The 57671-nt window shown below is 34.2% G+C and carries 48 protein-coding genes (2 of these 48 only partly in view); 27 read left to right on the forward strand and 21 right to left on the reverse strand.

The window, feature by feature from the left end; all coding sequences use genetic code 11:
* On the forward strand, positions 1-1708 hold the 3' portion of the coding sequence (locus RQM59_RS09245) for a DUF6443 domain-containing protein (protein ID WP_349241823.1). Its footprint begins 3185 nt before the window's first position; 1708 of the gene's 4893 nt are visible here — the last part of the coding sequence; its start codon lies beyond the left edge, outside the window; it ends in the stop codon at positions 1706-1708.
* Positions 1709-2143: 435 nt separating this feature from the next.
* Here RQM59_RS09245 and RQM59_RS09250 read toward each other — a convergent pair whose 3' ends face one another.
* Positions 2144-3199 (reverse strand): endonuclease/exonuclease/phosphatase family protein, encoded by a 1056-nt coding sequence (locus tag RQM59_RS09250; RefSeq protein ID WP_349241824.1) that lies wholly within the window; start codon positions 3197-3199, stop codon positions 2144-2146.
* Positions 3200-3337: 138 nt separating this feature from the next.
* Here RQM59_RS09250 and RQM59_RS09255 point away from each other — a divergent pair, with 138 nt between their 5' ends.
* Both RQM59_RS09255 and RQM59_RS09260 read left to right on the forward strand, forming a co-directional pair.
* The gene (locus RQM59_RS09255; RefSeq protein WP_349241825.1) at positions 3338-6160 is read left to right on the forward strand and encodes a carboxypeptidase-like regulatory domain-containing protein; all 2823 of its coding nucleotides are present in this window, start codon (positions 3338-3340) and stop codon (positions 6158-6160) included.
* 24 nt (positions 6161-6184) lie between these two features.
* A complete protein-coding gene (locus RQM59_RS09260; RefSeq protein WP_349241826.1) occupies positions 6185-7672 on the forward strand; it encodes a DUF5689 domain-containing protein in 1488 nt (495 codons plus the stop codon).
* Between the two features lie 396 nt (positions 7673-8068).
* Here the strand turns inward: RQM59_RS09260 and RQM59_RS09265 are convergent, their stop codons facing one another.
* The 7 genes from RQM59_RS09265 to RQM59_RS09295 all read right to left on the reverse strand — a co-directional run bounded on the left by RQM59_RS09265 (position 8069) and on the right by RQM59_RS09295 (position 17481).
* Complete coding sequence (locus tag RQM59_RS09265; protein ID WP_349241827.1) at positions 8069-8362, reverse strand: FoF1 ATP synthase subunit delta/epsilon; 294 nt, start codon at positions 8360-8362, stop codon at positions 8069-8071.
* Positions 8363-8387: 25 nt separating this feature from the next.
* On the reverse strand, positions 8388-9899 hold the full coding sequence (gene atpD / locus RQM59_RS09270; RefSeq protein WP_349241828.1) for a F0F1 ATP synthase subunit beta: 1512 nt from the start codon (positions 9897-9899) through the stop codon (positions 8388-8390).
* 177 nt (positions 9900-10076) lie between these two features.
* Positions 10077-11447, reverse strand: coding sequence for an OmpA family protein (locus tag RQM59_RS09275; protein WP_349241829.1), 1371 nt, complete (start codon positions 11445-11447; stop codon positions 10077-10079).
* A gap of 114 nt (positions 11448-11561) precedes the next feature.
* Positions 11562-12758 (reverse strand): glycine C-acetyltransferase, encoded by a 1197-nt coding sequence (kbl, locus tag RQM59_RS09280; RefSeq protein WP_349241830.1) that lies wholly within the window; start codon positions 12756-12758, stop codon positions 11562-11564.
* Between the two features lie 30 nt (positions 12759-12788).
* Positions 12789-15917, reverse strand: coding sequence for a UvrD-helicase domain-containing protein (locus tag RQM59_RS09285; protein ID WP_349241831.1), 3129 nt, complete (start codon positions 15915-15917; stop codon positions 12789-12791).
* A 74-nt stretch (positions 15918-15991) separates the two neighbouring features.
* A complete protein-coding gene (locus RQM59_RS09290; RefSeq protein WP_349241832.1) occupies positions 15992-16828 on the reverse strand; it encodes a ZIP family metal transporter in 837 nt (278 codons plus the stop codon).
* On the reverse strand, positions 16825-17481 hold the full coding sequence (locus tag RQM59_RS09295) for a metal-dependent transcriptional regulator (protein WP_349241833.1): 657 nt from the start codon (positions 17479-17481) through the stop codon (positions 16825-16827). The genes RQM59_RS09290 and RQM59_RS09295 overlap by 4 nt, the downstream gene beginning before the upstream one ends.
* A gap of 101 nt (positions 17482-17582) precedes the next feature.
* On the opposite strand from RQM59_RS09295, the gene RQM59_RS09300 reads away from it, so the two are divergent.
* The gene (locus RQM59_RS09300) at positions 17583-19859 is read left to right on the forward strand and encodes a TonB-dependent receptor (RefSeq protein ID WP_349241834.1); all 2277 of its coding nucleotides are present in this window, start codon (positions 17583-17585) and stop codon (positions 19857-19859) included.
* A gap of 9 nt (positions 19860-19868) precedes the next feature.
* A complete protein-coding gene (locus RQM59_RS09305) occupies positions 19869-20345 on the forward strand; it encodes a thioredoxin family protein (protein WP_349241835.1) in 477 nt (158 codons plus the stop codon).
* A 101-nt stretch (positions 20346-20446) separates the two neighbouring features.
* On the opposite strand, the gene RQM59_RS09310 is transcribed toward RQM59_RS09305, so the two are convergent.
* The 5 genes from RQM59_RS09310 to RQM59_RS09330 form a co-directional block, all read right to left on the reverse strand.
* A complete protein-coding gene (locus tag RQM59_RS09310; RefSeq protein WP_349241836.1) occupies positions 20447-21031 on the reverse strand; it encodes an inclusion body family protein in 585 nt (194 codons plus the stop codon).
* A gap of 309 nt (positions 21032-21340) precedes the next feature.
* A complete protein-coding gene (locus RQM59_RS09315; RefSeq protein ID WP_349241837.1) occupies positions 21341-22087 on the reverse strand; it encodes a LytR/AlgR family response regulator transcription factor in 747 nt (248 codons plus the stop codon).
* Complete coding sequence (locus RQM59_RS09320) at positions 22080-23819, reverse strand: ATP-binding protein (protein WP_349241838.1); 1740 nt, start codon at positions 23817-23819, stop codon at positions 22080-22082. The genes RQM59_RS09315 and RQM59_RS09320 overlap by 8 nt, the downstream gene beginning before the upstream one ends.
* 126 nt (positions 23820-23945) lie before the next feature.
* Entirely contained in the window at positions 23946-24452 is a 507-nt protein-coding gene (locus RQM59_RS09325) for a hypothetical protein (protein WP_349241839.1), read from the reverse strand.
* Positions 24453-24715: 263 nt separating this feature from the next.
* Entirely contained in the window at positions 24716-25306 is a 591-nt protein-coding gene (locus tag RQM59_RS09330; protein ID WP_349241840.1) for a hypothetical protein, read from the reverse strand.
* A 142-nt stretch (positions 25307-25448) separates the two neighbouring features.
* Here RQM59_RS09330 and mfd point away from each other — a divergent pair, with 142 nt between their 5' ends.
* From mfd to RQM59_RS09345, 3 genes are all read left to right on the forward strand, one after another.
* Positions 25449-28781, forward strand: coding sequence for a transcription-repair coupling factor (mfd, locus tag RQM59_RS09335; RefSeq protein WP_349241841.1), 3333 nt, complete (start codon positions 25449-25451; stop codon positions 28779-28781).
* Positions 28782-28788: 7 nt separating this feature from the next.
* Complete coding sequence (locus tag RQM59_RS09340) at positions 28789-29649, forward strand: DMT family transporter (protein ID WP_349241842.1); 861 nt, start codon at positions 28789-28791, stop codon at positions 29647-29649.
* 61 nt (positions 29650-29710) lie between these two features.
* Complete coding sequence (locus RQM59_RS09345) at positions 29711-30433, forward strand: DUF6503 family protein (protein ID WP_349241843.1); 723 nt, start codon at positions 29711-29713, stop codon at positions 30431-30433.
* Here the strand turns inward: RQM59_RS09345 and dprA are convergent.
* Positions 30420-31523, reverse strand: a complete 1104-nt coding sequence (gene dprA, locus RQM59_RS09350; RefSeq protein WP_349241844.1) for a DNA-processing protein DprA — start codon at positions 31521-31523, stop codon at positions 30420-30422. The genes RQM59_RS09345 and dprA overlap by 14 nt on opposite strands.
* Positions 31524-31618: 95 nt before the next feature.
* Between dprA and RQM59_RS09355 the strand changes: the two genes are divergently transcribed.
* Positions 31619-32521: an HU domain-containing protein gene (locus tag RQM59_RS09355; RefSeq protein ID WP_349241845.1), complete on the forward strand. Its 903-nt coding sequence runs from the start codon at positions 31619-31621 to the stop codon at positions 32519-32521.
* Positions 32522-32592: 71 nt separating this feature from the next.
* A complete protein-coding gene (locus RQM59_RS09360) occupies positions 32593-33102 on the forward strand; it encodes an acyl-CoA thioesterase (protein WP_349242000.1) in 510 nt (169 codons plus the stop codon).
* A 57-nt stretch (positions 33103-33159) separates the two neighbouring features.
* Here the strand turns inward: RQM59_RS09360 and RQM59_RS09365 are convergent, their stop codons facing one another.
* Entirely contained in the window at positions 33160-35784 is a 2625-nt protein-coding gene (locus RQM59_RS09365) for a DUF5916 domain-containing protein (RefSeq protein WP_349241846.1), read from the reverse strand.
* A gap of 263 nt (positions 35785-36047) precedes the next feature.
* On the opposite strand from RQM59_RS09365, the gene RQM59_RS09370 reads away from it, so the two are divergent.
* The 12 genes from RQM59_RS09370 (at position 36048) to RQM59_RS09425 (ending at position 47639) form a co-directional block, all read left to right on the forward strand.
* Positions 36048-36515 (forward strand): nuclear transport factor 2 family protein, encoded by a 468-nt coding sequence (locus RQM59_RS09370; protein ID WP_349241847.1) that lies wholly within the window; start codon positions 36048-36050, stop codon positions 36513-36515.
* Positions 36516-36517: 2 nt separating this feature from the next.
* Positions 36518-37321 (forward strand): hypothetical protein, encoded by an 804-nt coding sequence (locus RQM59_RS09375; RefSeq protein WP_349241848.1) that lies wholly within the window; start codon positions 36518-36520, stop codon positions 37319-37321.
* A 149-nt stretch (positions 37322-37470) separates the two neighbouring features.
* Positions 37471-37926 (forward strand): 50S ribosomal protein L13, encoded by a 456-nt coding sequence (gene rplM / locus RQM59_RS09380; RefSeq protein ID WP_349241849.1) that lies wholly within the window; start codon positions 37471-37473, stop codon positions 37924-37926.
* Positions 37926-38312, forward strand: coding sequence for a 30S ribosomal protein S9 (gene rpsI / locus RQM59_RS09385; protein ID WP_349241850.1), 387 nt, complete (start codon positions 37926-37928; stop codon positions 38310-38312). Before rplM ends, rpsI begins: the two co-directional genes overlap by 1 nt.
* Positions 38313-38423: 111 nt before the next feature.
* A complete protein-coding gene (gene rpsB, locus RQM59_RS09390; RefSeq protein ID WP_349241851.1) occupies positions 38424-39290 on the forward strand; it encodes a 30S ribosomal protein S2 in 867 nt (288 codons plus the stop codon).
* Between the two features lie 25 nt (positions 39291-39315).
* A complete protein-coding gene (tsf, locus tag RQM59_RS09395) occupies positions 39316-40137 on the forward strand; it encodes a translation elongation factor Ts (RefSeq protein ID WP_349241852.1) in 822 nt (273 codons plus the stop codon).
* 122 nt (positions 40138-40259) lie between these two features.
* Positions 40260-40967, forward strand: a complete 708-nt coding sequence (gene pyrH, locus RQM59_RS09400) for a UMP kinase (protein WP_349241853.1) — start codon at positions 40260-40262, stop codon at positions 40965-40967.
* A gap of 21 nt (positions 40968-40988) precedes the next feature.
* Complete coding sequence (frr, locus tag RQM59_RS09405; RefSeq protein ID WP_349241854.1) at positions 40989-41543, forward strand: ribosome recycling factor; 555 nt, start codon at positions 40989-40991, stop codon at positions 41541-41543.
* A 108-nt stretch (positions 41544-41651) separates the two neighbouring features.
* The gene (locus RQM59_RS09410; RefSeq protein ID WP_349241855.1) at positions 41652-44027 is read left to right on the forward strand and encodes an efflux RND transporter permease subunit; all 2376 of its coding nucleotides are present in this window, start codon (positions 41652-41654) and stop codon (positions 44025-44027) included.
* 100 nt (positions 44028-44127) lie between these two features.
* Positions 44128-45561, forward strand: coding sequence for an asparagine--tRNA ligase (gene asnS, locus RQM59_RS09415; protein ID WP_349241856.1), 1434 nt, complete (start codon positions 44128-44130; stop codon positions 45559-45561).
* Between the two features lie 24 nt (positions 45562-45585).
* On the forward strand, positions 45586-47040 hold the full coding sequence (gene rpoN, locus RQM59_RS09420) for an RNA polymerase factor sigma-54 (RefSeq protein ID WP_349241857.1): 1455 nt from the start codon (positions 45586-45588) through the stop codon (positions 47038-47040).
* Positions 47040-47639 (forward strand): hypothetical protein, encoded by a 600-nt coding sequence (locus RQM59_RS09425; RefSeq protein WP_349241858.1) that lies wholly within the window; start codon positions 47040-47042, stop codon positions 47637-47639. Before rpoN ends, RQM59_RS09425 begins: the two co-directional genes overlap by 1 nt.
* On the opposite strand, the gene RQM59_RS09430 is transcribed toward RQM59_RS09425, so the two are convergent.
* The 6 genes from RQM59_RS09430 to RQM59_RS09455 all read right to left on the reverse strand — a co-directional run bounded on the left by RQM59_RS09430 (position 47634) and on the right by RQM59_RS09455 (position 51980).
* Positions 47634-48305 carry a porin family protein gene (locus RQM59_RS09430; RefSeq protein ID WP_349241859.1) on the reverse strand — a complete coding sequence of 224 codons (672 nt, stop codon included), beginning with the start codon at positions 48303-48305 and terminating at the stop codon, positions 47634-47636. The two genes, RQM59_RS09425 and RQM59_RS09430, sit on opposite strands and share 6 nt — an antisense overlap.
* Before the next feature lie 81 nt (positions 48306-48386).
* Positions 48387-48854, reverse strand: coding sequence for an ExbD/TolR family protein (locus tag RQM59_RS09435; RefSeq protein WP_349241860.1), 468 nt, complete (start codon positions 48852-48854; stop codon positions 48387-48389).
* Positions 48855-48871: 17 nt separating this feature from the next.
* Entirely contained in the window at positions 48872-49501 is a 630-nt protein-coding gene (locus RQM59_RS09440; RefSeq protein ID WP_349241861.1) for an ExbD/TolR family protein, read from the reverse strand.
* A gap of 4 nt (positions 49502-49505) precedes the next feature.
* Complete coding sequence (locus RQM59_RS09445; protein ID WP_349241862.1) at positions 49506-49961, reverse strand: hypothetical protein; 456 nt, start codon at positions 49959-49961, stop codon at positions 49506-49508.
* Positions 49962-49969: 8 nt separating this feature from the next.
* Positions 49970-50689, reverse strand: coding sequence for a MotA/TolQ/ExbB proton channel family protein (locus tag RQM59_RS09450; RefSeq protein WP_349241863.1), 720 nt, complete (start codon positions 50687-50689; stop codon positions 49970-49972).
* A 253-nt stretch (positions 50690-50942) separates the two neighbouring features.
* Entirely contained in the window at positions 50943-51980 is a 1038-nt protein-coding gene (locus tag RQM59_RS09455; RefSeq protein ID WP_349241864.1) for an asparaginase, read from the reverse strand.
* A 98-nt stretch (positions 51981-52078) separates the two neighbouring features.
* Here RQM59_RS09455 and RQM59_RS09460 point away from each other — a divergent pair, with 98 nt between their 5' ends.
* From RQM59_RS09460 to RQM59_RS09480, 5 genes are all read left to right on the forward strand, one after another.
* A complete protein-coding gene (locus RQM59_RS09460) occupies positions 52079-52777 on the forward strand; it encodes a zinc metallopeptidase (RefSeq protein WP_349242001.1) in 699 nt (232 codons plus the stop codon).
* A 158-nt stretch (positions 52778-52935) separates the two neighbouring features.
* Complete coding sequence (locus tag RQM59_RS09465) at positions 52936-55311, forward strand: TonB-dependent receptor (RefSeq protein ID WP_349241865.1); 2376 nt, start codon at positions 52936-52938, stop codon at positions 55309-55311.
* 21 nt (positions 55312-55332) lie between these two features.
* Positions 55333-56346 carry a sensor histidine kinase gene (locus RQM59_RS09470; protein WP_349241866.1) on the forward strand — a complete coding sequence of 338 codons (1014 nt, stop codon included), beginning with the start codon at positions 55333-55335 and terminating at the stop codon, positions 56344-56346.
* Positions 56347-56350: 4 nt separating this feature from the next.
* Positions 56351-57115, forward strand: a complete 765-nt coding sequence (locus tag RQM59_RS09475) for a LytR/AlgR family response regulator transcription factor (RefSeq protein ID WP_349241867.1) — start codon at positions 56351-56353, stop codon at positions 57113-57115.
* Between the two features lie 66 nt (positions 57116-57181).
* Positions 57182-57671, forward strand: the 5' portion of a protein-coding gene (locus tag RQM59_RS09480) for a hypothetical protein (RefSeq protein ID WP_349241868.1). 8 nt of this gene lie beyond the right edge of the window; 490 of the gene's 498 nt are visible here — the first part of the coding sequence; its start codon is at positions 57182-57184; the stop codon falls past the right edge of the window.

Here is a 57671-nt window from a genome sequence, read left to right on the forward strand (position 1 = left end):
TGAAACTATATGGAAAACTAAAAGTGATTCAAAAAAGCGCGCTTATCAATACAGTTATGATGCTTTAGACAGAATTATTGAAGGTAACTATAGAGAGGAAGAGAATCTACTTTCAGGAAATGGTAAATATGCCACACATTATGACTACGATAGAAATGGTAATTTAGATAATTTAAATAGGACAGGCAGTGGCACTAATTCTATTGATGAGTTAAGCTATACATATAACACAAAATCAAATCAATTAAGTGAAGTCCTTGATGAAAGCTTCGATGCCACTCAAGGTTTTAAATCCATTTCATCGACATATACATATAACAACAACGGTGGTCTATATAGTGATACTGGCAAAGGCATTACTTCAATTCTATATAATTACCTTAATTTACCTGTGAAAATTAATGTAAATAAATCGAACCCGAATATAATAGGATCTATTGATTATGTGTATGATGCAACAGGGAACAAATTAAGTAAAAAAACGGTTGAAAATGGCATTACAAATTGGACTTTATATGATGATAATTATATCTATAAAGGAACTTCATTTAATAATACTGGCTTGCAGTTTTTTCAGCACAGTGAAGGATATACACAAAATAATAATGGAACTTTTAGCAATGTATATCAATATAAAGATCATTTAGGGAATGTACGATTATCTTATACTGATACTAATAACGACGGTAGTATTTCTGCTAGCTCAGAAATTATTGAGGAAACAAATTATTATCCCTTTGGGTTAAAGCATATTGGTTATAATGATGCATATGTACCTATTGGTAATGTAACTGCTCAAAAATTTGGATATAATGATAGAGAATTAGATGAAACCATGGGGGTTTCTTTTATGGAAATGGACTGGAGAAGTTATGATCAGGCTATTGCTAGATGGATTCAAACAGATCCTGTTTTACATTATTCTATGAGCCCTTATGTTGCATTTGATAATAATCCTGTATATTGGAGTGATCCTAGCGGAGCCGATTCAGAGCAATATCAAGAGCAAGATCAAGAAGAGAGCCCAGATCCAGAGCAATTTTGGGTCGATCAAGATGGGAATATCTGGGTGTGGGATCCTGAAAAAAAAGACTACGTTTTCTGGGCTAGTGGAGATAATGAACGCCTTGATTTAGTAATAGTGAAGGGTGCCAAAAGACCTACTAATGACCTAGGTACTGGATTTGACAGGTTTGACATAAATGACTTAAATGGAAATTTTGATATTTTTAGTGCATATAGAAAAGGACTAGACGAGGTAACGCAATCTGAATATGCTAAAAGACTATTTTTCTTTAGTGATATTGGTGATATTTATGCTTCAGAAAGGTTGAGAAGAGGTACATATAAAACGAAAGACGGAATACGAAGTTTTTTGAAGAATGGTAAAATTAAAGCAGGGTTATCCAAAAATGCCGCTAACCATGTAAAGTTATTTAAAGGAATGAAGGTTTTAGGACCAATCGGCACAGGTGTAAGTATTTATAATATTTCTAGTGATGTATTAGCAGACGGTAAAATAAAACCCTCATCAATAATCGATGGCGGTCTATTAATAGTGGGAACAGTGGTTACCGCAGCTTTTCCACCAGCTGCAGTGGTTGTAGGAACCGTAATATTAGTATACAACGTAGTAGATTATTTTACAGGGTTTAGTGAAAAGTTGGACAGATCGCAAGGACAAATAAATTTATGGGGAGATGATTAAAAAATATATATCTTTTTGCTATTCAGCACTAATGTTTAGAATTGATGAGACTAGCGAACCTGAAAATTACCATGAAAGAATTGCAAATGTTTTAAATATAAAAATTGCTCTTATTCTAAGCGCATTTTTTTTAAACATCGGATATGCAATTTTTAAAATCAAAGAGGTTAAATTATTCGTTGCCGTTACCGTAACAATTATAATTTTAATTGTTTATCTAATCATTTCTCCTAAAATGAAGAGGTATATACTGCGGTTAAAACTTCCTCAGAAGTATAAAAAGAAAAGCAATTTCATTCGGTTTTTTCAAATAATCTTAATGATTATAAACACACTTTTTCTATTCTTCTTGCTAATTCTATCGTTTATAATTCAGCGATATATTTGACAATCGTTAAAAGCACAAAAAAACCGAGCTACTCGCTCGGTTTTTTTTTATTTTTTTTCCTTAATCAGGTAAATATAGACTGGATAATGATCACTGTATCCTCCGGTATAGTTTCCAAAAGAAAAGCTTCTAAAAGGATATCCTTTGTAACGTCCCTTCTTACCTGTTAAGAAACGCTTATTAAAGATTCCTGCCTTAAACATTTTATAGGTAGAAAAATCCTTATCTCCTTTATCCAATAATGGTGCTGTGAAGAATATTTGATCAAATAAATTGATATTATCTCTATACCCTAAGGTATTAAAACCTCTTCGATGCATATCTTCAAAAGGGTTGTAGAGATCTCCTTCTCCCACATCTTTCTTTTTCCCTTTTGTTTTTAATACTTTTTTAAAGCTACTATTTATAGGATCGTCGTTAAAATCTCCCATAGATAAAATCTTTGCATTAGGTTCCTTAGCTAATATTTGATTAATGATCTTGGTATTTTGATACGCCGCTTTTTCACGTAATGGTCTACTTCTTGCTTCACCGCCACTCCTAGATGGCCAGTGATTTACGATAACATGAATGAGTTCATCGTCTAAATATCCAGAAACCAATAGCTGATCTCTCGTGTATACTTTTCTATTCTCTCGGTAAATGTTAGGATTAAAAGATTCGTGATGTACCGGTTTGAAATATCTTTCCTGATATAACAGCGCTACATCGATACCTCTCTTATCTGGTGATTCATAATGAATAATCCCGTACCTCTTACTCTTTAAATGTTTTGAATTGACAAGGTCCTCTAAAACTGCTCTGTTTTCAACTTCTGAAACGCCAATTAATGCTGGCGCCGTTTTAGATTTTTCATATCCAATTTGAGCAATTACACTTCCCAATTTATCGATTTTGTCCCAGTAGACTTTAGACTTATTTGTCTTCAATTCCATCATCGGGCTCGCTTCATCATTCTTATTTACATCATTAATTGTATCAAAGAGATTTTCTAAATTATAAAAAGCAATCGTCCTAATTTTATAGGTTTTCTGCTTTTTTTGCGCATATCCATTAGATAATGAGCAACATACAATCAATAAAAGAACTATTTTTTTAATCATTATGTCTATATTTAAACCACAAACTTAAAAAACAAATTTTAGCTAAACGTTACTTAATGCAATATTAACACCTTTAGCTGTTAAATTTTGTTAATTTTGCAGGAGATAATGTTATAATAAAAATTCAATTATTTATTTATGAGAAAATTAATAATGACAATGTTTTTTGGCATTGCACTGATTTTTGGTGCGGAAGCTCAAAACATTGTGAAAGGAATTGTGAAAGATAGCAATTCTGAAAATCCTATTGAAGGAGTTTCCGTTACAATACTTACAACAAGTGTTAATGGAACAACAGATAAAGATGGGGTTTTTACACTTACAAATCTTTCTAATGGAAGTTATATTCTTGAAGTTCGTCTTAAAGGATATGAAACACAAAACTTTCCTATAGAATTTAATGGCAACACGATCGATCTAGGTACTATTTTGTTATATCAAGATGTTACAGAAGATCTAGATCTAAGTACCATTACCATTACGGACGATGAATTAAATGACGACGCAAGTGCTGCAGATAATATTTCTGGGTTACTGCAATCAACTAGGGATGTCTATTTACGGACCGCTGCTTTTGATTTTAGTGGTTCATTTTTTAGAATTAGAGGATTAGATTCAGAGAACGGTATTGTTATGATCAATGGTATTGAAATGAACAAGCTTTTCAATGGAAGGCCTCAATGGAGTAACTGGGGTGGACTAAATGATGTGATGAGGAATCAAGAATTCACAAATGGTTTAACAGCTTCAAACTTTACATTTGGTGGTTTATTAGGTTCTACCAACATTAACACCAGAGCGTCAGAACAACGTACAGGTGTCCGTGTATCTTATGCTTCTTCAAACAGAAGTTATGTACACAGAGTTATGGGTACCTACTCTTCTGGAATGCAAGAAAATGGTTGGGCATATTCGATTGCCGCGAGTAGAAGAGCAGGTGAAGAAGGATTTAATGATGGTACTTCATACAACGCATATTCTGTTTTTGCTTCAGTAGAAAAGAAAATTAACGATAGCCACAGTTTGAACCTAACATCTATTTTCGCTCCAAATAAGAGAGGGAAATCTTCGGCAAATACACAAGAGGTATATGATCTAAGAGGAATTCAATACAATTCGTATTGGGGATATCAAGATGGTACGATTAGAAACTCAAGATATAAAGAGCTTATTGAGCCAATCTTTATTTTAAATCATTATTGGGATATTGACGAAAATACTTCTTTAACTACTAATGTTGGGTACCAATTTGGTAGCTTAGGAAATAGTAGGTTAGATTTTGGAGGAACAGATATCAATCCAAATAGTGGATTGCCCGAAGGTGGTGGAGCGAATCCTGATCCAACATACTATCAGAAATTACCTAGTTACGCGTTGCGTAATTTCCCTGACATGCCAGAAATTGCTTTTGGTTTACAGCAGCAATTTTTAACAGATGGGCAATTAGACTGGAGAGCGATGTACCAAACCAATATTCAAAACGCAGCGCAAGGTTTAAATTCGACATTTATCCAATACGAGGATAGAGTAGATGATAAACAATTTACAGTTAATACAATTTTAAATAAAGTATTAAATGATAACATTACCATAAATGGAACACTGACCTATAAAAATTTAAAATCGCAAAACTTTGCAAATGTTTTAGATCTTTTAGGAGGAACTGGCTTCTTAGATGTTGATGGTTTTGCTGACGACCTAAGTAATAATCCTGGGCAAATTCAAAACGATCTGTTAAACCCTAACAGAGTAGTTGGCGAAGGAGATACTTTTAGGTATAACTATAATATCCTTTCTAATGTTATTGGTGGTTTTGCGCAAGCGCAATTCAAATACAATAAAGTAGATTTCTATACTGCTTTAAATGTAACCAATACAAGTTATCAAAGAGAAGGAATCTACCAGAATGGTGGTTTTGCAAATAGTTCTTTAGGAAAAGGTGAGAAACTATCTTTCACTGGTATCGGCGTAAAAGCAGGAGGAACTTATAAATTAACGGGTAGACATCTTTTTGATGCAAATGCTTCGTATTATACAAAAGCACCTACCATTAGAAATACATTTGCGAATTCAAGAGAAAATCATGCTGTAGTTCCAAACATTACAGAAGAAAAAGTATTGTCTTTTGATGCTAGTTATGTATTAAGATCTCCAAAAGTACAAGCAAGACTTACGGGTTATTATACTAAAATTGAAGACGCAAATGAGATTTCTTTCTTCTTTGCTGATGGAGTTGGTGGAGATAATCAAGCTTTTATCCAAGAGATTCTTCAAGGAATTGACAAGCAACATTTAGGAATGGAATTTGGAATTGAATACCAAGTAATTCCCACGTTAAAATTAAAAGGTGTTGCTTCTATAGGACAATATACCTACGCGAATAACCCTGACTTATATATAGCATCTGAAGATTTTGTAAATCCAGCTTCAACTGATCCATTAATTAGGGATTTTGGACTACAAACTCAAGGTAAAGCTTCTTTAAAAGATTATAAATTAGCAAATGGACCACAACAAGCATTCTCTGTTGGTTTCGAATATAGAGATCCGGATTACTGGTGGTTTAGTACTACCGTAAACTTTATGTCTAATGCATATGTTGATGTAAGTCCACTACAAAGAAGTTCTAACTTCTATACTGATTTTGACGGTATGCCGTTTAATGAGTATGACCCTGCAGTAGCAAAAGAGTTGTTAAGACAAGAAAAATTTGACAGCTATGTAGTAACCAATTTAGTAGGTGGAAAGTCATGGAGAATCAATGACACTTTTGTAAGTGTTTTTGCCAGTGTAAATAACTTGTTTGATACTGTTTTTAAATCAGGTGGTTTTGAGCAAGGAAGAAATGCTAACTATAGACAATTACTAGCAGACAAGTCTCTAGACACTCCAGTGTTTGGACCTAAATATTGGTATGGTAGAGGAACTACTTACTTTTTAAACGTGAACTTAAGATTTTAATAAAACAGCATAATACAATAAATAATGAAAACAAATAAATTTTTAAACGTACTGATGTTAGTTGCCTTTATTGGCATCTCAGTATCATGTGTAGAGGATGGTGATTTTGATGTGCCAAGTGGTACAGAGGTTCAAGAGCCTATTATTCCTCAAAACGCGCTAGTTACATTTCAAAGCGCTATAAATTCTCTGATTAATGAAATTGACGACAATAACAATAATGTCATTGATAATGGTGAAAATGGAGTGTTTACATACCCTTCAGATGACCCTAATGTAGACGGTGATGAGTTATATACTTTTGGGTATGTTATTTCAAGTGATCGAGCTGGGAACTTTTTTGAAGAGTTAATTATTCAAAATTCAATTGATGGAAATAACCCTACTAATGATGTAAGGTTAGGGTTTAAAGTAGAAGTTAATGTATCGAGTTTGTTTCAGACCTATCAAACTGGAAGAAAAATATATATTAAACTAAATGATTTATCAATCGGTATTTCCAACGGTGTGTACACAATTGGTAAAGAAGATGGCAATAATATTGGTCAAATTCAACCGTATGAATATCAAGATTTTATTACAAGGAGTAACGAGGTTGCTACAATGACTCCAAAAGTAACGACTATTGCGAATTTATCTGCTGCGGATCTCAATACATTGATTCAATTAGATAACATGCAGTTCTTTAGAGATCAGTTATTGCTAACTTATGCTGGAGAACCAAGTGATCAATTTGATGGATTTAGAACGTTAGAAAGTTGTGATGATGGTTCGACTATTTTATTACAATCTAGTACTTTCTCTGATTTCAAATCGATTCAAGTGGATCAAAATAAAGGAAACATACAAGGTATCTTTAGTAGAGATTTTGGAGATGATTTTAATGTATTTATCATTAACGGTCTTTCTGATATAAATTTCGCTAATACGGACAGATGTGATCCGATAGAGTTAGATTGTGGTATTGCTACAGCTGAAGGACCAAATACTTTATTTGAAGATGACTTCCAGTCACAAACTACATTTTCGCCTATTACTGGAAATGGATGGACGAACTTCATCCAAGAAGGTACTGAAGGTTGGGAAGCATATGTTTCTGGTGGAGCTAACGCTTCTTTAGGAACATCTGCAAGAGTTGGTTCTTTCCAATCTGGAGACGCAAGTTCTGTTGCTTGGTTGATTTCTCCAGCGATAGATTTTGACGCTCAAACCGGAGAAACTTTAACCTTCCAAACATCGAACAGTTTCGCAGACGGAAGTACTATGGATTTATTATTCTCTACAGACTGGGATGGTAACACAGCAAACATTACTTCTGCAACATGGGGTATTTTACCAGCAGCTTATATTGTACAAGATTCGGACTTCTTTGGTGCTTGGTTAAGCTCTGGTATCGTAGATCTTTCTTGTGCTACAGGAACTATGCATATCGCTTTCAGATATAAAGGTAGTGGAGACTCTGGCTTTGATGGAACGTATGAACTTGATGAAATTAAGATTAAGTCTAACTAGTTATTAGATTCTTCTTATAAAATAAAAAAGCGCTTCAAATTGAAGCGCTTTTTTTATTTACTTCATAGAACTTATTTGAAAAAATTAGAGTTAACCCTTATTTCGAATATTGAGTCTTCTTCATAGTTTTACATTGAAATTATTTTACTCTTTAGTAGTTTTTGTTTGAAACGATGTTGAATTTTAACTGTACTTCCTCCCCAATTATAATAACACTATTTGAGGTGTAGCGTATATAATTGATAGTACGGATTCTTTATAAGGCAACCGATAAGGTTTAGTTACAATCTTTTAGTAAAAGCTCCTCGATATAATCGTAAACTAATTTTGGAAAAGTTGTTAAGAAAAAAACCGAGCTAATTAGCTCGGTTTTTTTTATGTTTACTATTATTTTAGTTAGTCAACTAATATAATTGCTTTATTATCTTTTAATTCAATAGTTCCTGAATTAATCGCTACTGTCAACACTTTATCATCATCTGCATGAGGCACCAATTTACCGTGCAAATCATCTAATTCTAAATGCTCTTGAGTATGAATATGAATATACACATTCCCTTTCTTTAAAACAGAAACAATAGGAGCGTGATTATTAAGCATCTGAAACTCTCCGTTCACACCAGGAACAGAAATAGAATCTACTTCTGATGAAAATAAGATCGCTTCTGGAGATACAACTTCTAAATGCATATTAATTTGTCTTAATGGTTATCAATTATGCTTCCGCTAACATTTTCTCGCCAGCCTCAATTGCTTCTTCAATTGTTCCTTTTAAGTTAAACGCTGCTTCAGGTAAGTGATCTAACTCACCTTCCATAATCATGTTAAATCCTTTAATTGTTTCTTTAATATCAACTAAAACACCTGGAATTCCTGTAAACTGCTCAGCAACATGGAAAGGCTGTGATAAGAAACGTTGAACACGTCTTGCTCTTGATACAGCCAATTTATCTTCTTCAGATAACTCTTCCATACCTAAGATTGCAATAATATCTTGTAATTCTTTATAACGCTGTAATAACTCTTTTACTTTTTGAGCGCAGTCATAGTGATCAGCTCCTAAGATCTCTGGAGTTAAAATTCTTGACGTAGAATCTAATGGATCTACTGCAGGATAAATACCTAATTCTGCAATCTTACGAGATAATACTGTAGTTGCATCTAAGTGAGCAAACGTAGTTGCTGGGGCAGGATCCGTTAAATCATCTGCAGGTACATATACCGCTTGTACAGAAGTAATAGATCCTTTCTTAGTTGAAGTAATACGCTCTTGCATTGCTCCCATCTCCGTTGCTAATGTAGGTTGATATCCTACTGCAGAAGGCATACGTCCTAATAGTGCCGACACCTCAGATCCAGCTTGTGTGAAACGGAAGATGTTATCTACAAAGAATAATACATCTTTTCCTTGTGCTTCTCCAGCTCCATCACGGAAATACTCTGCGATAGTTAAACCAGATAATGCAACTCTTGCACGTGCTCCTGGAGGCTCATTCATTTGTCCGAATACGAATGTTGCTTTAGAATCCTTCATTCCTGATTTATCTACTTTAGACAAATCCCATCCTCCATCTTCCATAGAGTGCATAAAGTCTTCACCATACTTGATAATTCCAGACTCTAACATTTCTCTTAATAAATCGTTTCCTTCACGAGTTCTTTCTCCAACACCAGCAAATACAGATAAACCTCCATGTCCTTTTGCGATATTGTTAATTAACTCCTGAATTAATACTGTCTTACCTACTCCAGCTCCACCAAATAATCCAATCTTACCTCCTTTAGCATAAGGTTCGATTAAGTCAATTACTTTAATTCCAGTAAATAAAACTTCAGTAGAAGTAGATAGTTCTTCAAACTTAGGTGCTGCCCTGTGAATTGGTAATCCATCTGCTCCATCTTTAGGTAAATCACCTAAACCATCAATTGCATCACCTGTTACGTTGAACAAACGACCATAAATATCACCACCAATTGGCATTTGAATTGGATTTCCTGTAGCTAGTACTTCCTGACCTCTTTGCAAACCATCTGTTGCATCCATAGAAATAGTTCTTACAGTATCTTCACCAATATGTTGTTGCACTTCTAATACTAAAATTGAACCATCAGCTTTCTTAATTTCTAATGAGTCATAGATCTTTGGAAGTTCAGCAGATTCAGTGTTAAATTCAACATCAATTACTGGACCAATAATTTGAGAAACTTTACCTGTTATTGTAGACATTATTCTTACTTTAAATTATATTTCTTTATTAGAGGAAAAAAACACCCCTTATTTCGGCTGCAAAGGTAATTTATTTCCTTGAAAATGAAAAGTTTTTGAAATTAATTCTTCTGAATTAATTGTATAAAAAAACCGCATCAAAATTGATGCGGTTTTTAATATGTTTTGAGTTTAAAATTACTTGTTCGTAACTTTAATTTCTACTCTTCTGTTGTTAGCTCTTCCAGCTCTAGTTTTGTTAGAGTCAATTGGGTTAGCAGAACCGAATCCTTTAGAATTTAATCTAGAAGCATCAATTCCATTCTCAACTAAGTAATCTTTTACAGCAGCAGCTCTCTTAGTAGATAATTTATTGTTGATTGCATCCGATCCAGTACTATCTGTATGTCCTTCTACAACAAAGTTAGCTTTAGGGAATTGCTTCATAATAGCAACAATACCGTCTAACTTTTCAGAAACTCCATTTTTAAAAGAAGATCTTCCTGAGTTAAATAAGATAGATTTAGCGAAATCTCCTATTTCAGCCTCCTTTACTTCAGTAATAACAGGCTCAGGACATCCGTTGTTAGAAGCAGGTCCAGCTTCATTAGCACAGTTATCATCTTTATCTAATACTCCGTCTCCATCAGTATCTGGCCAAGGGCATCCTCCATTTGCTTTTGGTCCAGCAACGTTAGCACACTTATCATCTTTGTCTAATACTCCGTCTCCGTCAGAATCAGGACATCCGTTATTAGCTTTAGTTCCTTTTGCATTTGGACACATATCGTCTTTATCAGCAATACCGTCTCCGTCTGCATCTGGACATCCGTTTAAAGAAGCTAAACCAGCTACATTAGGACAAGCATCATCAGAATCCTTGATTCCATCTCCGTCTGCATCTGGACATCCGTTAAACTCTTTTAAACCTGCAACCTCTGGACATGCATCTTCTTTATCGAAGATTCCATCTCCATCAGTATCCTTTCCCCCAAATCTGAATACAACTCCAAGAGAAGTTTGATAGTGAGAAGGTACTTTATCTGCAAAGTTCTCCTTAGTTCCTGTTTGGAAATTGATACCTAAGTTATCGTTAATCCAAGTATTAAAACCAATACCATAACCTAACATTCCTTCACCAACTGAATTTGAACCTTGCTGATCAAGAGAAGCATAGCTACCCCCAACATATACGTAAGGATCAAACCAACCCGTCTCTCCAATCAATTTGTTTAAATCATACTTTACATTTAAGTCTAACGCCCAGTAAAAAGCATCTACCGTTGGACCATCAATGTTTGTAACGTCTGCCATAGAAGCAGCAAATTGAAGAGTGAATCCGTTCTTGATATACTTTTCAGCATTAATTCTTGAAATAGAATTGGTATGGTTCCAGTCTTTATTTCCTAATAGGTCTTTAAACTGTTCTCCAATACCTTCACCTGTTCTAAAATCTACAATATTCATCCCAAATCCAACAACCCATGGATTGTTAGAATCCTGTGCACTTACGCTGTTAACCATTACTAACGCAAACAAAGCTAACACAGCTAATTTTAATCGTTTCATTATTAAATATTTAAATTAAAAGTTCTTTATTATATAGGCAAAAGTAAGTTCTTACATCTAATTTACAAAGATTTTTATAAAAAAACTTTCGTGAAATCGGCGGAAAGGCTTATTTTAATTAATAATTCCTAAATTTTTTCCTACTTTTTTAAAGGCATTAATTGCCTTATCTAAATGCTCTTTTGAATGCGCTGCAGACAGCTGCACTCGTATTCTGGCTAACTCCTTTGGAACCACTGGGTAAAAGAACCCTATAACATAGATTCCTTCATCCAACAACATATTGGCCATTGTCTGAGAAAGTTTGGCATCATAGAGCATTACTGGAACAATTGCGGCATCGGCGCCAACTAGTTCAAAACCAGCATTTTCCATCTCAGTTCTGAAGTAATTTGTATTCCACTCTAATTTATCTCGCAAAGAAGTATCCGCAGATAAAATTTCGAACACTTTAATAGATGCTCCAACGATTGCAGGAGCAAGCGAATTTGAAAACAAATAAGGTCTCGATCTTTGTCTTAGTATCTCTATGATTTCTTTTTTACCTGTTGTATATCCCCCCATAGCACCTCCGAGGGCTTTTCCTAACGTTCCAGTAATAATATCTATTCTTCCAAGAACATTTTTCAATTCCAAAGTTCCTTTACCTGTTTTTCCAATAAATCCAGTAGCGTGACATTCATCTATCATCACCAAGGCATCATATTTCTCTGCTAAATCGCAAATTTTATCTAATTCTGCAACAATGCCATCCATAGAGAAAACACCATCTGTAACAATAATTTTAAAACGATGGTTTTGTTCATTTGCAGCAATAAGTTGCTCTTCCAAAGAGGCCATATCATTATTTTGATATCTATATCGGGCTGCCTTACATAGACGAACACCGTCTATTATCGAGGCATGATTTAAACTATCAGATATAATAGCATCTTCCTTTGTCAATAATGGCTCAAAAACACCTCCGTTAGCATCAAAAGCTGCCGCATACAAAATAGTATCCTCAGTTTGGTAGAATTCCGCAATTTTTCCCTCCAACTGTTTATGTATATCCTGGGTACCACAAATAAATCTAACAGAAGACATCCCAAAACCATGCGTATCCATAGTGTCTTTAGCCGCCTGAATCACTCTAGGATCATTAGACAATCCCAGATAGTTGTTAGCGCAGAAGTTAACTACTTCTTCACCTGTAGAAATTTTTATTACTGCATCTTGGGCACTTGTAATTATTCTTTCTGATTTATAAAGACCCGCATCTTTTATCTCTTGAATCTCTTTTTGTAAATGGTTTTGTATATCTCCGTACATCCTTGATTAATTTTGATTCGCAAATTTAATTTAAATTTCTTCTAAACTTATTTCTTCGTTTATATAAATAAGTATTTTTTTTACAACACTATAACCTAGTGACTCCAACACCATGGTATACTTTAACAATTGGTCATGGTAACTTTTTGAAGGTTTGCCAGTTTTATAATCTATAATAACCACCTCTTTATTAGGATACATCACTAAACGGTCTGGGATAATGATCTGATTATTCTTTCCTATTATTTCGCGCTCATTATATATTTCCAGATTCGTTTCAAAATAATGTGAAAGGCTTTTATGGCCAACCAATCCTTGTATTAATCGTCGAATACTGGAAGCTGCTTTATGATCTATGACTCCGTGAGCAACATATGATGCAACAACATCTTCTACCTCCGAAACGACATAAATTTCTGACATCATTTTGTGTATTAAGTTCCCATAATTTATAGCTTCTTCCTTTTTTGTTCCCCAAAGAATGGAAGCATTTGCAAGCATATGGATATTGTGATCCTTCCAGGAAGTATTTATATACGTTTCCTGATAATTTAACTCGTTTTGTTTTACTTTCTCATGACTTTTTCTTCCGTTATTACCAAAATCATATTCCTTTACCTCTGGATCATAGAGCGATTGCTCGATTAAAAAATTGGTAAAGAAATCAGAATATTTTGTATTCTTTCCTTGATTTTTACTCGATACTTCTTCGGTTATTATATATAATTGCTCTTTCGCCCTTGTTAGCGCGACATACAATAGATTAAAATTGTCAAGTTCAAGTTGTTCTCGCTCTCTTTGGTAAATTTCACGCCCTCTTTCTGACAGGGTTTTCAGATCTTTCCCGTAGGAAACTAATAATTCATCAAATCCATTAAACAAAACTTCGGGCAATGTATCTAACCAGACCTTCGGGTTTAACTGTTTATAAATATCTAAATCGCAAGGAAATAAAACAATGGGAAACTCTAGTCCTTTGGATTTATGAATTGTCATGATCTTAACTGCATTAGAGTTTTGTGGGGCCACAATACTTATATTCTCTTTTTCTCGATCCCAAAACTCTAAGAACTCAATGAGCGTGCTATCTTTCCTTTGTTGCACAAGAACTTCATCAATAAAAAACTGAACATATGCATCTGATGTACTTAACAGTCTAAAACTTCTTATGATATACTCAACTTTTTCATATAACGGCAACCGGTTGAAAAAAGATAGGTCAAAATCAATAGCATCATTTCGAAACTCTTTAAAGAGGCTATCTATTTCTAAATGCATAAATCTCTTAATAAAAGAATGTTTCTGCATTGAAATAGAAAGATGATCAGATAAAAAACAGATCCACTCAAATAATGAATCATCATCTTTAGGGTTCGACATATATCGCAAGAAGTCAATGATAAAATTAACCTTGGAGCTATTCTTTATTAAAAGTGTTTCTGAAGAAACTATCTCTATTCCTTTCTCAGACAAGAAATTCGCTATAACTACCCCCTCTTTCTTTTTTCGGACAAGAATACAAACATCACTTAATGAAAATGACGAATCCAAGTTATCCAAAATATGTAATACTTTTTTTGCATACTTACGATCGTTCTCTTCTCTATTCTCAAGTTTTTCTAAAAAAGACACTTGCACAAACCCTCCTTTTTTATCGTTCTTTTTTTGAAATGATTTATCTGAAAACAACGCTTTATAGGACTCATTTTGCATATGTGTTGCGCAATATTTAAAGAATGAATTATTGAAACTTATTATTTCGTCATAACTTCTATAATTGTACTCAAGTTCTTTAACTTCTTTTGGCAATAAAAAAGGGTTCGACACATTATCAGATCCTAGTTCAATAAACTGTTCTGCTTTACCTCCTCTCCAGCGATAAATGGCTTGTTTTCCATCCCCTACAAGCAGTAAACCCGTATCTTCTTGAGATAGTGCGTTTCCTATTAGTGGTAGTAAATTTTGCCATTGCAACACAGATGTATCCTGCATCTCATCAATAAAGTAATGCTTGTATTTTTGCCCAATTCTTTCATAAATATATGGAGCGGGTTGTTCCTTAATGTTATCAGAGATTAATTTATTAAACTCTGCATTCAACTGAATATTACTCTCCTCCTTTATTGTTTGCAACTCTGAATAGATTTCGTGCAAAACTGCCAAAGGCACAATACTTCTTAACGATAATTTATTAAGTGCATATCGCTTATACAAAGCTTCAGATTCTAAGTATAACTTCAATAATTCTGGAAGTATTCCTTCAATGGCAGTTTTTACATCATCTGGTTTCGATTTCGCATAGAACATATTTTCTTCTATTCGAAGTCGCAACTTAGAATTATCGAAAAATTTAGCGGTTTCTATATTTCGAGATAACGCTAAAAAATGTTTTGGTAATAGAGAATAATAAAAATCATTATGTTGCAAATTCATCGTATCGATGATTTCTAGTCCTTCAACTCCAATTTCCTCGAACCTTTTTATAAGCTTCTTTTGATCTGCACGAACATTCTTTTTAAGAGCTAAAAAATCTTCTATGGTCTTTGTGCTTAAATTCTCAAAGTGAATCTTATCAGTTTCATTCAGTAAAATTTTGGAAAACTCATGTAATTCTCTAGAAATATCCCACGATTTGTCTTCATCCGTTTTATCCAAAGAGTACTCTATTAGCAGTTTTGTTAAATTTTTATCAAAGCCAATTTTAGAGATCAGCATTTCTACTGCTTCACTTAGAAGTTGATTGGCATTCATTTCTATATCAAAATTCTGCGTAAGACCTAGATCAAAAGAAAAGCTTCTAATTAGCTTATGTGTGAAACTATCTATGGTTGTAATGTGAAATGCCGAATAGTTTTGAAGTATCGCCTGTAAGATTTTTTTACTTCTAGCGGATACTATAGACACATCTATTGCTAACTCTTCTGAAAGCATTGGTAAGAGTTCTGTATCTCGGTTCTCTGAAAAATCTCGCAACCTTTTTAATACACGTTCTTTCATTTCAGCTGCAGCCTTGTTTGTGAATGTAACTGCCAAGATTTGCTGAAAAGCGAACATATTCTCAGTCCTTAACAAGACTTTTAAATATTCTTTTACAAGTGTGAAGGTTTTACCACTACCTGCTGATGCATTATATACTTGAAAAGAAGATGTTTGTCGCAATCGAAAAATTTATTGCAAAATACAAAAAGCCTCACAAATTCTGTTTGGCTTTTGTGTAAAAATATATACTGTTTTTACCCTAAACCTACATCTAGCGACATCATTACAATGAACCCTCCAATGAATCCAAGAGTTGCAATATCGGTATACTTATCCCGCTGTGTTTCCGGGATTACCTCTTCTACAACGACAAAGATCATTGCTCCTGCTGCAAAAGCCAAAGCATACGGAAGTATTGGTGTGAAAAATGATACTGCTAAAGCTCCTAAAACTGCAGCAATTGGTTCTACTACAGCTGAAAGCTGTCCATACCAAAAGCTTTTTAACCTACTAACACCTTGTCTTCTTAATGGCATTGCTACAGCAAAACCTTCTGGAAAATTCTGAATTCCAATTCCAATAGCCAATGAAATTGCGGCAATGATCATTTCTGTTTGCTCAACTCCAACTAAAGTAGAAGCCGCTCCAAACAAAACTCCCACAGCTAAACCTTCCGGGATATTGTGTAGTGTAATTGCAAGTACCAATAACGTTGTTTTGTGCCAGCTTGTTTTCACTCCTTCCGCTTCCGATTCTTTGAAATTTATGTGTAAGTGAGGTAATAATTTATCCATTCCAAATAGTGCCAATGCTCCTAGTGCAAAACCAATAGCCGATGGAATTACTTTTATAAAACCTTCTCCTGGACTATTGTCGATTGCTGGTGCCAGTAAACTCCAAAAACTCGCTGCAACCATAACTCCTCCCGTAAAACCAAGCATTCCATCTAAAACGGCTCTATTCATTTTCTTAAAAAAGAAAACCAAACTTGCACCTAAAGCGGTTAATCCCCAAGTAAAAAGTGAAGCATATAAGGCCGCTTGAATTGGATGCTCCTTACCAAAAGCAACTAACTGTTCAAATGTTGTCATTTCGTTTGTATGTATAAATTATTTGCAATTTTGTTTGAAATAGATAACTCTTTCTCATCGATTTTAATAGTTAGAGAATCATCAAAAACCTCCTTAGATAGTACTTCAACACTTTTGCCTAGTGCTATCTTTTGTTTGTCCAGGAACTGAAGAAATGCAGCCGAAGAGTCTTTAACTCCTACACATATTCCTGCCTCACCAGGTTGCATACTAGATAGAAGTCTTTTCTTTATTTGATGTAAATTACCTTCCTTATCAGGTATAGGGTCGCCGTGCGGATCTCGCTTTGGAAATTCCAAGAATGCATCCAGTTCATCTATTAATTTTGACGATTTTATATGTTCCAATTGTTCTGCTACATCATGCACTTCATCCCAAGAAAATTTCAATTTTTCAACCAAAAAAACCTCCCACAAACGATGTTTCCGAATAATGTTTGCAGCGGTTTTTTTACCTAGATCTGTCAAATTGACTCCCTGATATTTTTTATACTCCAACACTTTTTTAGCAGACAATTTTTTTATCATATCCGTGACGGATGAAGCCTTCGTATCAAGTCTTTTAGCAATAGCGTTTGTGCTAATACCTTCGTTCGATAGTTGTCCTAAATGATAAATAGCCTTTAAATAATTCTCTTCAGAATGAGTAAACATATCTATAAAATAACATCGCAAAGATATAATTTTTATTTTTTATAAAATTATTTTTTAGACAAGACTAAAATTTTATTTACTTTTGTCAAAAAGTAATGATAATGAAATCAATTTTCAACATAGCAATTTTATTTTTTGGATTATCAATTGCTGGGTATTCTCAAAGTAATAGTCTTGTTGGTAAAACTTTTGGAGATGGAGATATTCTTCCTTATGTCAATGTTTATTTAAAGAATACCAAGCTAGGGAGTTCTACGGATGAAAATGGTGTGTATGAAATAAAAAATATCCCCAATGGAAGCTATACGGTAATCATTAGTAGCATTGGTTATAAAACAAAATCGGTTGTTATCACTTTTAAAGGCAATAAGAAGATTAGGAAAAATTTCACCTTAATCTCAGATAATTCTTTAGATGAGGTAGTCGTTTCTGGGACTTTAAAACCGGTTACAAAAATGGAAAGCCCAGTTCCCGTAGAAGTTTATAGTAAAACGTTTTTTAAGAAAAACCCAACACCTTCTATTTTTGAATCACTTCAAAACGTAAATGGTGTTCGCCCTCAATTAAACTGTAATGTTTGTAATACTGGAGACATTCATATTAATGGTCTCGAAGGGCCTTACACCTTTGTCTTAATAGACGGAATGCCCATTGTTAGTGGACTTTCGACAGTATATGGATTGACTGGAATTCCGCAAGCCTTAATACAACGAGTAGAAGTTGTAAAAGGACCAGCATCTACATTATATGGCTCTGAAGCTGTAGGAGGAATTATTAATATCATTACCAAGAAACCATCAGATTCGCCTAAACTATTCGCAGATAGTTTCTCTAGTTCCTGGGGCGAGGTAAATACAGATATTGCGTTACGCTACAAAATATCAGAAAGCGCACAAGGGTTGCTCGGAGTGAACTACTTCAATTATCAAAATATCATAGATAACAATAATGATGGTTTTACCGACTTAACACTCCAAAACAGAATTTCTATTTTTAATAAGCTAAACTTCGAACGTAAAAGTAATAAACCTTTTACCATTGCTTTTCGCTATGTCTATGAAGATCGCTGGGGAGGTCAAACCAATTGGAATCCCAGTTTTAGAGGCACCGATCAAGTGTATGGAGAGAGTATTTATACCAATAGATGGGAAACTTTTGGGATCTATGAGCTACCAACTATAGAGAATATTAGCTTTCAATTTAGCGCAAACGGTCATTATCAAGATTCTTTTTATGGCACAGATGCATATGATGCCAGTCAGTTTATTTCTTTCGGACAATTTGTTTACAACAAAAAGATCAAAGAAAACCACGATCTTCTCTTGGGTATCGCATATAGATATACGTATTATGACGACAACACCTTTGCAACGTTTGCTCAAGATGGAATTACTAATATGCCATCCGTAACACACCTTCCAGGTATTTTCATTCAAGACGAAATTAGTTTCAACAAGAGACATAAATTATTACTTGGAGCTCGATATGACTATAACAGTTTGCATGGTGGTATTTTTTCACCTAGATTAAACTATAAATGGAGTTCTAAAGATAAATCGGATACTTTTAGATTTAGTGTGGGAAATGGATTCAGAGTTGCCAATGTTTTTACGGAAGATCATGCAGCGTTAACCGGCGCTAGAGAGGTTGAGTTTGATGGGGAATTAAAACCTGAAACATCTTGGAACACAAATCTTAATTATGTTAAAAAAATTACTACAGAAAATGCTTTTATTACACTAGACGCGAGTGCTTTTTACACTTATTTTTCCAATAGAATCTTACCGGATTACGAGACTGACCCTAATAAAATAATTTATGCGAACCTTGACGGTCATTCTATCTCACAAGGCATTTCACTAAATTCAGATATCACTTTTCACGATGGGTTGTCAATTAATCTTGGCGCCACTCTAATGGATGTATCTATAACGGAAAATGGCGTAAGCAAAAGACAAATACTTACAGAAAGTTTTAGCGGTGTCTGGAGTATTTCATACAAATTCAAAAACAGTCGATTCACTATTGATTATACAGGGAATCTGTATGGCCCGATGCGACTTCCATTAATTAGTGATACCGACCCAAGAGCAGAGTTTTCTCCATGGTACAGCATCCAAAATATTCAGCTTTCAAAAAAGTTTGGCACGAACTGGGAGGTCTATGGAGGTGTAAAAAATCTATTAAACTTTACGCCTGCGGCCAATAGTATTGCAAGGTCCTTAGATCCTTTTGACCAAGATGTTGTTTTTGATCAAAATGGACAGGCGGTAGCTACTCCCAACAATCCTTATGCCTTAACTTTCGATCCAAGTTATGTATATGCTTCTAACCAAGGTATTAGAGGTTTTTTTGGGTTACGCTATTCTATTTTTTAATTTTGACCAATGAACAAATTACTAGGATTTCTTTTTATTTCACTTTCTATATTGGGATCAATACCAAAAAAAGAGACACTAAATGTTCATTCTTTTTCCGAAGTTGAAAAGCTACAAAAAACAACCCCAAAACCTGTTGTGGTTTTTGTTCATGCTGATTGGTGTAAAATATGTCATGGTATGGAAAAAAGTACTTTTTCGAACTCAAAAATTATAAAAACCCTGAACAAATCGTTCTATTTTATAAAACTGAATGGCGAAGAAAAACGAGATATTACTTTTTTAGGAAAAACTTTTGTATTTAAACCAACAGGCAATAACACTGGCACTCATGAATTGGCTATTGAGCTAGCAACAATACATAAAAGAGTGAGTTATCCTACAACGACCATTTTGGACAAAAACTTCGCAATTGTTTTGCAACTGGAAGGTTTAATTACAAAAAATAGCATGCTTTCTATTTTGAAAAAAGCTAAACAACTGTAGTTGTATTAAAATTTCCTTTATCGAATCAACGAAAAAAAGCCGTCAATAATTGACGGCTTTTAATACAAATCACTAGAATATTCAATTATTGAATTAAAAGATTATCCATTTACAGTAATTTGAGGATCCCATTGGTAATAACCAAGTAGTGTAGGATCCTGTTGTCCCCGCTCTAATTGATATAATGCGAATCTTAAGCCATAATTTTCTGTACCAGCACTAGAGATATTATTCTCTCCCCAGTAAAAATCTTGATCTACAAATTTCACATTAAAGTCAGAAAAAGATGTTGGGAAAGGCGTTTTTACTCCTGTTGCTGTTTTTAAGTCAAAATCATCATTCTGAAAAATATGATCTCCACTAATGTAAAACATATCATACATAACAACAGATTGACGAAACTGATTGTATTCTGAAACTGCCGTAAATCTAACAACATCACCGATCGCAGCTCCGAAAGCTAGATCTCCTGTACCACTCCCGGTTGGATCCAGTGCAGCTCCACTTGCAACCATATAGGAAAAATTATGCCCAATACCGGTAGGATTATTAGGGTCTTTACTTGGGTTTGGGTATTTTTCAATAAGTTGATCTGTGGCAATGATCATATTAACATTTATAATCTCTGCGCCAACTGCGAAAGAATTTCTTTTCGCTCCTTTTATTTTTGGGTTTTTTGAACTCATCTTGTTTAGTTTTTATTTCCTACTCATAAAGCTTTTCGGACTACGCTCCGTTTTTTAAAGTGGGTACTGCTCCACCTTGTTTAGCTGCTTCGTTTTATTCAGGTATTGAATCACAAAACGTCTCTAGAAATTATTGCTAGCCTTGATTCCTGAGTTGAAATTAGTACGAGATATCGATGAGTTTTAAAAAAATGGAATGAAGCTGATTTTTTTATCCATGAGATGGGAATAATGAACTATCAAGATTTTAAAGAGTAGCACATCCCTATATAGATCTTGATAAAACTATTTTATGGATTAGAAGCTTCACTATCGTAGAGTGCGAACCTTCTTTATGATGCTTTTGTAAGTATCGCTTAGAGTAGCTTTATGATTTCCAGACAGGATAATCAAATTATCTGAAGGAATGATCTCAGTGATCTTTTGAGCGTTTACAATAAAATTTCTATGTGTTCTGTAAAATCTAGTTTTATCCAGTAGTTCAAGTATTTTAACCAATGAAATGAGAATAACAAATTTTTCTTTATCTGTAACAATATTGCAGTATTTTTCCTCTACTTCTATATATATAATATCATTTACGCCAACTTTTTTTAACGACCTCCCCTTTTTTATAAAAAGGCTCTCAGAGCTAATCACCGTGCTTTTATCTTCATCTAAAAAAGCATCTGGCTGTTCGTAGAACTTTTCCAAAGCTGTTTCTATCGCATATAAAATTTCCAGTTCATTGAACGGCTTTAAAAGGTAACTAAAAGGATGAGTTAATTTTGCGCGCTCGAATATTTTACGATCTGTGGAACTCGTCAGAAACACAAAAGGTTTTATCTTTCCTGGTACCGCATTAATAGTTTCTGCAAATGCAATACCTTCTGGGTTTCCATGCAAAAAAACATCAATAATTGCTATATCAATAGGATTTCCATAGAAAATTTCTAACGCTTCTTTATGTGTTCTCGCTATCCCTACTATCGTATAGTTATGTGTTTCTAGAACTTTAGCCAAAGCTGTGCTCTCATCAGGTCTATCCTCTACTATTAATACATTGACTTTATCCATTGTGGCTTTTTTTTGGTAATGATATAATCATTTTCGTTCCTTTCCCTAGTTGACTTTCTATCGAGAATTTTCCTGAATTCTTAACCATCATTGATTTAACCAAATGTAATCCCAAACCAGTTCCTATTGCTTTTTCGCTTTTCTTCTTTGATAACAACTTACTGCTTTCCATTAGAGCTGTTTGAGTATCTTCATCCATTCCTATACCAGAATCTTTAACTATTAGATCACAGTACATTTCATCACTATCCTCGGTATAAACTAGAATACTTCCCTCAGGCTTTGAGAATTTTATCGCATTGTCTAATAAATTTCTTAAAACAATCTTCAGAGATTCTTGATCGACCTCAACAATTATTGATTTCAAAACCCTATTCTCAAAAACAATATTTTTCTGCTCCATTAAAGGTATATAATTGTAAGCCACCTGTTCTACTATAGACGACAATCTAATTGATGTAATCTCAAAATAGGATTGCCTCGTTTGCAATAATGCCCAGTGTAATAAATTATCCAATAAGCCGTAGGCTCCGTTAACAACTGCACTGTTTTGTTCAAGTAATTTGTTTAATTCTTCCAGGTTTTTAGTTTCTAAACTATGCTTTACTTTTTTATTACTGGTCCGAATAGCATTTACCGAAGAGCGCAAGTCATGACTCACTATGGAAAACAATTTGTCTTTTGTATCATTTAAAGTATTTAAAGTTTCTTTCTGTGCTGTAATTATTTTATTCCTCTTTATCTTTCCTCTGTAGGAATAAAATAACGTTCCTAAAAGGAACAACAATATGATTGCTGAATATAAAAATCCATTTCTTTCGGCAATTTTAAGCTTATTTATTGCCAGTAAAAGGCTGACTTCTTTTTGTTTTTCTTTTACTGCAAATTTCTTTTCTAGCTGAGCAACTTCATAGATTTTATTCTGGTCTGTTAAGGAGTCTTTCCATTGTTCATACTCTTTTCTATACGTTAATGACTTTACATATTTTTTACGATTCTCCTCTACAACGGACATATTAAGTGCCGTGTTCTGTTTTAGATCAAATCGTTTTGTATATTTTGACAATGCATATGCTTTTTCAAAGTAAGGGATTGCTTCATCGTCCTTATACTGCACATAGTATAAATTAGCCATATCTCCATAAGACCCTACCAATTCTATAGTATCTTTTTCTATTTCAAGAGATCTTATTGTCTTTAGCAAATAATATTCTGCTTTATCAAATTTTTCAAGATGAAGATAGCACAAACCCAGATTATGTTCAATATCATTTTTCTCAATTTCTGCCATTTCGTAAGTATTGACATCATTGACTCTTTCAAAATATTCTATAGCCTTTTTAAACTGACCCTCTTCCAAGGCAATTTCACCTAAGTAAACTTTAATACGATTATAGAAATCAAATTCTTCGGAGATCTTCGCAAATTCCTTTTCAGATTCTCGGTATAATCGTTTTCTTTTAAAACTATAAGCCCTTAAATAGTAACAGTAATCTACAAACTCTTTATTTCCGTTTACTCCATTTAGCCCCTTAGAAGTATATACCAATGTAGAATCCCATTCTTTAGCAAAGAAGAAGGTTTGTGCCTTAGAAAAAGTATTATTATTTAAAAAGCGGCTGCTTCTGGACTTAAACTCTTTTTCAAAATCAGTAAGAGTTCTTGATTTTTGAGCAAAAAAAATTGTGCTATGAAGCAAAAAAACAGAAAGGAGGAAGATTCTTAAGTTCAAACGTAATTGGGGGTTTTCAGCAAGTTAATAAAAATTAAAAGGACAAAAAAGCGGAACTAAAACATATCCCGCTTTTCTTTTCTAATGCCAAGTCCAAATTAAATAGGCTCTAAAGTAGTTTTGTGCTTAACTTTTTTCTAAAGTCAACTTACTGTGCTTAACGGTGGTAACAGTACCTCTAGAGGTTTTCGGATCTTCATTCCATAAGTAGATATCAAGCGTATTTATATGCTCATCTTCAATACAGGCTGGTATTTCCAATTCAAGATAATATGGAGTGAATTGCGTCATTTCTCCTTCTTGCATATCGTAAACTACGTACAGTTTCTGCATCTTTTTATCTTGGGAAGGTTTAAGCATGGCATCTCCCCCATAAATATCAAGTTCTGAAATAGTAAGATCAGAATTGATCCCTACGGTTACTTTTATCTTAATGATTGTTTTACCGTTAGCATATTCTGCTGTGATATCGAAAGGCGCAATTAGGGAGTCCTGACCTTTTGGACCAGAGTATGGTTCTGAAGGTCCCATATTGAATGGTGCAGGTAAGGTAAATAATTTACTTGAAGCTGGCGGTGCTATGTGAGGTTCTCTTCTCACTTCTCTTCTTCTTTTAAGTTTTGCTGTGTTCATAATTTAATGTTTTGAAGTTAATATTTAGTGATTTTTAATTGTATAGAATTTCTTAGTTTTTAGTTTAAGTAATTCTATACAAAGAGAAAAAAAGAAAAATTGATTTTTTGGAAAAAAGGAACGAAGCGGGCTTTTTTTAGAACCAAGCATCAAAAACAACTTATAAAGCAAAAAAAAACTCTTTATTTCCATAAAGAGTGTAATACTATAATTTGAAGAGTCTACAGGTTTATGTAGAACATAAAATTTTATCAAATGGCACACTAATACCTATGATCCCAAAGTCTATAATTCAAGACTCTTCTATTTAAACTATATACTAAGCCTGCAGATACCTGAGTATGCGTAACCATACTAATAATGTTATCAGGAGCCTTTTTATACATCATTTGAGCATTCAGTCCAAGTCTTGGTGAAAACCAAAACGTTCCTCCTGCTACAAAATTATAGGTTCCAGTTCTTTTCGACCCGGGCACATTACTTGGCGCTCCAACAACACTTAAACCAAGTCCGATATATGGCACAAGGTTTTCATCTGATGTATTAAAGTCATATCTAATAGTTCCATCTAAGGAGAAGTATTTCACCTGATTATTAATCAATCCTTCTACTTTATTAATTGGGCTTAAAACCATACTTGCATCCAATGACAACCCTTTAAGGAAATATCTAGCTGCATTTAACTTGATTACTTGAGAAGAATATCTTTCACCTAAAACACGACTTCCATTTGGACCAAAAGAGGTTAGTGCCGTACTTAATCCAACAACCCATTTGTTGTCTTCATTTTGAGCTTTTACATTAAAACTACTAATAAACAGAATAGCTATTAAAAAAAATATGTTCTTATTCATAATACTTTGAAATAGGGTGTTAAGGGGACTATAATATGTACTACTAACTAAATTCCAGCAAATATATTGTATTATCGAAGAAAACAAAACCAAAATTCTCTTTTTATAAAATAGTGTAGTATTTTTGCTAAAATTTTTATCGTTGAGTAAGCAAGAGATTGTAAATCAATATCAAAAATCTGTAAAAGTAGCGCAGGTTTCTGAGCTTCTAAACCGCAAGAATCACCATTTTCAGATCACGAATTTGGTTGGATCATCATTGTCTTTCGTTACCTCTGAGGTTTTCAAATCTTCTGAAAACCCTTTTGTTTTTATCTTTAATGACAAAGAAGAAGCTGCCTATTATTTAAATGATTTTGAAAGCCTTTTAGGAGACAAAAATGTTTTATTTTATCCAGGTTCTTACAGAAGGCCTTACCAGATTGAAGAAACAGATAATGCCAATATTCTTTTACGGTCAGAGGTTCTAAATCGAATTAATTCGAGAAAAAAGCCTGCAATAATCGTTACGTATCCTGATGCTCTTTTTGAAAAAGTAGTAACAAAAAGAGAATTGGAGAGAAACACGTTAAAGGTATCTACAGGAGACGCTGTTTCGCTTGATTTTGTCAATGAGATATTATTCGAATATCATTTTAACAGGGTTGATTTTGTTACCGAGCCTGGCGAGTTTTCCGTGAGAGGAGGTATTATTGACGTTTTTTCTTTTTCTAATGACAAGCCATATAGAATAGAGTTCTTTGGAGATGAAGTAGACAGTATTAGAACTTTTGATATTGAATCTCAACTTTCTGAAGAAAAGCTCAAAAAGGTGAGTATCATTCCTAATATTGAAAACAAAACGTTACAAGAAAAACGGCAAAGTTTTCTAAAATACATTTCATCCAACAGCAACGTATTTCTAAAGAATGAAGAACTACTTTCTGGAAGACTAGACCTTTTGTTTGAAAAAGCTCAAGTGGCTTTTGGTGAGTTGTCTGAAGAGTTAAATCATTCAAAACCAGAAGAACTTTTTTGTAATGGCGCATTTATTAAACAACAATTTACAGAGTTTAGTGTAGCACATTGGGGAGCTTCTTCAAATACATTTGAAACGTCAGTCTCCTTTAAAACAAAACCTCAGCCATCTTTTAATAAAAAGTTCGATCTACTCATCGAAAATTTAAATGACCATCACCAAAAAGGATATCAGAACTATATTTTTTGTACCAACGAAAAGCAAGCGAAACGATTTGAAGACATTTTTAAGGATGTTCCTCAAGATGTGCATTACCAAACCATAGTCTCTTCATTACATCAAGGATTTGTAGATGTAGATGAAAAAATTCTCTGCTATACTGATCATCAGATCTTTGAGCGCTATCACAAATTTCATTTAAAGAATGGGTATGCAAAAAAACAAGCAATTACTCTAAAAGAAATAAATAGTCTTCAAATTGGCGATTACGTCACACACATTGACCACGGTATTGGTAAATTCGGCGGATTGCAAAAAATTGATGTTGAAGGTAAAAAACAAGAAGCCATCAAATTGATCTACGGAGATAGGGACATTTTATACGTAAGTATACACTCCTTGCACAAGATCACAAAGTTCAATGGAAAGGATGGGAAAGCACCTAAAATATATAAGCTCGGGTCTGGAGCATGGAAAAAAATCAAACAAAAGACAAAAAAACGTGTTAAGGAAATTGCCTATGATCTAATCCAATTGTATGCAAAAAGAAAAATGCAAAAAGGTTTTGCCTTTGGCCCTGACACGTATATGCAACATGAACTAGAAGCAAGTTTCTTGTTTGAGGATACTCCTGATCAATTCAGCACAACTCAAGATGTTAAATCTGACATGGAACGAGAGCAACCTATGGATCGTTTGGTTTGTGGAGATGTAGGTTTTGGAAAAACTGAAATTGCAATCAGAGCTGCTTTTAAAGCAGTAGATAATGGCAAACAGGTAGCAATTTTAGTTCCTACAACCATTCTTGCTTTTCAACACTTTAAAACATTTTCGAGAAGGTTAAAAGATTTTCCAATCAAGGTGGATTATCTTAATCGGTTTAAAACAACAAAGCAACGAAATCAGGTTATTCAAGGAATTAATGATGGTAGTTTGGATATTGTAATTGGCACGCATCAATTAACAAATCAAAAAATAAAATTCAAAGACCTGGGGCTTCTCATTATTGATGAAGAACAAAAATTTGGAGTTGCTGTAAAGGATAAGCTAAAAACCTTAAAAGAAAATGTAGATACACTAACCTTAACCGCAACGCCTATTCCACGAACATTACAATTTAGTTTGATGGCGGCCCGAGATCTCTCAGTGATTAACACACCTCCTCCAAACAGACATCCCATTGAAACCAATGTGATCCGTTTTAGTGAAGAAACGATACGAGATGCTATTAGTTACGAGATCTCTCGAGGAGGGCAAACCTTCTTTGTACATAACAGGATCGAGAACATAAAAGAAGTAGCTGGTTTAATTCAGCGTTTAGTTCCTAATGCAAAAATCGGTATTGGTCATGGACAAATGGATGGTAAGAAACTAGAAGAGCTAATGCTAGGGTTTATGAATAATGAATTTGATGTACTGGTAGCTACCACAATTATTGAAAGTGGATTAGATGTTACCAACGCAAATACCATTTTCATCAATAATGCAAATAACTTTGGATTATCAGATCTTCATCAAATGAGAGGGCGCGTAGGGCGTTCCAACAAGAAGGCTTTCTGTTATTTCATAACTCCTCCCTACCATATGATGACCAACGATGCACGAAAAAGAATTCAAGCTTTGGAAGTGTTTTCTGATTTAGGTAGCGGTATCAATATCGCTATGAAAGATCTGGAAATTCGAGGCGCAGGAGATCTTCTGGGAGGAGAACAAAGTGGTTTTATTAATGACATTGGTTTTGAGACATATCAAAAAATCCTAAACGAAGCTATTGAAGAACTTAAAGAAAATGAATTTAAAGAACTTTACAATACTGAAGATGCTGCTCCAAAAGAGTTTGTAAAAGAAGTTCAAATAGATACAGATTTTGAAATCCTGTTTCCAGACGATTATATCAATGCCATTACAGAAAGACTTGCTTTGTACAATACATTATCTGCTATTGAAAGTGAGTTTGCCTTGCAAGATTTTGAAACTAAATTGATTGATCGTTTTGGTGAACTCCCTACGGAAGCAGCTGACCTACTAGACAGCGTGCGATTAAAATGGTTTGCTAAAAGATTAGGTTTGGAGAAGGTGGTATTAAAGCAAAAACGTATGATCGGTTACTTTGTTTCTGATCAGCAAAGTCCTTATTATCAAACAAGTGAGTTTACCCGATTCTTAAAGTATGTACAACATCATTCAAAGGATTGTGTGATGAAAGAAAAACAAACGAAAAACGGACTACGTCTTTTGGTTACCTTTATCAAAATAGACACAGTACAAAAAGCCTTAAATATCTTAAAAAGTATTTAAAATAATTATGGAAAATAACCATCTGAAACATCTTTCAGGACTAATCTTAGCAACATTATTTATAAGTACATCTGGAGTGCTTGGTAAATATATTGCCATGCCGTCGGAAGTAATTGTTTGGTTTCGCTCTTCTTTTGCACTGGTTTTTTTATACATTTTTTGTAAGATTAGAAAGATTGATTTGAACGTAAAGTTTAAAAAAGATCATGCTCCTTTGATCATTAGCTCCTTGTTTATGGCGGGGCATTGGATCACCTATTTCTATGCACTCAAATTATCGAATGTCGCTTTAGGGATGCTTTCATTATTTACATTCCCCGTAATTACGGCTCTGTTAGAACCCGTGTTTTTAAAAACAAAGTTCAACCCTATTCATATCATTCTAGGTATTATTGTATTAATTGGAGTTTATATTCTTGCCCCGGATTTTAATTTAGAGAGCTCTCAAGTTCAAGGCATTTTGTTCGGATTGCTATCCGCCTTATGTTACTCCATTCGCGTACTAATACTTAAACAGCATGTTGCAAATTATCATGGATCCATGCTGATGTTTTATCAAACACTTGTGATCACGATAGTACTGCTACCGGTATTATTCTTTATGGACCTTTCTGGTTTCCAATCTCAATTCCCATATTTAATATTAATTGCATTGCTCACCACAGCTATTGGACATAGTTTAATGGTACATTCCTTAAAGTTCTTTTCTGCAACCGCAGCTACCATTATTAGTAGTATTCAACCTATTTTCGGAATTATTCTGGCGTTTCTATTTTTAAATGAAATCCCACATGTGAATACCTACATTGGTGGAGCCTTGATCTTGGCTACCGTAGTTATTGAAAGCATCCGATCTAAAAAGAAGTAGCACAACTTTAACACAATTTTAAATTTAAAGTAGGTACATTTAGTTCTCAAATAATCAACCTATGAGATATATACTTCTATGCTTCATTATTTTTTTGGGAAGCTGTAATTCAGGTGATCAAAACCTTACAGGAAAAGATATCATTGCAAAAAGCATTCAAAAACACGATTCAAATAACAAGTGGAGTAGCACCGACATGCACCTTCGCATACAAGAACCTAGGTTCCAAAATCCTGTTCGGTATTCAATAGTAAAACTGAACAATAAGACAGGGGCTTTCTCACTGCAACGTAATAGAGATCACCATGTTTCTAATCATATTATTGACGAACAAGGAAATGCGACGACTTATCTAGATGGAAAGACCATAACCGATACATTATTAATCAAGAAATATAGACTTGACCCTTCTCGAAATACTGTATATCGCCGTTTTTATCAAAGTTTAATGGGACTCCCTATGTCTTTACATATAGAAAAATTGGATAGTATTGGAGATGTATCTCAAGTTATTTTTAATGATATTCGAAGTTATATGGTACCTATCGAGCTTGAAAAACCACTGTTTTCAAAACATTGGAATCTTTTCTTTTCTCGAGACGATTTTTCAATGATAGGTATCGAAATGATTTTTCCAGATGATCTAACTAAAGGAGAGCGCCTATTCTTTGAAGGGAGTGCTAATATAAATGGAGTAACGATTCCTCGTCATAAACATTGGCATGATCTATCGGGAGAATATTTAGGTTCCGATATCATCATAAAAGAAATTACAAAAGAGTAAACATTTTTCCTGGCAATGGTTTCACCACTCCTTTCAGTTCGAGTTGAAGTAATATTGCCGCTAGTTGAAATGTAGAAATATTACATTCTAAAGCGATTACGTCTAATAATTGTGCTTTTTTATGTTTTAAGTATTCATAGATTTTCTGTTCCTCGACACCTAACTCAACAAAAAGTTGTTTTTGCACTTCCCTTTTAGGTTCTAATATAGTATCCCAGCCTAATACTTTTATGACATCTTTAGAGGAGGTTATTACGTGGGCTTTATGTTGCTTTATTAAATTGTTGCACCCTTTGCTATAGATATCCGTTACTTTGCCAGGTACAGCAAATATTTCTCTATCATAAGAATTAGCGATATCTGCAGTTACTAAAGAACCTCCTTTTTCTGCAGATTCAATAACAATAGTTGCATCCGAAAGTCCAGCCACAATCCTGTTGCGTTGCAAAAAATGTTCTCTAAGTGGATTTTCATCATGCCAAAATTCTGTAATGAAACCTCCTCGATTATGCATTTGATGCATATACTTTTTATGAGATCTCGGATACATCTGTTCTAGACCATGAGCTAAAACCGCAATAGTTTGCAGTTTGTTTTCCATCGCAACTTTATGAGCACATATATCTACTCCATATGCAAAACCGCTTACAATCATTGGGTCGTATTTAGCAAGCTCATGTATTAACTGTTTACAAAAGTCTCTGCCATAATGCGTCATGCTTCTGGTTCCAACTACAGATAATACTCTTTTATTTGTAAAGTCTATGCTCCCTTCTTTAAAGAATAGGATTGGTCCATCTACGCAGTGTTTCAACTTCTGCGGATAATCTTTATCTAAAAAATATGCATATTCAATCTTATTATCCAGTACGTATTGCAACTCATTATCAACATTTTGTAATTGAGACTCATCTAATAGATGTTTGGTTATTTGGGTTCCAACACCATGAATTTTCTGAAGAACATGTGGGCGTTCTTTAAATAGCAGTTCTACATCCCCAACTGTATGTATAAGCTTTTTGGCGAGTATTGTCCCTATCGACTTTGCTTTCTGCAGACGCAGAACGGCAAACAATTTTTCTTTTTCCAATGTGCAATGTTTTGATTATCAATGTACAAAATTATTGTTAATAATTTTTAAGATCAATAGAAGTACGTTTTCTATAAATTTCTATATTTGTTTTGATGACAGTAGCTAATTATATACACGATTTATTATACAGACACGATTGCGTAATTGTTCCTAATTTCGGTGGTTTTATTACCAACACAATTGGTGCAAAAATTCATGAAGCTACACATACATTTTATCCACCAACAAAGCAGGTTTCGTTCAATACACATTTAAAGCATAACGATGGCTTGCTTGTAAATTATATTGCCAAAGTTGAAAATGTGTCTTTTGACATTGCTTCAAAAAAAGTGGCAACTACCGTTTTAAATTGGAGAAAAGATATTCAATCAAGTGGAGTGGTTTTGGACAGTATTGGTCAACTAATTTTAGATGATAATGGACAATATCTTTTTGAACCTTCTCAAGATGTTAATTATCTGTCTAATGCTTTTGGTTTAGCTCCTTATACTAATGTTCCTGTAGAACGTTATCAACAGAAAGTGGTGCCGATGGTAGCTGCTAGTTCTAAATCAAAGATTTCTGCACTAGTTAAGTATGCGGCTACCGCTGCTATTGTATTAACGCTAGGAACCGTTGGCTGGAATGGATACCAAAACAACTTAGAGCAAAAAGAAATTGCAAAAGAGCAAAAGGAATTAGAAAATAAGATTCAGAATGCCACTTTTGTAATTAGCAATCCACTACCTACCATTAATTTAAATGTAACTAAAGAAGTAGCGAAACCTTATCATGTAATTGCTGGGTCTTTTCAGTTTATTGAAAATGCTGAAAAGAAAGTAAATCAATTAAAGGCAAAAGGATTTAATGCTGCTATTTTAGGAAAAAATAAATGGGGATTGACACAAGTCGCTTTTGAAAGTTTTACTGATAGGTCAGAAGCTTTCAAAAATTTAGCAGCAATTCGTAAATCGGATTCCAAAGATGCTTGGATATTGATCAAGCGTTTCCAATAAAATTCATATTCTTGACAAAATTTCTTTAACTCTTTTGCGGGGTAAGTCTTATCTTTGTACAAACTTTTATGATGAGAGCAAAATCACCTAAAGAATCACTAACCATATTAACCGATCTTGTTTTACCTGGTGAAACAAATTATCTAGACAACCTTTTTGGAGGCGAGTTATTGGCAAGAATGGATAGAGCTTGTAGTATTGCTGCAAGAAGGCATTCTAGAAGAATTGTAGTTACGGCCTCTGTGAATCACGTAGCTTTCAATAAGTCAGTTCCTGTAGGAAGTGTGGTTACTATTGAAGCCAAAGTCTCGAGAGCTTTCAAATCATCTATGGAGATTTACGTAGATGTCTGGATAGAAGATCGTCAGTCTGGTTCCAAAACAAAAGTTAATGAAGGTATTTATACATTCGTTGCAGTTGATGAAACAGGAAAACCTGTTGAGATTCCTCAAATTACTCCAGAAACTGACCTAGAAAAAGAACGATATGAAGGTGCGCTGAGAAGAAAGCAATTAAGCCTTGTACTAGCTGGAAAAATGAAACCTAATGAAGCCACAGAATTAAGAGCTTTGTTTACATAAAGTATCCTTTACTAATTGGGCTCAAAAACTTAAAAAAGGTTCCCGAAAAGACAAAATTTATTTTACGAATCGATACGTCATCTTAATCAAAAATGTATTTTCCTTTTTCTGATTTAAGATTTGATTTCTCAGTTCATTTCCTAATGTATTTTTAGGATCTCCTAATCCTGTTACTCCTTGAGACCAAACAAAAAAGATCTCAGATCCTGGGATATATTCCCATCTCATTACCAAATTTGATCTGAATTGAACAAATGAAAAGTCCGGGTTGCTAAAACTGTAATCCGTTACGGTGTCTAAATCTTCATCTATCGAATAAGTATCATTTCCAAACGATATTTGATTACTGTTATATAATGTGACTCTATCATTTAGATCCTCAGCAGCTGCATTATTCACAAAATTAAAATCGGTATAACGTCCTCTTGATATAAACGGCTGCCCATAATATTGGATCGACAAATTTGGGTTAATACTATAGTTCAACCGCAGTGTAGTACTCCATGTTTGTTGATCTATATTTCCTAAAATATATCGCGTAATGGTTCCAAATCCCGCTTGGGTAACATACTGAGTTTTATTAGGGTTCTTTTCGAACTCTGTGCTTAGTGATAAGCTCAATGCATTTAACGGTTGATAGTTCATTCTAACCACGTATCGGCTAAACGAAAAATTGTCTTGCTGTACTTGATTTCCTACATACCCTAGTGTGAAATTGAATTTCTTCCGTTGATCGGACCCAAAAAACAAGAAATGAAAATTCTCATCAGAATACCTCCAACGAGGGCCTCCTCTTAAAAAAGTATTGATAAATATCCTTGGCTTGTGTCCAAATCCTGCTTCAGTCCACCAGTTATTATCCCAGTTGATATCTCCATTGATTTCGTAATTGGTTCTGTTGTGATTCCCATCAAAATCATAGGTTGTTGACTGAAAAAAACGTAATGAAGCTCTTCTATACGTCTTCGTTGGCTTTTGCCATAGATAGCGCACATTAGCAAACTGACGGATCTCATCTGCCTGTCTCAAAAACCCTATATCATTCAACTCCAATTCCGGAGAACGCCACATTACACCTGCGGCATAACGCCAATTTCCCCCGCCTGCTTTTCCTCCTTCTAAACGACCACCTGAACCCGACAAAGAAGTCCGAGTTGGATCTACAGAAACGTGTCCTGCATCTTCTCTTTGAAATAAATGTGTAATTGATCTTTGTGTAGCCTCAATGGCTTCTGGGCTACCAGTAACATAACTTGTTACCAAATTTCCTTGCACAAAATAGTTTCTGTTTTTCCAATTATGCCTAAAATCCAATCCACCAGTATAGGCCGCTTTGTGTAGGTAATTAAAATTACCATCTAAATTTCTATTGGTAGCAGTAAAAATACCTCCAACATACGTATTTCTATCATTAAAATCTTTTTGGGCTCTAGCAACAAAATAATTGGTTAGGGGTTCAACAATTTCCTTTCTTCTGGTTCCATTGTTATCGATTTTTGCATACTCATTGGCTGTCACACTTTCTAAAAGACCAATGGACCAACCACTTTTCGTTTTTCCTGAAAACTTTGCCGCTCCTAAAATGGTCGTATTTACTGGAATATCGGCGTACTCGCCAGCAGCCAATGTTGGGCTACCATGCGGACTTCTTCCAATTCTTCTGCTATAAAACACATTATCTTGACCATTGGCGAAACGGAAATCAAAAATGTTCTTATTTTCTACAAAAAACGGGCGCTGTTCCCTGAAAAATATTTGAAATCCATCTAATGCAATAGCTCCTGGATCTGCTTCTACTTGACCAAAATCGGGGTTTACGGTTAAATCCAGTGTAAGGTCATTTGTAATTCCAATCTTCGCATCCAACCCTCCATTTATTTTAAAATCACTTCCATCTCTAAATGGATTTCCTGCTTCTTGAGGATACGAATCAAATTGTCCCACTAAAAATGGCTGTATCTCTAATTGCTTTTGAGGTTGAATATTCACCAAGCCTCTTAAAATCCCAAATTCACTTACCCACCCGGGAGCGTCCTGTGGAATACGCTGCCAAACAGATCGTTCTTCTTTTCTAAAGAACCTTCTCTGAACCTGTAACCCCCAAGTTTGTTCTGGACTTTCTCCAAATTTTAATTGACTAAATGGAATCTTTATTTCAGCCGTCCATCCTTTTTCATCTATATTGGTTGCGGTATACCATATCGGATTCCAGCTACCGTCCCAATTATTTCCATTATTTGAAATAAACTCATCTCCTTTTACACCAGCGGCGGTTAACGTGAAAGAAAAACCCGTTCTGTCATCATTATAACTATCAATATTAACTTCAACCCAATCTCCAGCAAATCCATCCCTACGGGATAACCGCTTTTCAATTTTATCTGGTTCTGCATCAAAAGCTCTAACTCCTATATATAAGAATTTATCATCGTAAACGATTTTAAATTGTGTTTGATGACTTGGCGGGGTGTTTTCATCGGGTCTTTGTTCAATAAAATCAGTGGCCCATTCTACCGCATTCCAGCTTTCTTCATTTAACAACCCATCTATAACCAGAGATGTTGTAACTGCTTTTGTTGTATATGTTCTTTTTGGAATTGTTGGTTTGCTTTCCTGCGCACTTAAAGTTGAGATAGTAAAAATAGCTACCAGTGGCAAGAGTTTTAGTTGGTTGATTTGCATAGTTGTTAATTAATAGTTCAAAACTATCAAAACAATTGAATCCTCTCTTCCACATTCTCAATTGTTATTGTATTTGAATAGTCCCATGAAAGACAACGAATATTTATAAACGTTTCACTTTTCAACTCAAATCTATTATAGATATTTCTTAACGTTCTGTTAATTCACTAATTTTTAACTTTTTAAAATGCCTAAAAAAAAGGTATTTTTATCCTATCGAAGTCTAGTCTAATTTAGGTTTCTTTATCATCAATCTTCTATCCATGAAATATTTAAAGCTCCTTTTACCTACTTTACTCCTTGCATTTACGAGTTGTTCAATTTCAAACGCTACTTCAGAGAGCCCCACAAAAGAATCGCTACTAGAAGCTGTAAACAAGTTTAATCGTGCTTTTTCTGAAGGGGATGTTGCAACGTTAGTTACAATGATTACTGACGATTACAAGCATACGAATGGGAGCTCAAAAGCTATAAGCGCGCAAAGTTGGTTGAGTTATCTTAACAAGCGTAACAATGATCTTGCATCTAAGGATCTCATTGTACATAGTTATGACATGGACCAGATAGAAATAGTACTAGATAACACCTGGGCTATTGTCACGGGAAGGGTCAAAACTGTAAGTACTTTTAAAGGCATTCGAAAAGAGAGTGAGTTTCGAATTACTCATTTATGGACATATGAAAATGAACGCTGGAAACGTGCTGGTTTCCATGATGGAAAAATAAAATAACCATGAAGAGAATACAGCTTTTTGAATTTGAGGATCATTCCTGGTTCCCCGATTGGATACGATCCTGCATGACGAACCTTTTAGTAGTCATGCATAAGTTAATGGGCACAAAGGAAGTTTTGGTTCATCTTTTATCTGATGTTAAAAAGAGGCATAACTTTACTCAAATTGTCGATTTGGGATCTGGTTCTGGAGGAATAATGCCAGAAGTGATTAGGAGTTTAAACGATCAAAATTCTGCTAGCTCCATTGATCTCTTATTAACAGATCTTCATCCTAATAAGAAAGCCATACATCATATAAATACATCTGGACAACCGAATACTAAATACAATGAAACTCCTATAGATGCTACGCAGCTCACAAATACTCCAAAAGGTTTAAAAACCATGATCAATAGTTTTCATCATATGCCTCCCAAAAAGGCCAAGATGATTTTACAATCTGCACAAGAAAATAAACAAGCTATATTGATCTATGAAATGGCGGAGAACAAAATGCCTTTGGCACTTTGGTGGTTATTACTTCCTATTTCTTTAGCTATTGTTTTTATTATGGCTTTAATACTTACTCCTTTTTCTAAACCCATAACGATAAGGCAATTAATTTTTACATATTTAATCCCTATTATTCCCATTTTTTATGCCTGGGATGGGCAAGCTTCACTCCCAAGGATGTATGCTTTTAATGATGTAGAATCTTTACTAAAACCTTTTGAAAATGATACTTATACATGGGAAATAAAACCTGGTAAAAAATCGAATGGTAAAAAGTTGGGGTATTACATTTTAGGCGTTCCGAAATAGTACAATCTTACGTCAAAAGGAAATTCCATGTACTCGCTAGAAAAATTACTCTTTAGCAGTTTGTCAATCAAATAATTAGTGGTACATTTGCACTCCTTTTTTAAGGAAAAAACAAATTATTAATTAGGACAAAAACTAAAAGTGTAATTATGAACACATTAAGTTACAAAACAGTATCAGCTAACAAAGCTACCGTTACTAAAGAATGGGTTGTTGTTGATGCGGACGGGCAAACGTTGGGTCGTCTAGCTTCTAAAGTAGCAAAGCTAATTAGAGGTAAACACAAACCAAACTTTACTCCACACGTAGATTGTGGAGATAACGTGGTTGTTATCAACGCAGAAAAAATTAATCTAACTGGTAAAAAGTGGACAGATAAATCTTACATCCGTCACACAGGTTACCCAGGAGGACAAAGATCATTAACTGCTACAGAAATGTTCGAGAAAGATCCTACAAGACTTATCGAGAAAGCAGTAAAAGGGATGTTACCAAAAAACAAATTAGGTAGCGCTTTATTTAGAAACTTGTATGTATATGCAGGTGCAGAGCACAAACAAGAGGCTCAAAATCCAAAAGCTATTAACCTTAACGATCTTAAATAATGGAAACAGTTCACAAAATAGGTAGAAGAAAAACGGCAGTAGCTCGTATTTATCTTTCTAAAGGTAAAGGAAACATTACCATCAATAAAAGAGAATTAACAAACTATTTTACTACACCTACTTTACAATATAAAGTAAAACAACCATTAATGTTAACAGAAAACTTAACTTCTTATGACATTAAAGTAAATGTTTTCGGTGGAGGAGTTACTGGTCAAGCTGAAGCAGTTCGTTTAGCAATTACCAGAGCTTTAGTAGCAATTAATGAAGAGCATAGAGCAATCTTAAAGCCAGAAGGATTATTAACTCGTGATCCAAGAATGGTTGAGCGTAAGAAATTCGGTCAAAAGAAAGCTCGTAAGAAATTCCAGTTCTCTAAACGTTAATCGTTTAGATTACTGTTATCAATTAATAATAACAGTTTAGCATCTAAATAGATGAGACTCGAAAGACTACTTATCTATTGCGATACAACAGAAAGTAAACACATTTAAAAAATGGCAAACGTAGACATTAAAGAATTATTAGATAATGGAGTGCATTTTGGTCACTTAACAAGAAAGTGGAATCCAAACATGGCTCCTTACATTTATACAGAGCGTAATGGTGTTCATATCATCGATTTGTATAAAACAGCTGCAAAAATTGAAGAAGCTTCAGCAGCTTTGCAAAAAATTGCAAACTCAGGAAGAAAAATCTTATTTGTAGCAACCAAAAAGCAAGCAAAAGATATTGTTGCAGAAAAATCAGGTTCTGTAAATATGCCTTACATCACTGAAAGATGGCCAGGAGGTATGTTAACAAACTTTGTAACTATCAGAAAAGCGGTTAAAAAAATGACTTCTATAGATAGAATGAAACAAGATGGATCTTTTGACGCTTTATCTAAAAGAGAGAAATTACAAATTAACCGTCAGAGAGAAAAATTAGAAAAGAACTTAGGTTCTATTGCTGATATGACTCGTTTACCTGGAGCAATATTTGTAGTAGATATCAAGAAAGAGCACATTGCAATCGCAGAAGCTCAAAAATTAAACATTCCAATCTTTGCAATGGTAGATACAAACTCAGACCCGAGAGCTGTAGATTTTGTAATTCCTGCAAATGATGACGCTTCTAAATCTATTGATAAAGTACTAGGCTTTGTAACTGATGCAATTGCAGTTGGTTTAGCAGATAGAAAAGCTGATAAGGATAAAGCATCAGCAGCAAAGACTGAGGCGAAAACTGAAACAAAAACTGAAGCAAAGGCTGAAACAAAAACTGAAGTAAAAGCTGAGGCAAAGGTTGAGGCAAAAACTGAAGTAAAAGCGGAAGCAAAAACTGAGGTTACTGCGAAAGAAGAAGTAAAAGAAGAAAAATAATTAAAACCTTAAAAATACTAGTAAAATGGTAAAAATAACCGCTGCAGAAGTAAATAAGCTTAGAAAAGCAACTGGTGCTGGAATGATGGATTGTAAAAAAGCCCTAGTTGAAGCGGAAGGAGATTTTGATAAAGCTATTGAGATCTTACGTAAAAAAGGACAAAAAGTAGCTGCGAAAAGAGCAGACAGAGAGTCTACTGAAGGTGCTGCTATCGCAAAAGTAAATACTGATAAAACTGTAGGTGTATCTATCGTTTTAGGATGTGAGACTGATTTTGTTGGTAAAAACGAGAGCTTTGTAAGCCTTGCACATGAATTGGCTGAAGTAGCCTTAAACTGTGCTTCAAAAGAAGAGTTTTTAACTAAGGATTTTGGAGGAATGACTGTTGCTGATAAATTAATCGAACAGACTGGAGTTATTGGTGAAAAATTAGACATCAATGCATTCGAAAAAGTAGAAGCTCCTTTTGTTGGTTCTTATATTCATGCAGGTAACAAAATTGCTACAATAGTTGGATTATCGGCTAGTACTGATGGTGCAGACGTTGTTGCTAAGGATGTTGCTATGCAAGCTGCTGCAATGAACCCAATTGCTTTAAACGAAGAAGGTGTTGATGCATCTATCATCGAAAAAGAAATTGAAATTGCAAAAGATCAGTTAAGAGCTGAAGGGAAGCCTGAAGCAATGTTAGATAATATCGCTAAAGGTAAGATCAAACGTTTCTTTAAAGATAATACTTTAGTAAACCAAGCCTTTATTAAAGACAGTAAACAAACTGTATCTCAATATGTAAAAACTATTGGTGATGTTTCTGTTACTGGATTTAAAAGAGTAGCATTAGGATAATTTATATTGAACATGTTTCAATAAAAAAACCTCGTCATCTGACGAGGTTTTTTTTATGCATACAAATCTTTCTTTAGTAGCTGAAATCTAATTATTATATTTGCTCAACTTTCAAATAAACTATGCAATACAAAAGAATACTTTTAAAATTAAGCGGAGAAGCTTTAATGGGCGACCGACAATATGGTATTGATCCTAACAGACTAAAAGAATATGCCAAGGAGATAAAGGACGTTACCAACAAAGGAATAGAAGTTGCTATTGTTATTGGTGGTGGAAATATTTTTAGAGGTGTTGCCGGGGCTAGCAACGGTATGGATCGTGTGCAAGGAGATCATATGGGAATGCTAGCAACTGTTATTAATGGTTTAGCGCTGCAAAGTGCTTTAGAGGAAGCAGATGTCATTACGCGTTTACAAACTGCTATTGAAATAAAAGAAATAGCAGAGCCCTACATAAAGAGAAAAGCCATTAGACATTTAGAGAAAGGTAGAGTTGTTATTTTTGGTGCAGGAACAGGTAACCCGTATTTCACTACAGATACCGCAGCCGTTTTAAGAGCCATTGAAATTAATGCAGATGCTATTTTGAAAGGGACACGTGTTGATGGTATTTACACTGAAGATCCAGAAAAAAATGCTGAAGCAACAAAATTTGAAAACATTACGTTTAAAGATGTAATTGAAAAAGGCTTAAAAGTAATGGACATGACTGCTTTTACCTTAAGCGAAGAAAATAAATTACCTATTATCGTTTTTGATATGAATAAAAAAGGAAATCTTTTTAAATTAGTATCAGGAGAAAAAATAGGGACTGTAGTTAATATCTAGAACCATAAAACATTCGGAAGCATGAATGAAGAAATAGAATTTATCGTAGATAGTTCAAAAGAACAAATGGATAGTGCAATTGACCATTTAATTAAGGAATTACGCTCTATTAGAGCGGGAAAAGCTTCACCATCAATGTTATCGAACATTATGGTAGACTATTATGGTTCTCAAACTCCATTAAGTCAAGTGGCAAACGTTAATACTCCTGATGCAAGAACCATTAGTATTCAACCTTGGGAAAAACAAATGCTACAAGAGATTGAAAAAGCTATTATGATTGCAAATATTGGTTTCAACCCAATGAATAATGGAGAGAACATCATCATTAATGTACCTCCATTAACAGAGGAAAGAAGAAGGGATCTTGTTAAGCAGGCTAAGGCTGAAGCTGAGCATGCTAAAATTGGAATTAGAAATGCTAGGAAAGATGCTAACAACGAAGTGAAGAAGCTAGATATTTCTGACGATCTTAAGAAAAACACAGAAACAGATATTCAATCATTGACGGATTCTTTTGTAAAAAAAGTAGATGACTTATTAGTTGTAAAGGAAACCGAAATAATGACCGTATAGTTTTGGCAAAAAAGATATATATTTAAAGAGTGTTTTTTAACACTCTTTTTATTTGCACAATAGTCAAAGTAAGTTCAAATACCTAACTTTGCAAAAAATTTGATTTACATGAATTTCTGGACAAGAGTTTCTAGGATTATTCTTCGCAATAGATATCTGGTTCTTTTTTTAATAGCAGTTTTGACCGCTTTCTTAGTAAGTCAAATGAAGTATATGCGTTTTTCATATACCGAGGCCAATCTATTACCAGAAGATCATGAGGTAAATATACAGTACGATGAGTTCCTAAAAATATTTGGAGAAGAAGGAAACTTGATTATTCTTGGTATCAAGGACTCTACTGTTTTTACTCCAGCAAAATTTAATGCTTGGAACCAACTTGCCAAATCATTTGACAGCTTGCCTGAAGTAGATTTTACTCTTTCCATTGCTGATGTTAAGAAACTAAGAGCGGACAGAAAACGTAGAAGATTTGTTTTGGAACCTTTGTATAAAGAAAGCCCTAAAACAATAGAAAAAGTAAACACCATTAAAGAGCAATTGTTCGAAAAGCTTCCGTTCTATGACAATCTGCTATACAACAAAGAAACGGGTACCATCCAAACGGCCATCTATATTAATAAAGAGATTGTAAATACTCCGGTCAGAAAAGCCTTTGTTTTTAAGAAACTCCAGCCCATCATAGCTGCCTTTGAGAAAGATCACGACTTAGACGTTAGAGTTTCAGGAATGCCTTATATCAGAACTGTAAATTCCCAGAATATTGTAGATGAGATTTGGATGTTCGTTGGTGGAGCTTTATTGATTACAGCTATCATCTTTTTCTTTTTCTTTAGGTCTTTCAGAGCTACGTTTATTACACTTTTAGTGGTTACAATTGGTGTTACTTGGGCGTTTGGATTTATTGGTCTTTTGGGATACGAAATCACCGTACTTACTGCTTTAATACCACCATTAATTATCGTTATTGGGGTTCCGAATGCGGTCTTTCTAATCAACAAGTACCAGCAAGAAATAAAAAAACATGGTCAACAAGCAAAGGCTTTACAACGGGTCATTTCGAAAATCGGGAATGCTACGTTAATGACCAACTTAACTACAGCATCTGGTTTTGCCACTTTTGTTTTTGTAAAAAGTCAATTACTAAGAGAGTTTGGAATTTTAGCATCGATCAATATTATCAGCATATTTATTTTAGCATTGATGATCATTCCAATACTCTATAGCTTTATGCCTTTACCTAAAAAGAAGCATTTAAGTCATCTCGAAAAAAGATGGATAGAAGACGTTGTGGATTGGATGGAAAAAATGGTCAAAGAGCAACGCGTTACCGTATATATTAGCACCGTTATTGTTATCATTTTAAGTATTATTGGTGTATACCAAATACGCGTATCTGGAAGCTTGATAGAAGATATGCCTAAAAGCAAACAATTCTACTCAGATATTAAATTCTTTGAAAATGAATTTGGAGGCATTATGCCACTTGAAATTTTGGTAGATACTAGAAAGAACAAAGGTGTTATGCGATTATCTACGCTGAAGAAGATGGAGAAGATTAATGAAGCGATTGAAGCATTTCCCGAACTTTCAAAGCCTATTTCCATTGTAAATTTGGTAAAATACTCTAAGCAAGCCTACTATAAAGGAAATCCCAAATACTACCAACTACCTACATCACAAGAACAGAGCTATATTTTGGCATACACAAAGAACTCCGCCAACAATGCAAATATGTTGAATAATTTTGTGGATTCTACAGGTAGGTACGCCAGGATAACTACTTTTATGAAGGATATTGGAACGGAGAAAATGGATCTAATTCAAAATCGATTAAGAGAAGTCATTAAAAAAGAATTTCCAGAAGAAAGATATAGCGTTAGTTTAACGGGAAAAGCCTTGGTATTTTTAAAAGGAACTAATTATTTAATTACCAACTTGGTATTTTCACTTTCACTTGCCATACTTCTTATTGCCATTTTTATGGCGTGGATGTTTAGATCTTTTAGAATGATCTTGATTTCCATTATTCCAAATATACTTCCGTTATTAATAACCGCAGGACTAATGGGATTCTTTGATATTCCTATAAAGCCATCGACTATCTTGGTATTTAGTATTGCTTTTGGAATTTCGGTAGATGATACGATTCATTTCTTAGCAAAATATCGACAAGAATTAATTGCTAATAACTGGAAGATCCGTAAATCCGTATATGCTGCGCTTCGAGAAACAGGTGTAAGTATGTTTTATACCTCGATTGTGTTGTTCTTTGGATTCTTGATTTTTACCATTTCTAGTTTTGGTGGAACGATCGCTTTGGGAGGATTGGTTTCAGTAACCTTATTATTGGCCATGGTCTCGAATTTATTGTTACTTCCGTCGCTACTGCTAACCTTTGAAAAGAAAATTGCCAATGAGCGTATTTTCAAAGAACCCAGTATTAAGATTTTACCTCCAAAAGAAGGAAATCAAGATAAATAAATTCTTTTGTTCTTAGCAGTTGATTCGTTGTTCATTTTCGACTAAAAAAGTATCTTTGTTGCTTTTAAACTCAAAAGGTTTAACAGGATAAACAGAGATCATGATGATAAGCAGTGTTTCCGAACTATTAGTATCGGACAAATTTTTACAAGAAGTACAGGTTAAAGGGTGGGTAAGGACATTTAGAAGTAATCGTTTTATTGCTTTAAACGATGGTTCTACTATTAAAAACATTCAATGTGTTGTTGACTTTGAAAATACGGATGAGAACACATTAAAAAGAATTGCGACTGGAGCTGCTGTAAATATTAAAGGCACCTTGATTGAAAGTCAAGGAAGGGGTCAAACCGTAGAAATCCAGGTTTCAGAATTGGAAATTTTAGGAGATTCAAATCCTGATGAATATCCTATTCAACCTAAAAAACATAGCATGGAATTCTTACGTGAGAATGCGCATCTACGTGTAAGAACAAATACGTTTAGTGCAGTTATGCGCGTGCGTTCTGCATTGTCTTTTGCCGTACATAAGTACTTTCAAGAAAATGGATTTAACTATGTAAATACTCCTATTGTTACTGGTTCGGATGCTGAGGGTGCTGGAGAAATGTTTCGTGTAACTACTTTTGAGCCAAACGATGCACCGACCACTGAAGATGGAGGGGTAGATTATTCTCAAGACTTTTTTGGTAAAGAGACCAACTTAACGGTATCTGGGCAATTAGAAGCAGAGACCTTTGCAATGGCACTAGGTAAAGTGTACACTTTTGGTCCAACTTTTAGAGCTGAAAATTCTAATACAACTCGTCATCTAGCTGAATTTTGGATGATAGAACCAGAGGTTGCTTTCTGTGATCTTGATGGGAACATGGACCTATCTGAAGATTTTATTAAATCGGTATTAGCATATGTTTTAGAACATTGTAAAGACGATTTAGCTTTTTTAGAGCAACGCTTAACGCAAGAAGAAAAATCAAAACCTCAAGCGGAGAGAAGTGAAATGACTTTGATTGAAAAACTTCATTTCGTAGTTGACAATAACTTCAAAAGAGTAAGTTATACTGAAGCTATCGATATTTTAAGAAACTCCAAACCAAATAAAAAGAAGAAGTTCCAGTTTCCTATTAACGAATGGGGAGCTGACCTACAATCGGAACATGAAAGATATTTAGTAGAAAAGCACTTTAAATGTCCAGTTATCTTATTTGATTATCCGGCGAACATTAAGGCTTTCTATATGAGATTAAATGACGATGGTAAGACCGTAAGAGCTATGGACGTTTTATTTCCAGGAATTGGAGAAATCGCTGGAGGAAGTCAGAGAGAAGAACGTTACGATGTGTTGTTAGATAAGATTAAAACCATGGGGATTGATGAGAAAGAGCTTTGGTGGTACCTAGACCTTAGAAAATTTGGAACTGCAGTGCATTCTGGTTTTGGTTTAGGGTTTGAAAGACTGGTTCAGTTTGCTACAGGAATGGGAAATATTAGAGATGTAATTCCTTTTCCTAGAACACCGCAAAATGCTGAATTTTAAGCCTAAGTTTCGTATCTTTAAAATATGCTAAAGCAAAGTTTACAGTACAAATTACTTCAAAAATTATCTCCTCAGCAAATACAGTTGATGAAGTTGATTCAATTGCCTACGCAGGCTTTCGAAGAACGCTTGAAACAAGAGATTGAGGAAAATCCGGCTTTAGATACGGGTAAAGAAAGTGAAACTTTTGATGACGACCTTTCCAATGAATATGATGACGATGGTACTGACAAAATTGATACTGAAGATATTAATATTGATGAATACCTGAGCGATGACGAAATTCCTAGTTATAAGACGCAAGCCAATAACTATTCGTCAGATGATGAAGAGAAACATACACCGTATGCAGCGGGAACTACTTTCCATCAATCTTTAAAAAACCAGTTAAATACGTTTAGAATTAATGAAGAGGAAAAGGCTATAGCCGAATTTTTAGTTGGCAGCATTGACGATAGTGGTTATATAAGAAGAAGTATTCTAGACCTAGTTGATGACCTTGCTTTTACCCAAAATGTTTTTACCACCGAAGAAAAAGTAACTTCTGTTCTAAAAAATGTTGTTCATAATCTAGATCCCATTGGTGTTGGTGCCAGAGATCTAAAGGAGTGCTTGATCATTCAGTTAAAAACAAAAGGAGAAACAGAAGTTAGAAGCTTGTCTATTGAAATTCTTGAACATGCTTTTGATCATTTTGTTAAAAAACATTACAAGAAACTGATTGAAAAATTTAATATTTCAGAAGATCAACTAAAGCTTGTCAATCAGGAAATTTCTAAGTTAAATCCGAAACCAGGAAGTTCTTACGCAGGAAATAATAAAATTGCTGAACAAATTGTTCCTGACTTTACCATTAGAATTTTAGATGGTGAGTTAGACCTTACATTGAATGCTAGAAATGCTCCTGAGCTACATGTGTCAAAAGAGTATAATAACATGCTTAAAGGGTATCAGGAATCTACGACAAAAAGTAAATCTCAGAAAGATGCAGTCTTTTTTATAAAGCAAAAATTAGATGCAGCGAAATGGTTTATTGATGCCATAAAACAACGTCAGCAAACGTTAATGTTAACCATGAACTGCATTATGCACTATCAGTATGAGTATTTTTTAACTGGAGATGAGCGAAAATTAAAGCCCATGATTCTAAAGGATATTGCTGATCAAATTAACATGGATGTATCCACTGTTTCTCGAGTAGCAAATAGCAAATATGTATCTACTCCATATGGAACTAAATTGATCAAAGAGTTCTTTTCTGAGTCTATGAAAAATGATCAGGGCGAGGATGTTTCTACCAAAGAAATAAAGAAAATCTTAGAAACTGTTATAAAGGAAGAAAATAAAAGAAAGCCATTAACAGACGATAAACTTTCTACCATTTTAAAGGAAAAAGGCTATCCTATTGCGCGAAGAACTGTGGCAAAATATAGAGAGCAATTAGATATTCCTGTAGCTAGGCTAAGAAAAGAAATCTAATGAGGTTTCATAAATTTATATCAACTATATTACATCCTATTGTTGTACCTACTATAGGCGTTATTCTCTACTTTATTTTAATTCCACATTCTCTAGTAAGAAAACAACAACTGATCATGCTTGGATTAGTTTTTGGGTTCACCTACATACTTCCAGTTGTAATTTTGCTGATCTTAAAAGGTCTGAATCTAATTGAGAACTTTCAGTTGCATTCAATTAAGGAAAGAAAGATTCCTCTTTTTTTAATGATCGTCGTATTTTATTTCCTCGGTAAATCGTTATACGATATTTCGTTAATTCGAGATCTTGCCATGCTTTTTTATGGGACTTCGTTAAGTCTTTTTATTTTGTATTTTCTTTTTATGGCAAAGTTTAAAACAAGTATTCATTTATTATCAATGGGAAATGCTTTAGGCTTTTTTCTGATCCTGACCCATACATATAGTATCGGCTTAACACCCATCATTATGATCATCATTTTGCTATCCGGACTACTAGGAAGCTCTAGATTACACTTAAATGCACATACCCCAAAGGAAGTTTATGCAGGATTTTTTCTAGGAATGATCAGTCAATTTTTGGTTTTTGCTTTCCTATAAGATGTAAAACACTAACCCTATTTTTAAGATTTTTGTGTCAATACTAGAAGTTCCAATAGTCGCATTCTCCAATATTGGAGTTAAGCCATAATAAATGTGTGCATTAAAAGCATCATAGCCAGCAGATATTGTTAACCCGTATTGCACTTTTTTGAAATTTGGAATATTTTGCAAATTAATTGCATTTGAATTCTCAACATAACTAAAGGTATTGCCAAGATTGTAGCCAAACTTTATCCCAGTATAAATTCTCCAGAATTTGTACTTTTTTGCTGTAGAGGTTCTCCATCTAAATTCAATAGGGAGCTCTAAAGTATGTATTGAAAACTTATTTGAACTGATTGCATTATCAACAGAAAAACTATACACATTATTGAGTTCGGTAACTTTCAGGTCATGGTTAAAAGAATCAAAACCATATCCTATACCGATCCCTAATGATAGATCGCCTTCCCTTCTTAACGGAATATCTTTTATATAACCTCCCGAAAACCCATATGAAAAACCCGAGCCTCCAACCTGCGACGGTTGACTAAACAGTTGATTGTAGGTAAAACCAATATACAACTGGTCATCTCTATATTTTTCTCCTAATTGTAAAGAATCCTTTTGACCAAAACTTGACACAGTAGTACATAATGCTATAAGTAGTAATAACTTTTTCATACGATAAATATGGTAAAATATATTTCAAAAAAAAAGGGTAATTCAAAAAATGAACTACCCTTTGTATATTACAACCAAAACTTAGTTATCTGAACCTGAATTGGTAGAATAGCTAATTTTTAATGCATTCACATCTCTTAATTTGAGACGTATATCGGTAATTGTACCAACACTAGATTTTTTATCCGCTTTAATAGATGTGGTCATGAAAGGTACCTCTCCATCCGAAACGTCTAATCTTGCATTTAATATAAAAGCTGGCACATCTTCCGGTGTTGCTATTTTATCATTCAATTGAATCCTATTATAACCGGTACCGTACTTGTCCGTTTCCTTGGCCTTTCCTACATAAATAGTACTTACCAAACTTTTGTGTTCTAGTTTCTTAATTTCTGTAGCACTAGGCAAACTTGGATTCTCTATTTTAAGGCTTGTTTCTCTCATAGTAGTAGTTACCATGAAAAAGAATAACAGCATGAATACAATATCTGGTAAAGCTGCTGTATTAACCGCAGGCATTCCTTTTTTCTTCTTTCTAAACTTAGACATATTGTTTCAATTTAAAATTAATTGGCTGAAGTAGGTTCAGCATCCGATATAATTTGAGGGTAACTCGTTTTAATATCTTCTACTTTTTTCTTCAACTCGTCATTATTTCTATCATCCTTGTAAAGCTTATCTAACTCTTTATAGGACATCCCATAACGTTCTTGGCACAGCCTATCTCTTAGCACAGCATAGGCTTTAAGCAACTCATTTTGTACTGCAATATATGTGCCATAATCGGTACCTCGGTCACTCTGTACTGAGATAATTGCTTTATTTGGATGATCTGAAGAAGATTCACTCCTTTCACCTTTACAATAATCACAGGGTTGCCCTGGCGTTCCATCTTCTCCTGGTTTTCCAACTCCACCACCATTATCTATAAATTTAATAGCAGCTTCCTTGATATCCTTTACCTCCATTCGCTCACCTTCTACCTGAAGTTCATTCCTAAAGTTAATATTCACTTCAAAAATATTTTTCTCCTTGATAATTGGTGGCACATAATCTGGCGGCGGCTTCTCTGATAACTTCTTAGAAATACCAGAATCTACATTCATGGTGGTTGTTACTAAGAAGAAAATCAATAATAGAAAGGCAATGTCTGCCATTGACCCCGCATTAATTTCTGGATTTTCTCTTCTTGCCATACTCTTATGATTTAACTAATCCTTTAAGTAAGTCGTATACGAAAAATACTCCTCCGATAAGTACCAAAATTGTACTATACCAAATAAGTGTTCCTACCCATTGGTTTGAAGAAGCTCCAGCCTCTCCACCTTCAATTACTGCTCCTTGTGCATCTAACACAGCAGTACTATCTCCCATGATATAAGAAACAACTAATAGCACACCTAAAACGGCTAATCCTAAAAGTGTTTTCTTTAAGTTTTCTGGGTTCTTAACCATGCCAACGATAGATAACACAACAGTAATAGCTACTGCGGCATAAAATAAATACGTAGAAAAGGCTATTAAAGGTGATACAGCAGTGTTTACAGCTTCTACATCAGCTTCATCAGTAGATGAAACGACAATAAATAGCACTATACCTATAACAGATAATACAGCAATTAGAATGGTTAATATTTTAGAAAATTTATTGTCCATAATAATTCTTATTTTTTGTATTTAACCAATAAGTCTACTAATCTGATAGAAGCATCTTCCATATTATTAACAATGCTATCTACTTTAGAAACGATATAGTTATAGAAAATTTGTAGGATAATCGCAACAATTAAACCAAATACTGTTGTTAATAAGGCTACTTTAATACCAACTGCTACTACTCCTGGAGAGATATCGTTCGCTACAGCAATCGCATCAAATGCTCCAATCATACCAATTACAGTTCCCATAAACCCAAGCATCGGTGCTAAAGCAATAAATAATGATAACCAAGAAATGTTTTTCTCTAATAGTCCCATTTGCACTCCTCCATAACCTACTACAGCTTTTTCTGCTGCTTCAATTCCTTCATCAACTCTATCTAATCCTTGATAAAAGATAGATGCAACTGGTCCTTTTGTATTTCTACAAACTTCTTTCGCAGCTTCTACACCACCTGAACTTAACGCATCGTCTACACTAGCAACCAACTTGTTGGTATTTGTCGTTGCCATGTTCAAATAAATAATTCTTTCTATAGCAATCGCTAAACCTAAAATTAAGGCTACTAATACAATCCCCATAAAAAACGGACCTCCCTCAATAAAACGTTGTTTTAATATTTGGTGAAAAGTCTTTGCTTCTTCAGCATTTTGTGCAAAAGTTGATTGAATAGCTCCAAAAAACATAAATCCTGTTACTGTTAGGATATTTACTACTTTTTTCATCTTTGTTATAATTAATTTTTAATAGTTAACGGGTTAAATATAATATATTGATATCAATTAAAGAAAAAATACACCATACCGTGTAGAATTTTAACAGCATCAGCTTAATTACTCCAATTGAGGACAGCAAGTAACAAAAAAATGTTGAGCCTTTAAAACAAAAAATCAGGTATTTTGGCGAAAATCATTAAAAATGAGCGGATTCAATGTTAAATTATTCCTATGTAAGAAGAAACATTAAAAATCTAATAATTTAATTCTCAGATATTTCACCTCTTAGGGACTTCCCAAAGTATTTGTGGAAATCTTCGGCTTCTAATTCTTCTCCTAATAGATACATTAATTTAGCAACGGCCGACTCTGTAGTGATATCTTTACCATCTACAATTCCAATTCGTTTCAATTGGGTACTGGTTTCGTAATGTCCCATAAGAACACTTCCTCCGTAGCATTGTGTAACATTTACAATATGTATTCCATTAGCAATCGCTTTCTCTAATTTCTGTATGAACCAAGGATAGGTAGGTGCATTCCCTGATCCGTACGATTCTAAAACAACACCTTTTAACCCTTTCACACTGAGTATGCTTTCCACCACTTGTTCTGTAATGCCAGGAAAGATTTTTAAAATAGCGATATTAGTATCCAACCTCTTTCTGACTATAAAATCACGACCATGATCCTCACTATCTAGCAAACGTTTATTATTGAAGGCAAGATGCACTCCACTTTTAGCTAACGCGGGGTAGTTTGGAGAATCAAAGGCCTCGAACTGCTCGGCATTAATTTTAGAAGTTCTATTCGCTCTATACAATTTGTATTCAAAATATAAACCAACTTCTTTAACTATAGGTTCACCATTCTTTCTGGAAGAAGCAATCTCTATTGACGTGATAAGATTTTCTTTTGCATCTGTCCTTAAATCTCCAATCGGTAATTGAGACCCCGTAAAAATAACAGGCTTTCTTAAATTCTCTAGCATGAAACTAATAGCCGAAGAAGTATAGGACATTGTATCTGATCCTGTTAATACCACAAAGCCATCAAAATCTGGATAATTTTGCTCTAAAATATCTGCAATACGCACATAATATGAAACGTTCATATTAGATGAATCAATAGGTTCATCAAAAGAAATAGTCTCAATCTCACAGTTCAACTGCTTTAATTCTGGTATCTTTTCTATGATCTGATTAAAGTTAAATGCTTTTAACGCCTGAGACTCGTAATCTTTAACCATACCAATTGTTCCTCCAGTGTAGATTAGCAATATTTTAGGTTTGTTTGTCATTTTGACATACTTTTATAGGTAAATACTAAAATGGAATAATTTGTGTTGTAAATGTATCAAACAAAAATAGAAAGACAATTTTAAAAATATAGATTATGATGATGGAATTTTATATACTCATTGGTGCCATAGCTTTAGTAAGTTGGTTAGTGAGCAATACATTGAAAAATAAGTTCAAAAAATATTCTCAAATCCATTTGAGGAATGGTATGAGCGGAGCTCAAATTGCCGAAAAGATGTTGGCAGATCACGGTATTTACGATGTCAAGGTTATTTCAACTCCAGGTAAACTTACGGATCATTATAACCCAAAAAATAAAACGGTAAACCTTAGTGAAGCTGTATATAATCAACGTAATGCCGCAGCCGCGGCGGTTGCTGCACACGAAGTTGGTCATGCAGTACAACATGCGCAAGCATACGAGTGGCTAACTATGCGTTCTAAATTAGTCCCCGTAGTTAGTGTTTCCTCAGGTTTATCACAATGGCTTGTTATTGGAGGTTTGGTTTTAGGAGCTGCCTCTAGCAATACAGGGATCGGGTTTATCATTGCCATTATCGGATTAGGTATGATGGCACTGGCAACGTTATTTAGTTTTATAACACTTCCTGTAGAGTATGATGCTAGCAATAGAGCCTTGGCGTGGTTGCAAAACAAGAACATGGTATCGCAACAAGAATACGCAGGTTCTAAGGATGCATTAAAATGGGCGGCTAGAACATATTTAGTTTCGGCTTTAGGCTCTTTGGCAATGTTATTGTATTGGGGCTTACAAGTATTAGGCGGTCGCGATTAACAAAAAAATAGTACTACTCAGGAGACGCTTTCAGTTTTGAAAGCGTCTTTTTTTATGGACATAGACTATCTATTCAACCAAATTTTAACCCGGTTCATCAGAATTTGATTGTAAACCACATTATAAATAGAAACTTTTACACCATAAAACAACGTACCATGAAAACCAACCTGATTCTTACACTACTATTATTTGCAGGAATATTCTCAATGCAATCTCAACATACTATTTCTGGAAAGATTGTAGACACAGACAACAATGTCTTATCATACGCCAACATTGTCTTATATAAGATCGGCGAAGATAACACCCCAAAAGGAACTGTTTCTGACGATCAGGGAAACTACAGTTTCGCCAACCTTGTCAGTGGTAGCTATAAAGTTGAAATTTCTATGCTCGGTTTCGAAACTAAAAAAATCGAAGAATTTCAATTAAACTCAAATAAAAAACTCAATGTTACATTAAAAGAAGAGAGCCAAACATTGAATGAGGTTGTCGTAAAAAGCAAACGCCCCGTAATTAAACAAACCGCTGAAAAATTAGTGGTAGATCTGGAAAAATCAGAAATGATCAACACCAGTTTGCAAGATGTAATGCGAAAAGTACCTGGAGTTTTGGTTACTAATAATGGCATTTCTATTGCTGGTAATAGAGGGGTTCGAATCCTAATCAATGGGAAGACAACTGAATATATGGATGTACAAACCCTATTACGTGATTTTCCTGCTGACAATATTTCTAAAATAGAAGTAGTAGAACAACCTGGAGCAGAATATGAAGCTTCTGGGTCTGGAGCAATCATTAATATCATTCTAAAGAAAAATGTTCGTCTGGGAACGCATGGAAGTGCAAATGTTTGGGTAGGTGAAGATGAGGGTTTTGAGTATGGAACAGGATTTTCTATCGCTAGTTACAAAAACAAATTAAACTGGCAAACGAGTATCAATCATTCAAAACCAACTTGGAGAGACGATCTGTTTTTGGTACGTTCCGTAGGAAGCGAAACATACGATCAGGTAACAAAAGAGCCCTACGATCCAAGTAACTTTACATGGCGAGGTAATCTAGATTATTATCTAAATGACAAACATTCTATAGGTCTTGGAGGAAGATGGAATTCAAGAAAGTCGGATAGAATTGCTAGTAGTCGTACTATTATTTCTGATGCTACTAATTCAGATGTACTGCTTTCTGAAAACAGTTTTGACAGAGATCGAACGAACTTTAATATTAACCCATACTATGAATATAAAACAGATACAGATAAGTTAGTGGTAGATTTTAATTACGTCGATTTTACCAATGATAATACTAACACTTTGTACGATCTTCCTGGAAGTACTGTAGCTTTTACAGATAGAAGATATATTCAAGATGGAAAATATAATATCAAAACATATAGGGCAGATTATTCTAAAACCTTTTCAGAAAATCTGAAGTTAAGCTTTGGAACCAGGTATGCGGATGTAGATACGGATAATGATCTTCAATCCTTACTTGAAAATAATACAGGTGGATTTGATTTGGATGTTGATGAAAGTAGTCGATTTGTAATTAATGAAACTATTTTCGCGGTATACTCCAAAATAAACGCCACCTATGGAAAATGGTCTTTCTCGGGAGGGTTACGTTATGAAGATTCTAATACCAATGGAACTTCTACATTTATGCAAAATGGATCTTTAGTTAGTGAAGTACAAAAAAGGCCAATTCAAAAAATATTTCCAAGCGCTTCTATAAGTAAGAAACTTACAGAAAGTTTAGGAGCAAGCTTATCGTATAGCTATCGTATTCAAAGACCATCATACAGCAGTCTAAATTCTTTCGCCACTTTCTTAGATCCTTTTTCAGCTGGTGAAGGGAATCCTAATCTAAAACCCTCTTTTACAAATAATTTTCAATTCAATTTGACCTATGAAGGCCAACCTTTTTTTACAGTTGGATATAGTAAAACTGATGATGTTATTTTCGATCTAATTCAGCAAGATAACACTACTGCTCAAATAAGACAACGAGAAGTAAATGTAGAGAATAATGCTAACTGGAACTTTAGATTATTTGGCCCATTAAGTTTTATTAAAGGAGTAGATGGATATACCGGATTTATTGTAACACATACTGATTTTCAGTCGTCAACATTTAACGTTAATCTAGACAAATGGAACTTATTCTGGTTTATTCAAGCGAGTTATGAACTACCTTGGGGAATTGATTTTGAATTAAGCGGAAACTATGGAACCGGAGCTTTAGAAGGTCAAATAGACGTAGATTGGCTGGCTCAATTAGATTTCTCATTCAGCAAGAAATTCATGGACAATAAATTAAAGGCAAATCTTGGATTTAACAAGATGTTGAATAGAGGTTTTGTGGGAACGATAGACTATGGAAATGGAAATGCAAATGTGCATAGTAATGGTTCTAGACAGAATATTCAATTGCGTTTAGTGTATAGTTTTGGTTCTCGATTTGGAAAGAAAAAGACACGTAGGAATTCTTCAAGAGATGAAGAAAACAGGATTCAAGATAATAATTAGTCCTATATTTAGAACAGAATAATGAACAGTAAACTCAACAAATCTGACATTCTCTTGCTTGCTGCTTTTTTTGGAGTATCCGTAAGCCTTGAAATTTATGATTACTACATAAATAAGTATGTTTTGTTAGAGTATTTAATTGATATTCCTGCAGAAGTTATTCTCTCTTTAGCACTCATCTATTTTTTTACCTTTTGGCTAATTCCAAAATACATTGTTCAAAAGAAAAAGTATTTTCATTTTATCATTTACGGAGTGCTGTCTTTATTAATCACCGGGGCGATTAAATATACTTCTGGTTTTTGGACAGGAAATAATGATTGGTCCAAATTTCCAAAAGGCTTTAACCTATTCTTGACCTACTTAAATGTTGGTTCAGAATTAGTGGCTTTTCCTTTGGGTGTGTTATTAACTAAAAAATTCTATGAGGGTCAAGTATTACTTTCTAAAACAAAAGAGCAACAAAAAGAGAATGAACTAAAATTGCTACGTTCGCAGTTAGATCCTCATTTTTTATTCAATAATTTGAACACACTCGATTCTCTTATTGATAGAGATTCGGCAAAAGCCAAAGAGTACATTAACCGACTATCACTGATATATCGATACCTTATTCAAACCAAAGATTCTGAGGTTATGGAGCTTTCCGAAGAATTAAACTTTGCCGAGAATTACATCTTCTTAATTAAAACGAGGTTTGAAAATGATTATGATTTTGAAATCATTAAAAATACTTCTGTAGATGGAAAATTTATTCCAACGGGAGCTATCCAAGCATTATTAGAAAATGTGGTCAAACACAATAAACCACAAAACAACACGACAATAAATGCTAGCATTAGGATTAACGAGAAAAGATTAACTGTAAGTAATACGAGGTCAGAAATTATATCTACAGAAGAGTCATTTGGAACAGGATTGGAAAACTTAAAGATAAGATATCAGTTGCTATCCGATAAAGAAATTGAAGTTGAAAGTTCTGAAGCAACATTTACTATCTCAATTCCTATTATTAAATTAATAAGCGATAACTAAGGTCATGCATATTTTAATTTTAGAAGACGAAATTCCCGCATATCAAAAATTGATCAATTGTATTGATACTGCTTTTAATGAAACCTATACGCATGATTGGGCAAGGTCCAATGCCGAAGGAGGAAAACTTTTAAAGAAAAATACGTACGATTTTATCTTATCTGACATTCAATTATTAGATGGGATTTCATTTGACCTTTTTGATACTATTGCAACCGACACTCCAATAATCTTTTGTTCAGCACACGATGAGTATCTCTTTCAAGCTTTCAACACGAATGGCATTGCCTATATTTTAAAACCGTACTCTCAAAATGATTTTGATAAGGCCATTGAAAAATACCAATCACTGTTTAGACAAGGAAATTACGATACCCTAAATACGAACACGATCCACGCGTTGCGATCAGCCTTAAAAGAAGAGCACCAGCATTACAAGAATCGGTTTGTTATAAAAAAAGCGAAAGGAATTCAACTTTTAAATACGATCGATATTAGTAGTATTATTGCCTCTGGAGACTTCTGCCTTGCCACAGATAAGCATGGAAAGAGGCATGCCATCTCTCAAAATCTAGGGACTATTCATGAGCAGTTACATCCTCAAAAATTTTTTAGAATCAATAGAAGTGAGATCGTGAATATTGATTTTATTGAGAATATAGAAAATCATTTTAAAAACAGGTTACTCATAAGTATGACTGGAAGCAAGGAAAAATTAATGACCAGTTCTGCTACAACCTCTGATTTTAGAAAATGGTTAGAACAGTAGTTCACTTTGTTTTGTTATTCTTTGTGTTTTCTTTCGTCTAAACCATAAACATCTTATTTGATATTTATGAAAAAAGCATTTTTACTTTTCGTTTTTCTATTTAGCTTTCAAGCTACTTACTCTCAGCAAATGACTGCCGAAAAACTTGGTACCATTTTAACCAGTGTTAGTGATTCCATTCAGGGCGATAACGGGCGCTGGCAGTTCAAAATTAAAGAAGTGTTATTTATGTGTATTACAGACACCAAGCACAATCGAATGCGTATCATCTCACCAATTACAGAGGCTAATCGCTTAGATGAAAAATTAAAAAGTGCTGCTTTAGTGGCTAACTTTCATTCTGCATTGGACGTTAAATACGCTATTGCTGAAGATGTTTTATGGTCCGTTTTTATTCATCCTTTAAAGGAACTTTCCGAAGCACAAGTAAAAGATGCGGTGAGTCAAGTATATAGTGCTCATGTAACTTTTGGCACTAGTTTCTCTAGCACCACATTAGTGTTTCCTGGAAATGAAAAAAAGAAAGAAGTTCCTAAAAAGAAAGTACTAAAAAAGC

This window comes from Asprobacillus argus, from assembly GCF_032248395.1.
GTDB classification, from domain to species: Bacteria; Bacteroidota; Bacteroidia; order Flavobacteriales; family Flavobacteriaceae; genus Polaribacter; species Polaribacter argus.

Bases quoted from the DNA above. Each gene is read 5' to 3' on its own strand.
- RQM59_RS09250 (WP_349241824.1), bottom strand. From the start codon at position 3,199: ATGATTAAAAAAATAGTTCTTTTATTGATTGTATGTTGCTCATTATCT.
- RQM59_RS09255 (WP_349241825.1), top strand. From the start codon at position 3,338: ATGAGAAAATTAATAATGACAATGTTTTTTGGCATTGCACTGATTTTT.
- RQM59_RS09260 (WP_349241826.1), top strand. From the start codon at position 6,185: ATGAAAACAAATAAATTTTTAAACGTACTGATGTTAGTTGCCTTTATT.
- RQM59_RS09265 (WP_349241827.1), bottom strand. From the start codon at position 8,362: ATGCATTTAGAAGTTGTATCTCCAGAAGCGATCTTATTTTCATCAGAA.
- atpD (WP_349241828.1), bottom strand. From the start codon at position 9,899: ATGTCTACAATAACAGGTAAAGTTTCTCAAATTATTGGTCCAGTAATT.
- RQM59_RS09275 (WP_349241829.1), bottom strand. From the start codon at position 11,447: ATGAAACGATTAAAATTAGCTGTGTTAGCTTTGTTTGCGTTAGTAATG.
- kbl (WP_349241830.1), bottom strand. From the start codon at position 12,758: ATGTACGGAGATATACAAAACCATTTACAAAAAGAGATTCAAGAGATA.
- RQM59_RS09290 (WP_349241832.1), bottom strand. From the start codon at position 16,828: ATGACAACATTTGAACAGTTAGTTGCTTTTGGTAAGGAGCATCCAATT.
- RQM59_RS09295 (WP_349241833.1), bottom strand. From the start codon at position 17,481: ATGTTTACTCATTCTGAAGAGAATTATTTAAAGGCTATTTATCATTTA.
- RQM59_RS09300 (WP_349241834.1), top strand. From the start codon at position 17,583: ATGAAATCAATTTTCAACATAGCAATTTTATTTTTTGGATTATCAATT.
- RQM59_RS09305 (WP_349241835.1), top strand. From the start codon at position 19,869: ATGAACAAATTACTAGGATTTCTTTTTATTTCACTTTCTATATTGGGA.
- RQM59_RS09310 (WP_349241836.1), bottom strand. From the start codon at position 21,031: ATGAGTTCAAAAAACCCAAAAATAAAAGGAGCGAAAAGAAATTCTTTC.
- RQM59_RS09315 (WP_349241837.1), bottom strand. From the start codon at position 22,087: ATGGATAAAGTCAATGTATTAATAGTAGAGGATAGACCTGATGAGAGC.
- RQM59_RS09325 (WP_349241839.1), bottom strand. From the start codon at position 24,452: ATGAACACAGCAAAACTTAAAAGAAGAAGAGAAGTGAGAAGAGAACCT.
- RQM59_RS09330 (WP_349241840.1), bottom strand. From the start codon at position 25,306: ATGAATAAGAACATATTTTTTTTAATAGCTATTCTGTTTATTAGTAGT.
- RQM59_RS09340 (WP_349241842.1), top strand. From the start codon at position 28,789: ATGGAAAATAACCATCTGAAACATCTTTCAGGACTAATCTTAGCAACA.
- RQM59_RS09345 (WP_349241843.1), top strand. From the start codon at position 29,711: ATGAGATATATACTTCTATGCTTCATTATTTTTTTGGGAAGCTGTAAT.
- RQM59_RS09355 (WP_349241845.1), top strand. From the start codon at position 31,619: ATGACAGTAGCTAATTATATACACGATTTATTATACAGACACGATTGC.
- RQM59_RS09360 (WP_349242000.1), top strand. From the start codon at position 32,593: ATGAGAGCAAAATCACCTAAAGAATCACTAACCATATTAACCGATCTT.
- RQM59_RS09365 (WP_349241846.1), bottom strand. From the start codon at position 35,784: ATGCAAATCAACCAACTAAAACTCTTGCCACTGGTAGCTATTTTTACT.
- RQM59_RS09370 (WP_349241847.1), top strand. From the start codon at position 36,048: ATGAAATATTTAAAGCTCCTTTTACCTACTTTACTCCTTGCATTTACG.
- RQM59_RS09375 (WP_349241848.1), top strand. From the start codon at position 36,518: ATGAAGAGAATACAGCTTTTTGAATTTGAGGATCATTCCTGGTTCCCC.
- rplM (WP_349241849.1), top strand. From the start codon at position 37,471: ATGAACACATTAAGTTACAAAACAGTATCAGCTAACAAAGCTACCGTT.
- rpsI (WP_349241850.1), top strand. From the start codon at position 37,926: ATGGAAACAGTTCACAAAATAGGTAGAAGAAAAACGGCAGTAGCTCGT.
- rpsB (WP_349241851.1), top strand. From the start codon at position 38,424: ATGGCAAACGTAGACATTAAAGAATTATTAGATAATGGAGTGCATTTT.
- tsf (WP_349241852.1), top strand. From the start codon at position 39,316: ATGGTAAAAATAACCGCTGCAGAAGTAAATAAGCTTAGAAAAGCAACT.
- pyrH (WP_349241853.1), top strand. From the start codon at position 40,260: ATGCAATACAAAAGAATACTTTTAAAATTAAGCGGAGAAGCTTTAATG.
- frr (WP_349241854.1), top strand. From the start codon at position 40,989: ATGAATGAAGAAATAGAATTTATCGTAGATAGTTCAAAAGAACAAATG.
- RQM59_RS09410 (WP_349241855.1), top strand. From the start codon at position 41,652: ATGAATTTCTGGACAAGAGTTTCTAGGATTATTCTTCGCAATAGATAT.
- asnS (WP_349241856.1), top strand. From the start codon at position 44,128: ATGATGATAAGCAGTGTTTCCGAACTATTAGTATCGGACAAATTTTTA.
- rpoN (WP_349241857.1), top strand. From the start codon at position 45,586: ATGCTAAAGCAAAGTTTACAGTACAAATTACTTCAAAAATTATCTCCT.
- RQM59_RS09425 (WP_349241858.1), top strand. From the start codon at position 47,040: ATGAGGTTTCATAAATTTATATCAACTATATTACATCCTATTGTTGTA.
- RQM59_RS09430 (WP_349241859.1), bottom strand. From the start codon at position 48,305: ATGAAAAAGTTATTACTACTTATAGCATTATGTACTACTGTGTCAAGT.
- RQM59_RS09435 (WP_349241860.1), bottom strand. From the start codon at position 48,854: ATGTCTAAGTTTAGAAAGAAGAAAAAAGGAATGCCTGCGGTTAATACA.
- RQM59_RS09440 (WP_349241861.1), bottom strand. From the start codon at position 49,501: ATGGCAAGAAGAGAAAATCCAGAAATTAATGCGGGGTCAATGGCAGAC.
- RQM59_RS09445 (WP_349241862.1), bottom strand. From the start codon at position 49,961: ATGGACAATAAATTTTCTAAAATATTAACCATTCTAATTGCTGTATTA.
- RQM59_RS09450 (WP_349241863.1), bottom strand. From the start codon at position 50,689: ATGAAAAAAGTAGTAAATATCCTAACAGTAACAGGATTTATGTTTTTT.
- RQM59_RS09455 (WP_349241864.1), bottom strand. From the start codon at position 51,980: ATGACAAACAAACCTAAAATATTGCTAATCTACACTGGAGGAACAATT.
- RQM59_RS09460 (WP_349242001.1), top strand. From the start codon at position 52,079: ATGATGGAATTTTATATACTCATTGGTGCCATAGCTTTAGTAAGTTGG.
- RQM59_RS09465 (WP_349241865.1), top strand. From the start codon at position 52,936: ATGAAAACCAACCTGATTCTTACACTACTATTATTTGCAGGAATATTC.
- RQM59_RS09470 (WP_349241866.1), top strand. From the start codon at position 55,333: ATGAACAGTAAACTCAACAAATCTGACATTCTCTTGCTTGCTGCTTTT.
- RQM59_RS09475 (WP_349241867.1), top strand. From the start codon at position 56,351: ATGCATATTTTAATTTTAGAAGACGAAATTCCCGCATATCAAAAATTG.